This window comes from Rhodococcus opacus B4, assembly GCF_000010805.1.
In the GTDB taxonomy this organism is placed as follows: domain Bacteria; phylum Actinomycetota; class Actinomycetes; order Mycobacteriales; family Mycobacteriaceae; genus Rhodococcus_F; species Rhodococcus_F opacus_C.
The window spans coordinates 5,784,109-5,840,190 of the sequence record NC_012522.1 but is presented as its reverse complement, the minus strand read 5'-3'; the positions used below and the strand labels follow the sequence as shown (position 1 = coordinate 5,840,190).

The following is a 56,082-nucleotide window of genomic DNA, read 5'->3' as shown; positions in this document are numbered from 1 at the left end:
CATTTTCGACCAATTCAGCGGTGTGCGCCGCGTCGTCATCCTCCGCGAGGTAGGCAAGGGCCACGTCGGCGCCCTCTTTCGCGAACGCCACTGCCACCGCGCGGCCGATCCCCGAGTCTCCGCCCGTGATCAATGCCCGCTTGCCCTTCAGCAATTCGTTGCCCCGGTACGCGCTCATCTCGTCCCGCGGTTCTTCAGCCATGTCCGCGGTGCGCCCGGGGTAGTCGATGGTGTGTGGGGTGTGTTCGCTCATGCACCTCTCCGATCAGGTGAACAGTCGCGTGTCGAGTACCCGACCCGCGAGTGGGCAAATCGGTCCGCACCCTGGACGCGCAACTACGTTGCGCCACGTCCGCTGGCACACGTGGCCCAGTCAGGTCGCGCTGCTGCTCGCAGGCACCATCGGATCGGCGAATCCCTGGTCCGCCGGACCAACGGCCTGGATCGTACCGGGATGGCACCCGCCGTCTCCGCACGTCGAAACTTGCGCACGTGACCGACGGAGGTTGCGGAGCCGCGGACACCACTATCGGGAGTGACGTCCGCTGTAGGCGCACAGCATTCCCCATGCCGCGGCCACTCCGGCGACTTTGATCTTGGTCGCGCGATCGGGTAACGCAAACCCGAAGACCGCGGCGTCACCGAGGTCGGATAAAACCCGGACCCCGACAGCGCCGCGCAGAGCCGCTCCGCGAGGCGCCAGAGCGAGGAGGAGTCCACTCGCCGCATCCCGGACCCCCACCGCCCGGATGACCGTCGCGACCTCGGCTGGGACGCCGTCGTCGGCACGGGTGAGTTTGCAGGGCTTGGCAAGAAGTCGGGGCGAGATGATGATCGCGGTGCTGTAGGCGGCGGTCGAGACGCCCAATACCCGCGGAAGGGCGCGCGCGGCGGAAGTCGAAGGCATAGCGCCCGTGTACCCCGATCTCGTCGGCGGACACACCACATTCCGAAGACGAAAGTCACAAGACGAACGATTTGCCCCTCGAGCGCGTTTGCCCAGCACGCCGCCAGGGGACGCTTCGGGAAGGCCACCTGCATCTTCGGATAGACGAGGAACCGATCGATGAACGCATTCACCACCGGTCTCGCCGCCGGCGCCGCCGGCACCACCATGCTCAACACTGTCACCTACCTCGATATGGCAATCCGGGGCCGCCCCGCGAGCACCGTTCCGGACAAGACCGTCGAATCCGTCGCAACTGCCCTCGGCGTTGCGATTCCCGGGCGCGGCGACGCACTCGCGGCGCGCCGGTCCGCATTCGGGGCGCTCGGCGGGATCGCCGTCGGCACCGCGATCGGCGTCGCCGCCTCCCTCGTCCGCAGGGCCGGCGCGCACCTGACTCCAACCGCGGGGACGCTCGGTGTCGGTCTCGCCGCGATGGCGGTCACCGGCATTCCGATCACTGTGCGCGGCATCAGCGACCCGCGAGCGTGGACCACCCAGGACTGGATCGGCGATCTGGTGCCGCATCTGGTCTACGGCGCCACCGTCACCGCCGTCCTCCGGCAACGAGACGCGGCCGCGGAGCACCGCAGCACGCCGTCGGCGGAACGGTCCGGCACCGTTCGATCAGTCGTGATCGGTGTGGCGAGCGGGCTGCGAAGTTCCACCGGCATCGCGGCAGTACTGCTGTCCCGTACCCCGGCGACGGCACATCGGACCCGGCTGATCGGCGCGGTGGCGGCCGTCGGCGGCGAACTGGTCGCCGACAAGAACCCGAACGTCCCGTCACGGCTCTCCCCTCCCGCACTCGGCGGGCGCCTCGCCGCAGGCGGCGCGGGCGCCGCCGCGCTGGCCCGCCGCGATCGGACGGACACGGCGTCGGCTCTGATCGTCGGAGTCGTCGGTGCCCTCGCCGGCTCATACGGCGGCGCGTGGTGGCGGCAGTGGGCCGGCCGCCGGGTTCCGGACTGGCAGGCCGCGCTTGCCGAGGATGCGATCGCCCTCGCCATGTCGGCTGTCGCACTTCGCAGCCCAGCAGCACCCTAGGACCGCGATCCACCGGACGGGGCCGGCGCGTCTCTCGGTTGACTTTGCCCGTTCGTGGGCATTCGAACGGCATGGCTACCTATCGAGTGCTCGACCCCACCGGCACCGTCGTCGAGACCAAGGACATCGAGAGCGCGCAAGATGCACATGCGTGGTTCGTCGACGTCCGTGCCGACAACAGCGAACTGGGCTGGCGGATGGAAGTGCAGCACACCGACGGCTGGTCGTTCTTCGACGATACCGAGGGCGCCCGCTAACCCGCAGGTAGGCACGTGCGCACATCCCTGCCACGTGCTCTCGACGCCGGCTGCCGCGGTGTTCGTAACCATTGCCGAATCCGGAATCATCTCGGACCCGGAAGAATCGAGAAGAGGAACGGGCAGTCGCCTCAACCGACCAACGGGTGGTAACTGGCGAGGGCGAGGAGCGACCGCACATACCCCGCCTCCGCGACGGCCGTCACCTCGTCCACATAGGCCAGGACCGCCGGATCGGCGATCTCGACATCGATACCCATCTGCTCCGCCACCCAACGCCGGAGCGCACTGTGGGAGCTCATAGTCGATCACCACCCCTCCACAAGGGAGTACCCAAGCGCCCTGATCCCACCCACCTCACCCACCCGAAACGGTGCTGCGTTCGCACCGGTCTCCGCCGCGTCGGAGTCAAGTGCCCCGCGCCGGGCCCGTCGACGAAAAACTGTTAGCACTCTCATACCTAGAGTGCTAAATTCTCCGTAGTCGACGACACACAGCCGCGAGAACGCCTCGCACCGTATGCACACCCGCCGACCCGACACATGCCCAGAGGAGGAACATGACCACCGCCGCCCCCTGCGAACCACACGCCGACGGGTGTTCCTTCAGGCATCCACGTCGGCGCCACCGAGGCGGTTCACGGCTGCCTACCGTGTCGATCATGCTGGGGGCGTTGTCGGTCGCATCGTTCTGGGTGTCCGGGCTCGGCTTCGTCCTCGGCTTGTGCGCGGTCGTGTGCGGCGCCGTCGCCACCGCCCGGACCGCGGTCGCCGACGATGAGGCCGCCTCCCTGCGGGCGTTGCTGGGGATCGTCGCCGGAGTCGCCGGAATCATGGTCTCCGCGATCGCCCTCTTCCCCATACTCGAGTACTTGTGAACCGAGCACCCGCCCAGCCTCCGGGGAAGGACCGCCGCCGCCCGTGACCACCGTCCCCGAACCATGCCACGCCGCCGCGCCTACCCGATCCGATGCCTGCCACGACGACGGCCCGGACGACGAGGTGCTCCTCGAACGCCGGGAAGCGGGCATCGCCGTACCTGTCGGCCTGGCAGTGCTGAGCACCCTGGTGTGCGCCGCGGTCCTCGGCTCCTCGCCGCTTGCCCTGCTGATGCTCGTCGCGGTTGCCGGAGTCGCCGGCCTGACCGCCGCCGCCCTCTGAGGGGGACGGTTCGGGCACCGGATTCGCGGTGCGCGATCGGCACCCCGACAGAGAACACCCGCGCGCCCTACGACATGAATACCGTTTGGTTGGATCAACTCTCAGGAAACTCACAGCCACCATCGGTCCGCCGAGTGCGACGATGAAGCATGCGCCGCCACCGTTGGCCGGCCCTCGTGCCGCCCACCTCCGGAGGGATCGCCGTGCACGCGGCGAAGCAGATCGTGGCCGAGAAGGACCTCACACTCGAACTGTCCGCGGTGACCGCATTCCCCTCCGGCCTGCTACTGCAATTCACACTGCTGGTCACCGGAATCCGCGCCGACTTCGCCCGCCACGAAACCCGACCCCTGACCGACCCGAGCGACGCGTCGGCGCAGTGGTCCTACCTGGCCGTCCGGATCGTCGCCGACACCCTCGACGGCACCGCGGACCCGCACCACCCGATCCAAGACCTCACGGATTCGGAGCCCTACCGCACCACGCCGCAGTACTGGATCGACTCCTACCCGCGCACGGGAACCATGACCGTCACCACCAGCTGGACCCAGATCGGCCTGCACCCCGCCACGTTTCTCCTCACCCTCGGGCCCAGCCCCTTCCCCACCACCGCCGGAACCGACGCCCGCAGATGATCGGCACCGACGACCTGCACGGTGGCGACCGGCCGGTCCGAGAGGTGGACTGATCAACCGGCGACCTGCCTGGCGCCGGTGATCAGTCAACGTCCCTTTTCTATCGGTTGTGACCACCGAGCCAATCCAGCGCCGCCACCACCAATGCCTGGGTGCCGGTGTCGCACGTGGGTTGGATCACGGGCGCGAAGTTGGGGGCGTGCGGTGCCGGGATGTCTTGCGCGATGCGTCCGGCGTCAGCAGCTTTGCGGTATGTGTCCGGGTCGATGCAACCGATGCCCCAATATGTGTACGGAGTACCGAAGGCGTTGGGGATGTCGCTGAAGTCTTCGCTCGCGGGCACCGGATTGAGCGATTGCGCTCTGTCACCGAAGAAGCTGGTGAAGGCATCCGCCACCCGCGATGTGGTGGCCTCGTCATTGTCCGTGAGGGGGAACTGATCGAACAGGATGAACTCGGGGTCTCGCGGGCAGGCTGATGCGTGGCAATCTCATCCCGGATCGCCACTCTGGAGGAGCAGCTCGCCTACGATGGCCGTTTCACTGCTGCGGAATTGGCGGAACGGCTGAGCCGCCCGCCGTCGACAATTCGTCGCCAGCTCACCACCGTGCTGGCGTCACGACACCTGGCCATCCGCTGCGAAGTCGCGCAATTGCACACTCGGTGGCCGATCACAGTGACGTGGTGGTGCCGCCTTCCCGGTGTACAACTGCAGGAGACGATCGCGCAGTTACGCAATGACGGCAGCGTCCGGATGTGCATGTCGCTCACCGGTCCGTCGAACTTCGCGGTCCAGGCGTGGGTCAGCGACATGGCTGATCTGATGGCCACTCAGGCGCGACTGGAGCGGATACTCCATCCGGGCGAGATCGCCGACAGCTCGGTGACACTTCGCACCCGCAAGAGAAATGGATGGCTCCTGCATCCAGACGGCCGATCCCGTGGCGAGCACACCCGACTCACGTAGATACTCGGACCGCCGTCGCTGGTTGGAATCGTGCGGACGAGCTGGAAGCAGGACGTCGGCCGGCGATCGCGCGCTCGACTGTCAATCGACGCCCTGGGCCCGGCGGGGTAGCGGCACCGGCGCTCGTTCGGAGTCGTCGTGCACCGAGGCCTGGGTGGTGTTGTGCTCATGGATGAGCCGGAGTGCGCGGTCGCGGTCACGGCGGTCGAGTGCGTCGACGAGATCGACGTGGAGTTGCTGACGTTCGGCGATGTATTCCGACAAGGGCCGGTCACCGACGGGTTCCACCGAGACGGTGTGGGATTCGATCAGATCGAGCAGGCTCAGGTAGATCGATTTCAAGATGCTGTTGGGACTGACCCGCGCAATCGCGGCATGCAGGTCCCAGTTGGCACGCACGAATCCCGTCGAGTCCCCGGCGTCGGCAGCTTCTTGCATCACGGCGAGAGCCACCCTCATCCGGGCGATGTCCGCTGCCGAGCTGTGCTGGAGTGCGTCCTCGATGAGCAGCGGGTCCAGAGTGTCGCGGATGCGGACGGCGTCCGCGACATCACCTTCCGCGGCGTCGAGGGAGAGGATGGAGTTCCCGAGCCGGGCGATGGGGGTGGGTGAAGCGGCGAACAGTCCCCCACCCGGCCCCGAGCGGACGGTGATCACGCCGCGCGACTGCAGAATGCGCAGTGCTTCGTTGAAGGTGCCCTTCGCGACGCCACATTGTTCCTGAAGTTCTTTCTTGGTGCCGAGGCGAGCGCCGGGCGGCGCCTGCTCCGCGAGTTGGCCGATGGCCAGCGCGGCCTGCTCGGTGCGGCTCAGCGATGCGTCCATCATCATCCGCTGCGCGAGATCGGTCATCGTGTCCTCGTTCCGTCGTCCCCAGCTCCGAGTTGTCCCGTCACTCTCGCCACTGGAGCGGAGTAAGCAAATTTTACCCTATTGAGCATTCTCGATAGGTATTGATTCGGTCGGAATGCTTGACATGCGAGGCGAGTCACAGCATTCTGTGTCTATTGAACATGCTCAATAGGGCTGAATTGATGTACCTATTGCACTCGAACCCGAGGAAGAGCACCCAATATGCAGGACAACACCCACGACGTCGTGATCGTCGGCGCCGGACCCGTAGGTCTGGCGCTGGGACGAATGCTCGGTCTGCGCGGTCACGACGTCGCAATCCTCGAACGCTGGCCCGAACCGTACCCACTGCCCCGCGCGGTCCACTTCGACGACGAGATCGGCCGCGTCTTCCAGTCCATGAACCTGGCCGACGAGATCAGGGCGATCTCCGAGGCGGTTCCCGACTGCTACGAGTGGCGCAATGCCGCCGGGGAATCGCTGGTGAAGATCGACTGGTCCGGGACAGGCCCCAGCGGGTGGCCGACGGCCAGCTTCTTCTCCCAACCTCAGCTCGAGAAGGTCCTCGGCGCAGCGGTCGAGGAGATGCCGAACGTCACCCTGCTCCGCGGCGCCGAGGTCGTGGGTATCGACGAGCGCGCCGACGACGTCGAGGTGACCTTCACCAGCACCGTCGTCAAGCAGCGTCGGATGTCGGCCCGGTTCGTGATCGGCTGCGACGGTGCCAACAGCTTCGTCCGCCAGCGGATGGATGCCACCATGCACGATCAGGGCTTCTTCTTCGACTGGCTGATCGTCGACACCATTCCGCTCGACGACCGCGAGTGGGCGCCGCAGAACTGGCAACTGTGCGATCCGACCCGGCCGACCACCGTGGTGTCCGGTGGACCGGGACGCCGCCGCTGGGAATTCATGCGCCTTCCCGGTGAGACCCGGGATGAGCTGAATACTCCGGAGAAGGCGTGGGAACTGCTCGCCGCGTGGGATCGCACCCCGGAGAACAGCGAGCTCCAACGGCACGCCGTCTACACCTTCGCCGCACGCTGGGCGGACCGCTGGAACTCCGGCCGTCTCGCCATCGCCGGTGACGCCGCGCACCAGATGCCGCCCTTCGCCGGGCAGGGCATGTGCTCGGGCATCCGGGACGCGGCCAACCTGTCGTGGAAGCTCGATCGGATCCTGCGCGGAGAATCGGACCTCGCTCTGCTCGATTCCTACACCTCCGAGCGCAGTGAGCACCTGCAGCATGCGATCACGATGTCCGTCGAACTCGGGCGGGTCATCTGCGTGCTCGATGAGAAGGTGGCCGCCGAACGCGACACCCGCATGATCGCGGGCGGCGCCGACCCCGCGAAGGTTCTGCCCGTCACCGCCCTTCCCGTCCTCGGCGAGGGCGTCACCTCGCACGGCCGGCTGGGCGGAACCCTGGCACCGCAATTTCCGGTGCAGAGCGGCGACGACCGCACGGCTCTCTTCGACGAGGTCACCGGCTACGGCAGCGTCCTGCTGGTGCGCGGTGATGCACCGTCTGGGCAGCTGGAGCCCGCGCTGGGTCCGCTGCTTGCCAACACCGGTGTCCGGGTGCGGACCGTCGAGAGGGTCGGTGCACCGGACCTGCTCGACAGCTCCGGGCAGTGGGTGAACTGGTTTGACGCACATCGCATCCGCGCCGTACTCATCCGACCGGACCACTACGTCTTCGCCGCCGTCACCGACGCCGACACCGACACCACCGAACTGCCGGAACTGCTCACCGAATACCGCCACCGGCTCCGCGCCCTGACCCCCACCCCCGCCAATCTCCACACCGCAGCGACCACTGTCTAACCTCACTCCAGGAGAACTTGTTTCATGCGTATCGCCAATATCGACAACCGCGCCGCACTCGTCATCGGCGACGAGGGCGGCGAGCGGGGCATCGACCTCGCCCACGCCTCCCATGGCCGGTTCGGACCTGGCCCGCAGGCCGTCTACGAAGACTTCGGCGCCGTCACCGCCTGGGCCGCCGAACAGGACCTCTCGGCTCTGGCCGACGACAGCTTCGCGATCGAGCGCAGCCGACTCGGCGCGCCGTCACCGACTCCCCGGCAGGTATTCGCGGTCGGCCTGAACTACCACGCCCACGCCGCCGAATCCGGATTCGACTCCCCCACCCACCTGCCACCGGTATTCACCAAGTACGCCTCCAGCTTCTCCGGCCCCGACACCGACGTCGTGATTCCCGCCGGCGGCAACGTCGACTGGGAGATCGAACTCGTCGTCGTCATCGGCCGCGAAACCAGCAACATCGACGTCGCTGACGCCTGGTCGAATGTCGCCGGTCTCACGGTCGGCCAGGACATCTCCGAACGGATCACTCAGACCCGCGGTCCCGCACCACAGTTCGGACTCGGAAAGTCCTTCGCCGGGTTCTCCCCGCAGGGCCCCTGGCTGGTGACCCCGGACGAGTTCGCCGACCCGGACGACCTCGAACTCGGCTGCGCCATCGACGGTGAAGAAGTGCAGAAAGGCCGCACCCGGGACCTGATCTTCCCGGTCTCACAGCTGATCGCCACCCTCTCCCGCAATGTGACCCTCTACCCCGGGGACGTCATCTTCACCGGCACCCCCGCCGGCGTCGGCGTCGGCCGCGAACCGCAACGGTTCCTGCAGGTCGGCGAGAAGCTCGACAGCTGGATCGACGGCATCGGTCAGCTGCACCAGCGCTTCGTCGCCGACCCCGGCGCGAAATAAAGGACGCGATCATGGCACTGCACGGACTCGGCAAGGTCACCATCGGCGTTCCCAACGTCGCCGACACCATCGCCTATTACATCGATTTCGGACTCGAGCACCGCGGGAACGGGGTGTTCGCCACCCGCAACGGCGGCGAACAACTCGAGATCGTGCACGCCCCGACCCGTCGGCTGGTCGAATTGACCGTCGCCGCCGACGACGCCGACGACATCGCCGCGACCACCAGGCGGTTGCACGGACTCGGCTTGGCGCTCGACGAGGACGGCACGTCCGTCCGCACCGTCGAACCGATCACCGGCACGATCGTCAGGGTGGCGGTCCGGCCCCGCATCGTCATCGACCCTGCCGTCGCGGCCACCCCCTACAACGGTCCGGGCCGAATCGACCGCTGGGGACGGGCACCGTTCCTCACCCGCACCGATGCGGTGCGACCCCGCAAGCTCGGGCACGCGGTGATCGGGTCCACCGACCTCGAGACGACGATGAAGTTCTTCACCGACGGACTCGGCTTCAAGGTCAGCGACTACATGGGCGACAAGGCCGCATTCCTGCGCTGCTCCGTCGAGCACCACAACGTCCTCGTCATGGCCGCACCGGTGAACTTCATGCACCACACCAGCTGGCAGGTCGACGACATCGACGAGGTCGGCCGCGGCGCGCACGCCATGCTCGACGGCAACCCCGAACGACACATCTGGGGTCTCGGACGGCACTACGCCGGCGCAAATTTCTTCTGGTACCTCAAGGACCCGGCGGGGAACTTCTCCGAGTACTACTCCGACATGGACACCGTCCCCGAGGACGAACTCTGGTCACCGGAAGTGCTGCACGGACTGCAAGGCCTCTACGCCTGGGGGCCACCTCCGCCGCCGTCGTTCCTCGAACCCGACGACCTCGCCGCCCTGATGACCGGAGCACACTCCACCACGGGGTGAACTGGTTGGAATGTGCGTGCCATGCGCACCCAGCCCGACGAATACGGGTCCGTGCCGCGACCGGAGCGCCTCTTCACCCGCGGGCACGGGCCATGTGGGTGCGGCCCGGGGGGTCGGTGGTCGATCCCCGGGCCGCACCTACGGGGTGGAAAGACCGCCGTCGCTGCCGCCGTGACCCTGGAACTGGTCGCCTCGGGCACCACGTCACGCGAGTCGATCTATCAGAGGTCGACTCCGCCGAAGATGCTCTGGCGCATCGAGTCCGGGTTTTCCGAGTCTGCGGCGGCGAGTCGCATCGTCGCGGTCGACGGACTCGAGCGGATCGTCCGGCCGATGGCCGCCGCCGACAGCTACCGGAGGTCTGCGACGAACCTCTGGTGCAGCTCGCCGATTCCGCCGATCCAGCTGGTCAGCTGCTCACCCGGCTGCAGGAAGCGGGGCGGCTTCTGCCCCACGCCCACACCGGCGGGAGTGCCGGTGAAGATCACGTCTCCGGGGTAGAGGGTCACGGTCTCCGACAGGGCCGCGATCACCGACGGAACGGGGAAGATCAGATCGCTGGTGCGACTCTTCTGGACCTCCTCGCCGTCGATGGCGCAGCCCAACTCCAGGTCGTCGGGGTTTGCGAACTCGTCGGGGGTGACCAGCCACGGCCCCTGCGGCGAGAAACCGGCGAAGGATTTCCCGAGGCCGAACTGGGCTGCCGGTCCGCGTAGCTGCGAGATGCGTTCGGAGATGTCCTGTCCCACCGTCAGACCCGCCACGTGTGACCAGGCGTCGGCGACGGCGACGCGGCTCGTCTCGCGGCCGATGACGACGACCAACTCCACCTCCCAGTCGACATTGCCGGCGGCCGGGATGCTCACCTCGCTGTCGGGCCCGGAGAAACTGGAGACGTACTTCGTGAACACCGGTGGCAGCGCCGTGGGTGAGTCGAATCCGGACTCGGCCGCATGATCGTGGTAGTTCAGGCCGATCGCGAACACCTGCCGCGGAGCCGGGGACGGCGCCCCGAGCCTGCTCCGGTCGATCGCGACCCCGTCCCGGGCGAGACCGGACAGATCCTCGGCCGCCGCCCACGCGATGACCTCTTCCCATGCCGGGTAGACGTCGGCCAGTGCGGGACCGAATCGGCCCCGGGACGCGGTGGCCAGATCCACTGCCCGCTCGGCTCCCACCTCGCCGACCACCAGAGCGGCACGATCGTCGATGTTGGCTAACCGCATGAAAATCCTCAATTCGTCGTAATACTGTCCGCGGCGGGTGACAAAGCCTCGAACAGTGGGCTATAAAGTGTGACCCAGGTCATGGTCGACTCGAACCTATGCGGAGACGTATCCGTGGAGCTATCCGATACGCGCACCGGAACGTCCGGCGTGCGAAGTACGCCCATCGCGACAGTGGTCCCCGACTCGACCGTGCTCGTATCATGAGCCGAGAACACCAGAAGGCAAGGATCAACCATGGTCGAAGTGCCGGCGTCGGCTTTCACCGACGAGACCGCCCGGTCCCGTCGTGGGATTTTCTGCGCCACCGATGATTTCGACGTGTATCGGGCCAGCATCAACGATGCCTACTACCCGGCCCGGCTCGAGATCCTCGGCAGCGCACAGCACCTGTCGGATGCGCGGATGCTGGCGGTCCGCCTGACCCACATGACCGTGGGCGTCGTCCACTTCGGCGCCGATGTCCTCATCGACCCGGGCGATGTCTGTGGCTATCACATCGACCTTCCGCTGTCGGGATCCCTCGATACCAGCTGCGGCCCGCAGAGCGTGGTGGCGACCCCACAGCGGGCGGCGGTGTACACCCCGGGTGAGCACACGTTCCTCTCCAAATGGGCGGCCGACAACACGCAGGTCAGCATCAAGATCGATCGGGCCGCGCTCGAACAGGAACTCGGCCGGATCCTTGGCCGGCCGGTGAACAAGCGGGTGCGCTTCGACATCGGTTTCGACCTGACCACCCCGGCCGGCCGGCGGTGGGCGTCAACGCTGCAGATCCTCCTCGACACGATCGCCGACCCCGGTCCGATTCCGGATCCCGCCCTGATCGCGCAGGTCGGCCACCTCGAACGTGCCCTGATCAGCGGGTTGCTGGCCAATCAGGGACACTCGATGAGCGAAGCGATCCTCAGCAGCGGCGAGGACTCCGACAACCCGGCAGCGGTGCGCAAGGTCCTCGACCTGCTCCAGGCGGCACCGGGGGCCCAGCACACCGTCCCCGATCTCGCCGAGGCCGCCGGGATCGGCGTGCGACAACTGCAAAAACTGTTCCTCGACCGGTTCGAGATGAGCCCGTCGGAGTATGTGCGCAATATGCGGCTGGACGGGGTGCGGGCCGATCTGCTCGAGCGCGACCCCGACTGCACGGTGAGTGAGGTCGCGTTCCGGTGGGGTTTCAACCACCTCGGCCGGTTCGCGCAGTACTACGAGCAGAAGTTCGGCGAAACTCCCTCGCGGACACTCGGCAACCGCCAGAGCTGACGACGGCGTCGTCGCCCCTGTCAGCGACGCTCTCTGCGCCGGTTCGCCTACTGGACGACCGGTAACGCAAACCGGATATTCACACCCCTGCGCCGGCTCTAACGTGAATCTCAACCGGAAGTGAGCCAGGTAACAGGAAGCGACGAGGCAGCCTCAGGTCACCGATCAACCCGGAAGGGTGCCGGACCTGGGATGCACACGCGAACTCGTTGCCGGACAAGCTCACCCGTTCCACGAACGTAGTCAGCGGTGCTTTGCGCACCCCTCCACAGGAGAGTGAACCGTCATGTCGGCAACCCCGAAATTCGCGCACGTCGTCTTCCAGACCGCCCAGCCCACCGAGATGCGGGACTTCTACTGCGCGGTCCTCGACGGACACGTCGTCTACCAGGACAAGGCGTTGTGCTTCATCACCTTCGACGAGGAGCACCACCGCGTCGCCCTGCTGACCCCGCCGATGCCGCTCGAACGCAAGAGCCCGATCACCGCGGCCGCGCATCACGTCGCCTACACCTTCGACCACCTCGACGACCTCCTCGACCGCTACGAACTGCTCCGCGACAAAGGGGTTCTGCCCGCCGTCTCCATCGCACACGGGGTGACCACCTCGCTGTACTACCAGGACCCGGACGACAACTTCGTCGAAATGCAGATCGACAACTTCGCCGAACCCGAGCAGGCCACCGAGTACATGCACGGTCCCGAATACGCCGGCGACTCCGTCGGACCCGCGTTCGATCCCGAGGCCATGCTGGCTGCCCGCCGCAGCGGCGCCTCCGTCGACGAGCTCACCAACCGCGCCTGGGCGCTGAAGGCCGAACTGCCCGACCCGATGACCGTCCTCGTCGGCGCCCACTGACCTGACCCACCCACCCACGACCCGGGGAGGCCCATCATGACCACCACCTCCGACATCGCGCCCACCACCGAGTCCGGCATCGATCCGAAGCGTTTCCGGGATCTGATGGCCCGGGTCTGCGCACCGGTGACGATCGTGACCACCACCGACGGCGACGGCCCGCACGGGGCGACGGCGAGCTCGTTCGCGGCCCTGTCCCAGGATCCGCCGCTGATCACCGTGGCCTTCGACCGCCGGTCGGCACTGCTGGCCCGGATCGTGGCCGCGGGCCGGTTCGGGGTCAACCTGCTCCACCACGGGCAGGAGGACCTCGCGATGCGTTTCGCCAGCCGTGGAACCGGCGGCGAACGATTCGCCGGAACCCCGTGGCACGCGGACACCGGACTTCCCCGCCTCGACGACGCCGCCGGCTGGGTGACGTGTGAGCTGTACGACACCGTCGAGGGCGGTGACCATCTACTCCTGATCGGGCTGGTCACCAAGGCCTGCAACGTCGAACGGCCGCCACTGGTCTACGCCAATCGCACCTTCGGCACCCACTCCCGGTTCACCGAACGTCCCCGCCGCCCGATCATCGACCACATCACCGCCTGCACCTCGGACTGACGACCCCGCCAAGTCCGGTAAGGCCGCCCTCCCCATCCGAAGAACTTCGAAGGAATTCCCGATGACCACTGTCACCGACACCCCGCTCACCACCGTCCCCAGTGCCGACGAGATCGTCGGCCGAGTCCGCGATCTGCAGCCGATGCTGGCGAAGAACTCCGCGCAAGGAGAAGCGGACCGCCGCGTCGTCGAGGAGTCGATCACCGCCCTCACCGACGCCGGCGCCTTCAAGATCGCCCAGCCCCGCCGCTACGGCGGCTACGAAACCTCGATGCGCACCATGCTCGACGTGTCCGCCGCGGTCGGCGAGGCCGACGGCGGCACCGCCTGGGTCGTCACCCTCTGCAACGTCTGCGCCTGGCTGACCGGCCTGTTCCCCGAACAGGCACAGGACGACGTCTGGGCCGACACGCCGGATGCGAAGGTGTCCGGAGTGCTCTCGCCGACGTCGGAGGCAGTCAAGGTCGAGGGCGGCTTCAAGGTGACCGGCCGCTGGTACTACAACTCTGGCTCCTGGCACGCGAGCTGGGCGGTCCTGGGCATCCCGATCACCAACGCGGACGGCGAGGTGATCGACCAGGGACTGGCCCTGATCCCCCGCACGGACCTCGGTTTCGAGGAAACCTGGTTCGTCGCCGGCATGAAGTCCTCCGGGTCGAACTGCCTGATCGCCACCGACGTATTCGTCCCCGAGCACCGCATCATGCCCGTCCCCGCCGCGATCGGCGGCGACTACGCCACCGAGCACACCGACGAGATCCTCTACCGGTCGGCGTTCGTTCCGCTGCTCTCGCTCGTGCTTGCCGGCCCGCAGCTCGGCCTGGGACGCAAGGCCCTCGAACTGGTCACCGCCAAAGCGGACACGAAGGCCATTTCCTACACCTTCTACACCGCCCAGTCCGACTCGGTGGCGTTCCAGCTCCAGATCGCCGAGGCCGCGATGCTCATCGACACCGCCCACCTGCACGCCTACCGCGCCGCCGACGACATCGACGCCGCTGCGGCACGCGGCGTCTACCCCGACGTGATCGCCCGTTCCCGTGTCCGCGCCGACACGGGCTGGGTCCTCGACCACATCACCAAGGCCATCAACATCCTCGTCTCCGCACACGGCGCCGGCAGCTTCGGGGAAAACAATCCACTGCAACGCATCTGGCGTGACTCGAATGTCGCTGCACGTCATGCGGTGACCTTGCCGGCAGTCAACTACGAGGTGTACGGCAAGGCCCTCCTCGGCCGCGACGACCAGATCACGCCCCTCATCTGAACACCGACCCGGGGCGAGGCTGCGTACTCACCCAGCCTCGCCCGAACGGAGACGACCTCATGCGCACACTCAGCACCGTCGTACAGGGCCACCGCCTTGCGGCACACCTGCATCCCGCGACCCACCGGAACCCGCAGGCGCCCCTACTCGTTGCCCTGCACGGTGGCCTCTACACCGGGCGGTACTTCGACGTGCCGGGGTCGGCTGCCGGATCGTTCAGGGACATCGCCAACACCAACGGATTCGACCTGATCACCATCGACCGCCCCGGATACGGCGACAGCGACGTGCTCGACGAGGCAGAGAACACCTTCGCCCGGCAGGCCGAACTCCTCGACGGCGCCATCGGACACCTTCTCGCCTCCTACGAGGACGCTGCCGGTGTCGTGCTCGTGGGACACTCCATCGGCGGAATGATCGGCCTCGAGGTCGCCGCCTGCCACCCCGACTGGAACCTCCTCGGCATCTCCGCCACGGGGATGGGCGCCCGCATCCCCGACCAGGGCGCCGCCGAGGAACTCGGCACCCTACCGCTGCACGGGGTCGTGGACGTCCCGATCCCCGAGCGGGAAAAACTGTGGTACGGACCGGAGGGCAGCTACACCGCGGAGGCAGTCGAGGCAGCACGGCACTCCTACGCCCCGGCGCCCATGGTGGAACTGGCCGCCGCACCGAGGTGGGCGGCCACCCGGCTCACCGGCGTCGCCGCCGCAGTCGACGTCCCGGTGCACCATGCCCTCGCCGAATTCGACGCACTCTGGGATTCCTCCCCCGATTCCCGTGAACTCTTCCTGTCGAAGTTCTCCGACAATCCCCGGGTCGAATCCGAAATCGTTCCGGGTGTGGGGCATTGCCTCGACCACCACATCACCGGAGCTGTCCTGCATCTGCGACAGCTCGCCTTCGCCCTCGACTGTGCGTCGGTTTCGCGCCGCAACGTCCCTGCTCCTGCACGCTGACTCACCGAATCGAGAGATAAAGTCATGTCCGACAACACCACCCACCCCGACTGCCTGATGTGCACCCAGGAGGAGTCCGGTGCGGACGCAGCGGTCTTCCGTGACGACCTGTGGGCCGGGGAGATCGTATCCGGTATGGAAGTGCCCGGCTGGTTCGTGCTGCGAGCCCGCCGGCACGCCGAACGCATCACCGGTCTCGACGACGCCGAACTGGACACCCTCGGCCGCCGGGCCCGCGATCTGACCGCAGCGGTCACCGAAGTCACCGGTGCCCCCGCAACCTATTTGATGGTCTTCGGGGAGAACCACAAGCACTTCCACGCCCTCATCGCCGCCCGCGGGGACGACGTTCCCGCCGACCGCCGCAGCGGCAAGATCCTCCAGCTCGTCACCGAACGGGCCGATCCTGGTGCCGCCGCCGAGCTGCTTCCCGCCGTGCGGGAGGCATATGCCCGCCATGCATCGGAGAAAATGCGGCCGGAACAGCACTCGCACTTCCTCCGCAACAGACTGCCCGACGCTCCGTTCGGCGATCAGGTGTCGACCCGGTGACCGGACACCCGACCGAACTGGACGACACCGGCTACCGGACAGGGTTTCTCGAAGCCGAACGCGCCCGGCTCGTGGCGATGGCCGACGGTGACCTGAACACTCTGGATGCGCTGATCGCCGACAGCGCGCTCTACATTCACTCCTCGGGCGAGATCGACACCAAGCGCGAGTACCTGGCGAAGCTGGCCACCGGCCAATTCCGGTATGCGACGGTCACCGCGGACGATCCTCACGTGACCGCTCTGGAATCGGCCATCGCGCTCTCCTACATCATGCACGCGGACCTGATCTTCCCCACCGGGCCGCGTCGGATCCATGCCCGCGCCACCGCGATCTGGCGGAGATACGACGACGGCATCCGCCTCGAGCTGTTCCAGTCCACCCCGATGCCGGCCGAGCGCTGAGCGACGTGTCGCGCACCCCGGCGGGGTCATCGGCGGGATGCGCCCGGCTACTCGATCACCGAGAGTGCGATCGCCAGCAGCGCTCGCGCCGCGCCGCTGGTCTCCTCACCCCGGCTCAGCACCAGCAACTCCGCGACGACGCCCGATTCCGCCAGGGGACGAAACGCCAGACCCGGGATCGCAATGTTGGCGGTCTGTGCCGGAACCAGCGCCACACCGAGGCCGGCGGACGCCATCGCCAGCACGCTGAGGGTGCTCGGCAGGTGGCGGACGCGGTCGGGGGGATGCCCACCGAGTTGCTCCCGCAGGTCGCCGACCGTCGAATCATCCTCACCACCTGCGGAATACACCAGCAGCAGCTCCTCGCCGAGGTCCCGGATGGGCACAGTTCGCCGGTCGGCGAGCCGGTGCCGATCGGACATCGCCACCACCAGCGGCGAGGTCCCTATCCGATCGGCGCGCAGGTCCGGATGTGTCACCGCCCCGAATCCCGGGCTGTACCCGACGTCCAGTTCACCGGCCAGGATCGCCTCCCCCTGTGCTCGCGGCACCAGCTCCCGCACCTCGATCCTAGATTGCGGATACCGCTCGTGGAATATCTCCAGGTCTCGCCCGAGCTTGCCGATCAGTACCGCCACCCCCGCGAAACCGACACGCACGGAGCCGATCTCACCGCGCATGGAGCGCTGCGCCGTCGTCTTCGCCCACTCGGCCTGGGCCAGCGCGCGCCGGGCCTCGACCAGGAAGGCGGTACCGGCCTCGGTCAACTCGACGCGGCGACTGGTCCGCACGAACAACGGCCCACCCAGTTCCTTCTCGAGCGCCCGAACCTGCATGCTCAGCGTCGGCTGCACCACATGCAGCCGCTCGGCAGCGCGTCCGAAGTGCCGTTCCTCGGCGACCGCCACGAAGTACCGCAGGTGACGCAATTCCACCGCTCACCACCACTCATCATTCCAAATGATTGATCAGTCAGATCTTTCTCATTGTAATGATGACGGGTGGGGAGCACGCTGAAAGGGGGACCGCCGAAAGCCCGACCCCCTACGCCACGAAAGCGAAGAACGAATGGATTCCTACCTCGCCGACCGACGAGCGATCGACGACCTCATGACCGGCTGGATGCGGCGCGACCTCGCCCAGTGGGATTCGATGCGGGAGCTCTTCCACCCGGACGGAGTCATCGAAATCACCTGGTTCCGAGGACTCTTCACCGACTTCGTCGATGCCTCCGCTCGCATGGGTGCCTCCGACCTGAGAACCAAGCACGTGATCACCGCACCTGTCGTGACGTTCCGCGGTGACCGAGCGGTCGCCGAGACCAACGCGATCGTGGTCGCCGAGAACGGGAAGCTGGCATTGGGCTGCCAGAGCCACAACCGCTTCTACGACCGCATCGAAAAACGCGACGGCACCTGGAAGATCGTCGACCGGCGCAGCATCTACGACATGGGCTCGTTCACCTTCCCCCGCGGGATCGTCGACATCGACGCCGACACCGTCGAGTATCCGCCCGAGTACGCCGCCCTGGCCTACCTCCTCGACAAGAGCGGATTCCCCGTCACCGGCGTCTTCGCCACCAAGGGCAGCGACCTCGAAACCGACATCAAACAATCAGCACAGCTGTGGTTGGAGGGCAACCAGTGACCACCCGCATCTCCAATGTCCGTGTCTTCGACGGGGAACAGTTACTCCCCGACCGCAAGGACGTCACCTTCGACGCCACCGGGATCCTCGCCATCGTCCCTGCCGGCTCCACCACAGCCGGACGCGAGCCGACCACCGACATCGACGGTGCCGGCGCCACTCTGCTGCCCGGGCTGATCGACGCGCACATTCACCTCCACGGCCGTGACACGCTGCAGCAACTCGCGAACTTCGGCGTGACCACCGGCCTCGACATGGCCACCTGGCCGGGCGGGAAACTCGCCTCACTCCGCGACATCGCCGGACGCGAGGGGCTCACCGACCTCCGCAGCCCCGGCCTGCCCGCGATCGGCCCTGGCGGTATCCATGCCCACTTCGTTCCCGACGAGGGAGTGGTCACCAGCCCCGACCAGGCCGCGCGATTCGTCGACGCCCGCATCGCCGAGGGCGCCGACTACATCAAGATCGTGGCCGAGGCGCCCGGTGACGGCGGACCCGATCGGCCCACCCTGACCGCACTCGTGGACGCGGCGCACACACACGCGAAGAAAGTCATTGCCCACGCCGCCACACCCGGTGCGTTCGCGATGGCACTCGACGCCGGGGCCGACATTCTCACCCACATTCCGCTGGGTCCGCCCCTGGACGCCGACACCGTACAACGCATGGCCGACAGCAACGCGGTCGCCGTCCCCACCCTGGCCTTGATGGAAGGGATCGCCTCCGCACACGGGAACGCGCAGGCGTTCGCCGGATCGCTGCGCAGCGTGACCGCACAGCAGCAGGAAGGCGTCATTGTGCTGGCGGGCACGGACGCCAACGCCGAACCCGGAGCCCCCGCCCAAGTCCGACACGGGACGAGTCTGCACCACGAACTCGCACTGCTCGTCGATGCCGCCTTCACTCCGATCGAGGCGTTGCGCGCCGCGACAAGCCGCACCGCCGACGTGTTCGACCTACCCGACCGCGGCCGTATCCGTCCGGGCCTGCGCGCGGACCTGCTGCTCGTCGACGGCGATCCCACCGTCTCGGTGACCGCCACCCGCAACATCCGCGCCGTCTATATCGCCGGAGTACCCGTTCAGCGATCCGCCACCGAATAGGGAGCACCCATGAGGATCATCACCCTCGAAGAGCACTACCTCGACCCTGCGATCGCCGCCGCCAGCGCCCCCCTTGCCCGAGAGCTGAGCCCGGATTTCGCGGCCGCCTACGATCCCGCCAGCGGGCTCAGCTACACCCCCTCCGCGCAGGTCCTCCAGGATCTCGGCCAACGCCGGATCGCCGACATGGACACCCACGGCATCAGCATGCAGGTCCTGTCGTGCCTGACCACCCAGCAGGTCCCGGCAGACGTGGCACCGGATCTGGTCCGCGCCGCCAATGACACCGCCGCGGCCGCCGTCCGCGCGCACCCGGACCGCTTCGCAGCCTTCGCCGCCCTACCGACCACCGCCCCCGACGCGGCCGCCACCGAACTCGCCCGCTGCATCGACGACCTCGGATTCGTCGGCACCATGATCAACGGCCGCACCGACGGCGAATTCCTCGACGCACCCCGCTTCGACCCGATCCTGGCCACCGCCGCCGCCCGCAACGTGCCGATCTATCTACACCCGGCGGTGCCGCCGCGCGCAACCTCCGACTCCAACTACGCCGGCCTCGCGCCGCTGGTCACCGCACGCCTGCAGACCAGCGCCTGGGGCTGGCACCAGGAAACCGCCGTCCACTTTCTGCACCTGGTGCTTTCCGGAGTCCTCGACCGCTACCCGAACCTCCAATTCATCCTCGGGCACTGGGGCGAGATGATCCCCTTCTACCTCGACCGGCTCGACGAAGCCCTGCCTCAGGCTGTGACCAACCTCGACCGCACCATCTCCGACTACGTCCGCGAGAACGTCTACATCACCCCGTCCGGCATGTTCAACCAGGCGCAACTGCAATACTGCGTCGAAACCCTCGGCGTCGACCGCATCCTCTATTCCGTCGACTACCCCTTCATCGGCAACGACGGCGCCGTCTCCTTCCTCGACGAGGCGAACCTCCCCGACGAAGCGAAACACCAGATTGCCCACCAGAACACCGAAAAGCTCCTCGGCCTCTGAATCAGCCCCCGCGGGGTGACGCGGCATCGACCGAGAATGGCCCACTGATAAACGCAAGGGGTCGGGCATCTCGACTACCCGCCGTGAAACGACTAATTCGCTCAGTTCGTGGGTACTACTTCCGTACTTATCGAGATTTCAGGAAGTAGCCATGGCAGCCGAGAACCAGGGCGACCGAACCGACGTCGACAAGGCGCTGCTCGGGCACGCAACGTATCGCAGTCTCGGTGAGCAGCGGCTCTCACCGGCCGAGGAACGGTTCGAGAAGGGCCGTCGAACGATCGGTCTCTTCCTGGCGCCGCTGATCACGGTCGTATTCCTCGCCCTTCCCATCGAGATCCCGCCGCAACAGCAGACGTTGGCCGGCGTCTTGCTGGGCGTGATCGTGCTGTGGGTGACCGAGGCGGTGCCGATCCCGATCGGCGGGCTGCTCGGTGTGGCGGTCGTCGTGTTCCTGGGGGTGGCGCCTGCGGACGAAGTCCTTGCCGCGTTCGGGTCGTCGACGATCTTCACCTTCATCGGAGCATTCATCCTCGCGCAGGCGATGCTGAAGCATGGGGTGGCGCGGCGGTTCGCGTTTCGGATCCTGACCCTGCCGCGAGTCGGCCGGTCGACAACCGGAGTCATCCTCGCGTTCGGTGCGATCACGTGCGGGCTCTCGGCTTTCGTCTCGAACACCGCCACCGTGGCCATGCTTCTGCCCACCGCGCTGGGCATCCTCGGCGTCATCGCCAAGGTCATGCAACATCGCGGTGTCGTCGCACCGGACTTCGATCCGCTGCGGGTGCGCGTGGGGGCTGCGATCATGTTGATGCTCGCGTACGGGGCGAGCGTCGGCGGCTTGCTGACACCGGTCGGGAGCCCACCGAACCTCATCGGACGTGGGCTCATCGAGGAGGCCACCGGCGAGCGAATCAGTTTCGGGCAGTGGATGGTGATGGCCATCCCGATCTGCCTGCTGATGTTCATCGCGCTTGCGGTCGTCCTGCTGCGCCTCAACAAGCCGGAGATCCGCCGTATCGAAGGCGTCGCCGACTATCTGGAGCAGCAGCGCGCGGACATGGGTCCGCTCTCGCGTGCGGAGAAGAACACGCTCGTCGCGTTCGGTGTGACGGTGACGCTGTGGATCGTGCCTGGCGTCGTCGCGGTGATCGCGGGCAACGACTCCGAGATCTACACCACCGTCAGCGACCGGCTCGACGAGGGCATGGTCGCGGTGTTCGGGGCGGCGTTGCTGTACCTGCTGCCGACCGATTGGGAGAACCGTGAATTCACGCTGCGCTGGCGGGATGCAGCAGAGATCGACTGGGGCACGATCGTGCTGTTCGGCACCGGCATCATCTTCGGGTCCCTGCTGGCCGACAGCGGCCTCGCCGAGACGATCGGCACATCCGTCGCAGACACGCTGGGCCTGACGAGCGTCGTCGCCATCACCGTCTTCGCCGTGCTGCTCGCCATTGTCGTCTCGGAGACGACCAGCAACACGGCATCGGCGGCAGTCGTGGTGCCGATCGTGATCCCGGTGGCGGTGGCGGCCGGTGTCAACCCCTTCGTACCGGCGCTCGCGGCCACGTTCGCCGCATCGTTCGGCTTCATGCTTCCGGTCTCGACCCCACAGAACGCGGTGGTCTACGGCTCCGGCGCCGTCCCGATCACCACGATGATTCGCAGCGGTGTGGCCTTCGACATCGTCGGTGCGCTCCTGATCATCATCTTCCTGCCCGTGATGATCAGCGTCGTCGGCCTCGGCGCCGGGTGAACGGCACACGGCTCTTCCGGACACCGTGCTCGAATCGGCTGTCGCCGGACCACCTGTCCAAATTGGGCTAGCGCTCATGCCTCCGAAATGGACCATTGGTATCGATATCCGGCAGCCAGTGGAAGTGTCGGCTAGCGGACCGCTACCGTCCCTGACCAGGTGATGTGAATCACTTCCCCAAACTTTCGTGATCGGCGCAGCCCCGCCGACGCGGTGCAGGAGGCGAACGTGAAGATCAAGGATGCGGTACCCGGCACGGAGGCGCCGGCTCCGGCCCGACACGGGTCGCAACGAGCGAAGATCCTGTCGATGCCGTGGCCGTGGTACCTCGCGCTGGTCGCGGTCGGCCTGGCCGCCGTGTACACCGGCACCCTCCCGGAGAACATCTTCGGCGGTCTGGCCATCGCCATGATCATCGGCTGTGGCCTGTTCTGGATCGGCGACCGCACGCCGGCGCTGTCCGCGATCGGCGGTGGCCCCCTGTTGTGTGTGTTCGTGCCGGCGCTCGTCGTGTACTTCGGTCTGGTTCCGGACAGCTTCGCCGTGATCGTCAAGGACTGGTTCACCGGCTACGGGTTCGTCGAGATTCTGGTGGCCTCGATCATCGCGGGCAGCATCCTCGGCATGGACCGACGGTTCCTGATCAAGGCGGGCGGCCGATTCTGCCTGGTGATCGTGGTGGCATTCGCCGTCGTCGTCACCGTCATCGGGTCGCTCGCCGCGGTCACCGGTTTCGGATTCAAGACCGCGATCCTCGACGTCACGATCCCGATCATGGCCGGCGGCATCTCCGGTGGTGCGATCCCGTTGTCGCAGATGTACGCCGACACCATCGGCGGCGACGCCCAGCAGTACATGTCGGGCATCGTGCCGCCGATCATCTGCGCGAACCTGCTGTGCATCGTGCTCGCGTCGGTGTACGCCAACCTGACCCGCCGACGGACGAAACTGTTCGTCGGCTTCAACGGCCACGGCGAGATGCTGCGGATCAAGGCCACCCCCGAGCAGGTTGCCGCGGTGACCGACAAACGCCCGCTGACGATCAGCGGACTCGGCACCGGCCTGCTGATGACCGGCGCGATCTACCTCGTCGGCGCGATGCTGCAGGCCGCGGTTCCGCCGGTCCACCTCTACGCCTGGGTCATCCTGCTCACCGCGGCCATCAAGCTGTCGGGTGTGCTGCCGGCCGAGGTGGAGGAGTCGACCACCGAGTGGTACCAGTTCGTCGTCACACTGTGGGTTCCGGCGGCACTGGTCGGGATCGGAGTGTCCCTGATCGACATCAATCAGATCGCCGAACTCGCCTCCCGCCCCGCCTATCTCGCGTTCACGATCGCCACGGTGCTCGTCACCGCGCTGACCGCCGGATTCGTGGGCTGGCTGCTGAAGCTGTACTTCATGGAGTCGTCGATCACGGCCGGCCTGTGCATGACCGACCTCGGCGGGTCCGGCGACATCGCCACCCTCGGCACCACCCGGCGGATGCACCTGCTGCCGTTCGCGCAGATCACCTCCCGGCTCGGCGGTGGGTTGGTGCTGCTGTCGGCGTCGGGTTTCCTGGCCTACTTCTACGGCTGACCTGCCGCCGTTCCCGCGTTCGACACAAGAAGAAGGAATGTTCATGGGTAAGACACTGGCCGAAAAGGTGTGGGACGCACACGTGGTGCGCCGCGACGAGGGCGAGCCGGACCTGCTCTACATCGACATGCACCTGCTGCACGAGGTGAACACCCCGCAGGCGTTCGACGGGCTCCGGGCCAGCGGCCGCACGGTGCGCCGACCCGACCTGACGCTGGGCACCGAGGACCACAACACCCCCACCGTCGCAGTGGACAAGGAGATCGTCGATCCCGCGGCCCGCGAGCAGGTGTCGCTGATGCACAAGAACTGTGCGGAGTTCGGGATCGAGTTGTTCCGGCTCGGCGAGGAACATCAGGGCATCGTGCACGTCATCGGACCGGAACTGGGCCTGTCCCATCCGGGTTCGACGATCGTCTGCTGCGATTCGCACACCGCCACCCAGGGCGCCTTCGGATCGTTGGCGTTCGGGATCGGCACCAGCCAGGTCGAGCACGTCCTGGCCACCCAGACGCTGCCGATGGGGCGGCTGAAGAACATGGCCGTCACCGTGAACGGATCGCTGCCCGAGGGGGTGACGGCGAAGGACCTGATCCTGGCGATCATCGCGCGGGTCGGCACCGCCGGCGGACAGGGCCACATCATCGAATACCGCGGCCAGGCCATCGACGAGCTGTCGATGGAGGGCCGGATGACGGTGTGCAACATGTCCGTCGAGGCCGGGTCGCGGGCCGGGATGATCGCCCCGGACGAGAAGACCTTCGCATATCTGCGGGGCCGGCCCGCCGCCCCGGGTGCAGACCGGTGGGATGCCGAAGTAGCGTACTGGCGCACCCTGTTCACCGACGAGGACGCCGTCTTCGACAAGGAGGTCGTCATCGACGCCTCCACCCTCACCCCGTTCGTGTCCTGGGGCACCACCCCCGCGCAGAGCGCACCGCTGGGGGACCCGGTCCCCCATCCGGAGGCGTTCGCGGACCCGGTCGAGCGGGCCGCCGTGCAGCGAGCACAGGAGTACATGGACATCGTCCCCGGACGCCCGGTTCGCGGGCTGCCGGTCGACGTCGTGTTCATCGGCTCGTGCACGAACAGCCGCATCGAGGACCTGCGCGAGGTCGCGCGCGTCCTCGACGGCCGGAAGGTCGCGCCCGGGGTCGACCTGATGATCGTGCCCGGGTCGATGAAGGTGCGTCAGCAGGCGATCGACGAGGGCCTGAACGAGGTGTTCGAGGCCGCCGGGGCGGGACTGCGGTTCGCCGGCTGCTCGATGTGCGCGGCGTTGAACGAGGATCGGCTCACCCCCGGCCAGCGCGCCGCGTCGACGAACAACCGCAACTTCGAGGGCCGGCAGGGCAAGGGCTCGCGCACCCACATCGTCTCCCCCGCCGTCGCCGCGGCGACCGCCGTCGCCGGCCACCTCGCCGCACCCGCCGACCTGACCTGAGCCGTCACACTCTCCGAATCGAGACCCCATGGAACCGTTCACCGTGCACACCGGCGTCGCCGCCCCCTTGCGGCGCACCGACGTCGACACCGACCAGATCATCCCTGTCCGCTTCCTCACCCACAGTTCCCGGACCGGCTTCTCCGACAAGCTCTTCCACGACTGGCGCGAGGAGCCCGACTTCGTCCTCAACGATCCGGCCTACGCCGGATCGACCATCCTGGTCGCCGGCCGGGACTTCGGCACCGGGTCGTCGCGCGAGTACGCGGTATGGGCGTTGCAGAACTACGGATTCCGTGCCGTGATCGCGCCCCGCTTCGGGGACATCTTCCGCGGTAACGCCCTCACCAACGGTCTGCTCACGGTGACCTTGCCCAGCGACATCATCGAACAACTGTGGGCGCTGCTCGAATCCGATCCCGGACACGAGGTCACCGTCGACCTGGTCGCACGGCGGGTACGGGCCGGGGAGCTCACCGCCGCGTTCGAGCTCGACGACAACACCCGGTGGCGGCTACTCGATGGTCTCGACCACATCGACCTGACCCTCGCGCACACCGCCACGATCAGCGACTACGAACATCGGCGGCGTCCCGCACTGCCCTCCACCGCACTACTGACGGGCTGACCGCACAGATGGGCGGGCCGAGACCATCAGGGCGTCTCGGCCCGCTTCTTCTCCAGCAGCGGCACGATCCGCGGGGCGATGCGGCGACTGAGCACCAGTTCGGACTGGGTTCGCAACACCCCGTCGGTGGCGATCATCTCCTGCAACACCCGCTCGAAGTCCTCGTGATCCTTCGCCACCACCCGGCACAGCAGATCACCCTTCCCGGCAACGGAATTGACCTCGAGCACCTCGGGGATGTTGGCCAAGTGCGCACAGGTGGCATCCATCATCGCCTGCGCGATGTCCAGATGCACGAACGCCAGGATGGAATACCCGAGCGCGGTCGGCTGCATCTGCGGCCGGTAGCTGGTGATCACCCCGTCCCGGGCGAACTTGTCGAGCCTCGACTGCACGGTCCCCCGCGCCACGTTGAGGCGGCGGGCGTACTCCCGCACCCCGGCCTTGGGTTCCTCGACGATCAACTTCAACAGATCGAGGTCCAGCTTGTCCAGGTGGGTGGCCATCTGCATGGCCCCATTGTGCCGGACACACCGCCATCGACCTACCGAGTAGGACCGGTTGCCCAGAATTCCATACCGAATATCGACCACTAGCCCAATACGAGCCGAAGCCGAAAACCCATGTCTACCGAACGGAGAACACCATGCCCGTGTCCCCCTCCCCGGAATCGGCCAGCCGCGCCGCACTTTTGACGTCCCTGTCGCAGGTGGCCGACGTCTCCTGTGCGGTCGCCGACGCCCTCGACCAGTTGAATGTCGGGGCCGCGATCGGTGCCGGCGTCCTCGCACCGCTGCGCCGCGGGCAACGGATCTGTGGGCCCGCGGTGACGTTGCGGTACCGACGTCTGACCGGCGACGTCGTCGACAATCGGGCGGACGGGCTCGGTGCCCGACTCGGAGACCGAGACCTCTACAGCAGCGCCCGGCCCGGTGACGTCGCGGTGTTCGACTGCCCCACCCCGGCCGACACCGCGGTGGTCGGTGCGCTGTCCGCGCACTGGGCGCAGTTGGCCGGACTCGCCGGCTGTGTGGTCGGCGGCGCCGTCCGCGATTCGGTGTCCATCATCGACAGCGGCCTGCCGGTGTGGTCGATGGCCCGGACCCCGCACGCCGCCCGGTTCCGCTACGCCACCGAGTCGATCGGCGACCCGGTTCGCCTCGCCGGCCAGCTGGTCTTCCCGGGTGACATCGTCGTCGCCGACGACGACGGCGTCGCGATCATCCCGGCCGACCGGCTGTCCGAGGTGGTGAACATCTGCGTCGAAGCCGACCGGATCGAACACGAGCTGCTCGCACAGTTGCGGTCGAGTGACTCGATCGCCGACCTGCAGAGCACGCTTCGCCAGCGGCCGGTCACCGTGTTCGACCGCTGACAACCCGAGCACCGGGGCGTCAGCGGGCCCGGAATCCGCCGTCGGCGAGTGCTCTCCGGCGGCGATGTGATTCGCTGACGGCACGGCCGGTACTTCCCGCTGGTCGCACCCTTCACGGGATGGTGAGCGGCACAGCCAGGGGATCGGCCGGAGCCGGCGCGCTGCGGTGGGCCGCGACGAGGTCCCACGCGGTGTGCCGCGGCGCCGCGCCGTCCAGGATCCACTGCCCGAGCAGCAACGCCACCTTGGCCAGCATCTCGGTGCGCAACCGCTCGAACGAGTCCTCCGGGTCGGTGCCGACCTGACCGAGCAGTACCCACCAGGCCCAGGCGACTGCTCCGGCATTGGCGACGAAGTCCGGGACCACCGGAATGCCCCGGCCGGTGAGCACTGCCTCCGCCTGCGGGGTTGTCGCGGCATTCGCAGCTTCGATCACGACTTTCGCGGCGACGTGGTCGACGTTGTCCGTCGTGATCGCATAGGAGATCGCGGCCGGGACGAGGATGTCCGCCGCAGTGGCGATCACCGCCGCACTCGGCAACTGCTGAACATGCAGGGGCACGCGAGAGCGGTCGACCTCGCCGTAACTGTTGCGCAGGTCGAGCAGCGCAGGAATGTCCAGGCCGTCGGGGCAGTACAGCGTGCCCAGGGCGTCGGCGACAGCGACTACGCGCATACCGGCCTCGTGCAGATACCAGGCCGCGCCGCCTCCCATGGTGCCGATGCCCTGGATTGCCACCGTGGTGTCGGCCGGAGCCCATCCGCACGTGTTCACCGTGCCGATGCACGCCTGCGCGACTCCGTACCCGCCGATCACATCGCCGAGCAGAAATCCGCCGGGCACCGGAGCGTTCAACGCGGCCCGCACCCGGAGCAGAGTCCTCTGCGGATCTTCCGCACGGCTGATCGCCGCATGGTAGGACTGCTGAAGGCCGAGCCGCTCGAAGACGTCGTCGAGTAGATGCTGCGGCACCCCCAGATCTTCCGCGGTCACCCAGTGCGCGGCCAGCCACGGGCGCATCGCCTGACAGAACCGCTCCAGGACACCGACGGCGCGGGGGTCCTTCGGGTCGAAGTCGATGCCGCCCTTCGCCCCGCCGACAGGCAGGTCGAACGCCGCGGTCTTGGCCGCCATGCCGCTGGCCAGATCCTCCACCTCCGACATCGTGCAGCCTGCCCGCATCCGGGTGCCGCCGGTGGCCAGATCGGACACCAACGTGTGCACGACGAGGTAGCCAAGAGCTCCGGTGACCGGATCAGACCAGGTCACACGCAACAGGGGCTCGCCGCTGGGCACGGTCGCCGCATCGATCCGACGCTGCATCGCAGTGTTCTCGTCGTACTCGCGGTGCTCGGGGGTGCGGCCGAACCCGGATTCCGTCGTCATGGTCACCTCGAGTTACCCCAATCGTCCTCGGAAAGTCATCGTCGTTTCGACCGCTCGGCCGATGACGCCAGCGTGCGCGCGCTGGTGACCAGGCGTCCAGTTACGAATTTTGAAGGATTGCGTTCACGCTTTCTACACAGCGCACCGCGTGGTCCGGTTGGACGGTTCGGGTGGGATGCATAGGCTGGCGGCATGGAGCTGTCTCTGCGCCGGTTGCGGATGCTTCGGGAGTTACACCGCCGAGGCACCGTGACAGCCGCGGCGCTGGCCTTGCACTACACCACCTCCGCGGTGTCCCAACAGCTCACCCAGCTCGAACGCGATGTCGGCGCAAAGCTATTCGAGCGGCGCGGTCGGCGCGTACAGCTCACCGAGATCGGCCTGCTCCTCGCCGAGCATGCCGAGGACATCATGCGATCGGTGGACCGTGCGACGACCGCCCTCGAACAGACGCAGGACGGGGTCACCGCCCGATTGACCGTTGGCGTGTGGGCGTCCGTCGCGTCGAGCCTGCTGCCGAGTGCGCTGACGTTGCTGGCCGCCGAACATCCCGGCATCGAGGTGCGAACGAGGGAGCTCGCGCCGGAGGACACCGCGGTCGCGGTACTGGACGGCTCGCTGGACTTCTCGTTCGTGATCGACTATTCCGACTACCCGATGCAGTGGGACCCGGAGTTGACCCGAGTGGTGATCGCGGTGGAGCGACTGCACGCAGCGCTGCCTCCGGGAACGGTTTCCGCGAGAACCATGGCGCTGGCGGACCTCGCCGAGCATCCGTGGATCCTTGCGGGCCCCGGTTCGCATTTCGGCCGCGCGGTGCGGTTGGCCTGTCAGCGTTGCGGATTCGAACCCAGGATCAACCATGAGGTCGGCGAGCAGGCGACGGCACTCGCGATGGTGTCCGCGGGCCTGGGAGTCACCCTCGTCTCCGATCTCGGACTGACGCTGCGCCCACCCGGCATGGACGTCGTCGCGCTCACCGAACCGCTCATGCGGACGATCTCCATCGCCCATCGGGAGACGGCAGCGCACCGACAGCCGCTGCAACTGGTGATCGACGCCGTGCGCGCCGCGGCGGCGGCACAGGGGCTCGCCGCGCGGTCGCCGTACCCGTAGCCGGACTCAGCGGGGGCCCGAAGGCACAGGCACGCCCCACGCGCTCCCCTGCTCGCGATCGAGCACCGTGTCCGCCTTGTTCTTCAGCCCGAAGATGTAGACCAGCAGACTGATCCCGATCACGACCGTCACGTAGAAGATGAACCAGCCGACGTGACCGGCCGACTTGGACGCCTGGAACAGGACCGGCGCCGTGCCGCCGAAGACGGAGTTCGCGAGCGCATAGCCCAGTCCCACACCCAGGGCACGGATGTCGGCGGGGAACAGCTCGGCTTTCACGATCGCGTTGATCGAGGTGTACCCGGTGAGGATGATGTAACCGACCGCGACCAGCGCGAACGCCGCCAGCGACGAGGTCGTCTCCGGAAGGTAGGTGAGCAGCACATACGTGTAGAGCACGCCGCCCACCCCGAAGAAGATCAGCAGCGGCTTGCGTCCGACGCGGTCGCTGACGATCCCGCCGACCGGTTGCAGCAGCAACAGCAGAATCAGGCCCAGCAGGTTGATCCACGTCGCCGTCAGCGCCCGGTCTTCCCCGAACGTGGACTTCACGATCGCCGGCGCGTTGACGCTGTAGGTGTAGAACGCGACCGTGCCACCCGCCGTTATGAGAAACACCAGCAGCAGCGGACGCCAGTACGTGGTGAACAACGCCGTCAGGGAACCTGCCGTCCGGTCCTCACCCGCACGGATCGCCTCCAGATGCGACTCACTGAGCGACTCGTCCATCGAACGCCGAATCCACAGCACGACCAGAGCGGCGACGCCACCGATGAAGAAGCCGATCCGCCATCCCCAGTCATTCAACGTCTCGACATCGAGAACGCTGAGCGCAATCAGGAGCGTGAATTGCGCGAGCACGTGACCGCCCACGAGGGTCACGTACTGGAAGGACGACAGGAAGCCGCGCCGATTCGCGGTCGCCGCCTCGGACATGTACGTCGCCGACGTGCCGTACTCCCCGCCCGTGGCGAATCCCTGCACGAGCCGGGCGAGGACCAAGATCACCGCCGCCCAATACCCGAGAGTCTCGCGTGTCGGCATCACCGCCACCAGGAAGGAGCACGAAGACATGATGGTGATGCTGAGCATCAGGGCCGCCTTGCGGCCACGACGGTCGGCGAACCGGCCGAAGAACCAGGACCCCACCGGTCGCATGACGAAGGTGACCGCGAAGATCCCATAGATGTACAGCGTTGAGTTGGAGTCGTTCTCGTCGAAGAATTGCGCCTCGAAATACGTCGCGAAGACCGTGTATATGTACACGTCGTACCACTCGACGAGGTTTCCTGCCGAACCCTTCATCGTGTTGAGCACCGCCCGCCGGGTGCTCGTCGGAGCGCGGGTCGGACCGGACGGAGTCGCGTCATCGCTCATCCGTAGACGATAGCGGATCGACCGACCGTAACTGGGCGAGTCACTCGGAGGCGGAGCCCATTTGCTCCCCGGTTCCTACTGGGACTGGAGGATTCGGCGAGCCCGCTCGGCGACGGGCAGATCCACGAACTCGCCGTCCGGAAGCTGGACGGCCGCTCCGCCGGATTCCGCGAAGACGTGCACAACCCTTCGTGCCCAAGCGAGTTCGTCCTCGCTGGGGGTGAAGGCGGTGTGAATGACCGGCAGTTGGGAGGGGTGGATGGCGGATTTGCCGCCGAAGCCGAGAGAGCGGGCCTGGCCGGCTTGCCGGGCGAGTCCGTCGGTGTCCCGCAGGTGGGGGTGGACGCTGTCGATCGGTGGTGCGATTCCCGCGGCTCGGGACGCGATGACCAGGTGCGATCGCACATACTGCAGCGGGGCGTCCCCGTCGCCGATGCCGAGGTCTTTCCGGAGGTCGATGCCGCCGAGGGCGAGGTGCTCGACGCCGGGTTCCGAAGCGATGGCCAGGGCGTTGACCACCCCCTTCGCGGTTTCGATCGCGCAGATCAGTGGCGTTCCCGGTGCCCGTTCCCGCACCCACCGCACGTCGTCGACCGAGTCGACCTTCGGGACGCGGATGCCGTGGGCACGGCCGGCGACAGCGGCCAGATCCTCGGCGGCGGGCGCGGTGCCGACGGCGTTGATGCGCACCCAGGCGTGGTGGGTGATCAGAATGTCCGCAACGCGGGCGCGGGCGGTGTCCTTGCACTCGGGCGGGACCGCGTCCTCGAGGTCGAGGATCACCGCGTCCGCGCCGGCATCGAAGGCCTTGCCGAGGAGCGTGTCGTTGTGTCCGGGAACGAAGAGGTAGCTGCGGGCCATCAGATGACTCCCCTGCCCCGCAGAGCCTCGATGCTCGCGGTGCCCAATCCGAGTGTGTCGCGGTAGATTTGCGCGTTGTCCTGCCCGAGTCGTCGTCCCGGGAAGCGGATGGCCCCGGGGGTGCCGAGCATGCGCACCATGAGGTTCTGCATGGCGAGGGGCCCGAGGTCCTCGTCGTCGACGGTGGTGATCATGTCGCGGGCGAGGACGTGCGGGTCCTTCATCAGTTGCTCCACGTCGTAGATGGGTGCGAGGGCGGCGCCGACGCGCTCGAACTCGGTAGCGACCTCGTCGAACGGGCGGGCGGCGATCCATTTTCCGACCGCATCGTCGAGGAGGTCGCCGTTGCGGCTGCGTTCCCCGGCGGAGGAGAACCACGGCTGTTCGACGAGGTCGACTCGACCGACCAGGCGCATGACCCGTTCCGCGACGGAGGTGGCGCTGGCCGAGATCGCCACCCACCGGTCGTCCTTGGTGAGGTACGTGTTGCGGGGGGCGTTGTTGGGCGAGCGGTTGCCTTGGCGGCCGGCGATCACGCCGAGCTGGTCGAAGGCGGTGGGGCCCGGGCCGAGGATGCCGATCAGGGGTTCGAGCAGCGAGAGGTCGATGACCTGCCCTTGCCCGTCGCCTTCGGGGCCGTTGCGGTGCAGGAGTGCCGTGACCACGCCGAAGGCGCCGGTGATGCCGGCGACACCGTCGGCGAGACCGAACGGGGGCAGCGTCGGCGGGCCGTCCTCCTCACCTGTCTGGTGTGCGAATCCACTCATCGCCTCGGCGAGGGTGCCGAAGGCGCGGCGTTCGGCGTAGGGCCCTTCCTGCCCGAATCCGGTGACCCGCAACGTGATCAAGCCCGGGTTGAGGGCGGTGAGCCGGTCGGGTCCGAGTCCCCACTTCTCGAGCACTCCGGGCCGGAAGTTCTCCACGAGCACATCGACGTCGACGACCAGATCGCGCAGGATCTGCTGGCCCTCCGGGGTCCCGAGATCGAGGGTGATGCATTTCTTGTTACGCGAAATGACTTTCCACCAGAGTCCCTGGCCGTCCTTGTGTGCCCCATGGGATCGGGCGGGGTCACCCGTCGGGTGCTCGATCTTGATCACCTCGGCTCCGAAGTCGCCGAGCAGCATCGCGGCAATCGGTGCGGCGTACACGGTGCTGATGTCGAGAACTCGGATCCCCTGCAGCGGACCGCGGTTCGCCGATTCCGACGAACTCGGGGCCGGGGTGTCATCGTATGCGTTCACGCTCATGGCAGTTCCTCGGCATTGTCGAGAGGTGGTGGAGGCGGAAAGGTGGTGGAGGCGCCCCTCGTCGAAGTCGGGCGGAACCTTCCCGCGGGTGCGGACTCCAATCTGCCATCCGCATGAGTGAAGTACAATCGCAAGTATCTTGACTCCCTTTAATTTCTTCTAAAGGCAGGTGGCCCGACGTGCTCGACACGACGCGGATGTTCACGCTGTGCGAGGTCGCGAAGCACGGCTCCATCACCGCGGCTGCCGCGGCGCTCGGATACACCACTTCGGCGGTCTCACAGCAGATCGCCAAGCTCGAGAAGGAGGCCGGGCAACCGCTGCTGGAACGGCACGCCCGGGGCATCATGCTCACCGATGCCGGCCGCTCGGTCGTCAAACACACCGAACGGATCCTCGTCGAACTCGAGGCCGCGGACGCCGAACTCGCGGAGATCCGCGGACTGCGCGCGGGAATGCTGGCAATAGGCACGTTCCCCACGGCAGGATCCTCACTGCTGCCGTTGGTGGTCAAGGAATTCAAGACCCACCACCCCGGCATCGACCTGCGCGTCCTCAGTGGCCGATTCGCGCAGTTGGTCGAGTCGCTACGCCGCCGGGAGACGGAGCTGTCGCTGCTGTGGGACTACGAGTGGAACCGGATCGACGATCCGCTGTTGACGTGTCACCACCTGATGAACGATCCGACGCTGCTGCTGGTCTCGGAGAAACACCGCCTCGCAGACCGGGAGTCGATCCGGATCACCGAACTCCGCGACGAGTCGTGGGTGGTGCGCGCCGACGATCACCCGGTGGCGCATACCCTCGAACGGCTCTGTCAGCAAGGTGGATTCACGCCCCGGACAAGCTTCCTCGCCCACGACTACGGGGAGGTTCAGGCGATGGTGGGGGTCGAACTGGGGGTGGCCATCGCGCCGCGGCTGGCCGTCCTCAATCCCCGCCCCGACGTCCGGTCGATCCCGCTCGCGACCCGCTCTCCGCAGCGCCGCATCCTGATCGCGCACCTGACCGAACGCCGGCTGAGCCCGGCCGCCCAGGAGGCCATCACGCAGTGCATGGCGGCGGCGCGGCGCCTCGAGGAAGGTTTCGCCGACGCGTAGGCTCACGGCGACAGGGTGATCGTCGGCTACGACGGACAGATCGCAAAGGCGTCGGCGAGGCGTGCGATCTTCTCGGCCCTGCCGAGCCGTGGAAGGTCGCTGCCGTCCCGGATGACCCGCCCCCGGGCGTCGAAGTCGGCGAGAAATTCGCGCGCCCAGATGACGTCGGACGGTGCCGGGCTGATGGCCTCGTTGATCACGGGCAGCTGCCCGGTGTCCAGGCACAGTTTGCCGGTCAGACCGAGGGACACCGCGACCGCCGACTGCTCGCGCAGGACGGGGTGGCTGTTGCTGACGGTGGGGCCGTCGATCGGTCCCGGGAGATCCCCGACCCGGCTCGCAACGACCAGCCTCGATCGCGGATAGGCCATCGCGAGATCGTCCGCGCTGGTGCCGGTGTCACGGCGGTAGTCGCCGCTTCCGAAGGCGAGGCGGAAGGCGCCGCGAGCGCGGGCGATGGCGGGTGCTTCCTCGATGCCCACGGCCGATTCGACGAGGGCGAGGACCGGGATGGTGCCGCCCAGTCGATCGAAGGTGTCGACGACCTGGTCGGCCGCCTCGGTCTTGGCGAGCATCACCCCGGCCAGGCCGGGTAGTCCCGCGAGGCGGTCGACGTCGTCCGACCAGTAGGGGGTGGTGTGATCGTTGATCCGGACCCAGGACGAATGCTCCTCGAGCCACGTCGCGACGCTCTCGCGGGCGTGTGGTTTCCGTTTCGGGTCGACGGCGTCCTCGAGGTCGAGGACGATCTGGTCCGCGGGAGACCGGTGGGCCTGCTCGAAGGTGTCGACGCGGGTTCCGTTGACCAGGAGCCACGAGCGGGCGATCCCCGCGAGGTGCTGCGGCCGGGTCACCGTGCAGATCCCGCCATGGCGACGGCCGGGGCGGCGACGAACAATTCGGCGGCCGCGATGCGCCGTGCCGCGCGATGTAGTGAGACCGCCTCGATCGCCCCGTCGGGGGAGGTGGTGAGGTCGATGTCGAGGACGCCCGCGGCCGTGCCCAGTCTCAGCGATCCGGGCCACCGCACCCGGGCGTTGTCGGCCACCACTCCCCCTGCCACGGTGGCGGCAGCGGCGACGGCGACGGCCGATGTCAGGCCGATCGCTGGATGCGGGGCGAGCATGGAGACCATGCGGACCGAGACGTCGTAGTCGTCGCCGGCGATGTCGATGCCCGCGCTGGTGCGATAGTCCCGCGGTGGGCCGATCACACCGACCTTCGGAATGGCGTGCGAGATGGGGTCACCAAGCTTGCTCAGGCCCATCCGCAGCGACGATTCGCGTCGCAAACCCACCAGAACGGGGAGGTGGTCGGCGATCACCGAATTGTCCTCCTCCCCGCTCAAGCCCAGATCGGCGGCGTCGAACAACGCAGCCGGGGCTCCGGCGGACACCATCGTGCCCCGGTACCGGCAATCACCGAGCGTGATCGAATCGGACGGCGACCCGGTGGGCAGCAATGCGGAACCGGAGGCGAGGCCGGTGAAGGTCAGGGCGACCGGAACGCCGAGCGCACTGGTTCCCGGCACGGCGGCATTCCCCTCGGTCGGAATCACCCCACCCGGCGTCGCGATCTCGGCCGTGAGAATCGCGCCGGTGTTGGTGTTGCGCATCCGCACGATCGTCGTCGCGCTGTCGACCGCGACGAGCCCGGACTGCAGCGCGTACAACCCGATCCCGGTCGCGCAGTTTCCGCAGTTGCTGCCCCACTCGACCCGGCGGTCACCGATCGCCACCTGAGCGAAGAGGTACTCGACGTCGATGCCCGGCTCGGCGGATCGGCGCACGATCGCGGCCTTGGACGTCGTCGAGCTGCCGCCGCCCACACCGTCGAGCTGACGGGGATCACCCGACCCGAAGGCCGAGGTGAGAATGGCATCGAGCCCGCCCGCCTGCTCGACCAGCGGATCGACATCAACCGCGTTGAAGAGCCAGCACTTACTGGTGCCGCCTCGCATCCAGGTTCCACGGAGTGTGAACACCGCCCGGCCGCCTTTCATTCGTGACGAAGTCTGAGGCACCGCCGAAGGCTCTGATCAGGGTAAGGGAACGGAAATCTCCAGCGGTGACGCCGTCAAGCCTGCGCCAGACCAGGTTGGAGCACAATTTCGAAAGTGAGGACGACCCTTAACTCTGGCTTACATCAGGGCAGCGATCGCCGGTGCAGGATCAAGCACGGAGCCGCCGATGGCCGAGTCGAACCTCGGACGTCGTCGTTCACCGAGGTCGACAGCCCACAGCAGAAGTGTCGGTACGGCACTCGGCCGGGCGCGAACCCGCCGACCTGACTTAAGCAAAAATGAACCCCCGGATAGAAATGTGACATTGTTCTGAACATCTGCCGTCTCTAACGTGATGTAGGACATGATCGACGAGAGGATGTGACATGCAAACCACGAGCCCGCGACCCCGACGCGAAGACGTTCCCGCCGACCGGGACCGGGCCTGCGAGCTGTCCATCGGACTGGTCGATTCCACCGCGCCCGTTCTGACCCCACACCGTGACCCCGTCACAAGTCGGGAGACCCCGCGAACGCGCCCCACGGCACCGCCGTTCAGTGCCCTCGGACGCGCCGAGCCCTCCTGTGTTCACGCAACCGGAACAGCCGACGACCAGGCAGGCGACCCTGCCGGACAGCAAGCGAAAGAACGACCATGACCTCCATCGAAATACTCCCCCTGATCGCCCTGGTCGCGATGTTCGTGATCGCCACCATCGTCCCCATCAACATCGGCATCCTGGGCTTCATCGGAGCCTTCCTCGTCGGCGCCTTCGCCCTCGGTTACGACGACAAGGAAATCCTCGCCGCATTCCCGAGTTCGATCGTTCTCACGATCATCGGCGTCACCTACTTCTTCGGCATGGCCAAGAGGAACGGCACCATCGACCTCCTCGTCAACGCCTGCATCCGCGCAGTCGGCGGCCGGACGGCGATCGTGCCCTGGGTGTTCTTCTTCTCCGCATCCGTGCTGACGGCACTCGGCACCTTCAGCCCCGCAGCGGTCGCTCTGATCTCGCCCGCAGCGATGTCCTTCGCCGCGCGCACTCGGATGAGCCCGCTCGTAATGGGCATCATGACAATCAACGGCGCCCACGCCGGCGCGTTCTCGCCGATCTCGGTCTCCGGCGTCCTCGTCACCGACATCGTCAACTCAAGCGGTCTGACCATCGCACCCTGGACCCTGTTCCTCGCCAGCTACGGCATCAACCTCCTGCTGTCGGTACTGACCGTCGTCGGCTACTCGGTTCTCGCCCGAGTGCGCGACCTCGAATACACCGCCACCGGCACCAGCAACGAAACCGGCAGCGGCGCAGGTCGTCCCACCACCGATGGCGCACCGGGTTGGACGCCGACCACGAGCGGTCCAGGCTCGCCGGGTGGGACGCAGGTACTCACTCGTGAGCACACCTCGACCGGAATCGTGCCCGACGCACACCCCGTGACCCGGGTCCAGAAGCTCACCCTGTTCCTCATCGCGACCGTGCTCGTACTCGTACTGGTGCTGCATCTGCCGATCAGCTTCGTCGCCATCGCCGCCGGCGCGGTCCTCGCCTTCACCGACCTGTCGAAGCAGAACGAAGCCATCGCCGGCATCAGCTGGTCCACCGTCCTGCTCGTCGCCGGCATGGTCACCTACATCTCGATCATGGAGGAAATGGGCACCATCGACCACCTCGCCGAAATGGCCATCACCGTCGGCGCGCCGCTGCTGGTCGCATTCGTCCTGTGCTACGTCATCGGCGTCACGTCCGCATTCGCATCCTCGACCGCACTGCTCACCGCGATCATCCCGCTCGCCCTCCCTCTGCTGCAGACCGGCGCACTCCCTGTCGTCGGAGTCGTCGCAGCCCTGGCCATCTCGGCGACCGTCGTCGACGTGTCTCCATTCTCGACGAACGGCGCCCTCGTCCTCGCCAATGCCCAGAACATCGAACGCCCAGCGTTCTACCGCCAGCTTCTCCTCAACGCAGGCATCGTCGTCGCAGTCGCACCCGCACTGTGCTGGTTCATCCTGGTAGCCGCCCCTGCAATATTCTGAGCGCCAGAGACAACAGCCGCTGCCGCCACCTCACCCGAGGTGGCGGTAGCGTCCGTATCGCACCTCCACAAATTCCGACACACAGCAAGCAGATCAACGTCACATTGTGGAATAAGGATCCTCGGAACTCGTCGACACGCAGTCATGCGACTGCTTTGCGTACGCAACGAGATCGGCAAGCTGTCGTTCACGCAGACGATCCGGCGCCTCGTGAATGCTCCTCCGCGTCGCCCACAGAGTGGCGAGAAACGCAGGCTCTGCAGGAACCCCGGCTATTCTCCGTGCGTCATCACGCGCGACAAAGGAACCAGCGGCGGAGATTTGGGACGAGTCCAGGGTCTGCCGGCGGGTGCGGTCGGCTGGCGGCACGGAACCTGAAGTTGAAGTGGAACTTCAGGCCACGACGACGACAATCCCCAAAAGTAAGTCATGCCCAGCAAAAATAGCGATTTCCTGCCCGGCGTGGGGCGCGTACCCTACTATGTACGGCTTCTTGGCGCTTCCTAGCGCTTTTCGGCGCTACTTGTCGCCCGGTGCCACGCCGAACAAACCCGAAGATTGGAGCAGAGATGCGTATCTTGCGTGCGTTTGTAGGAGGGGTCGCAGGGGCGATCATTCTGGTTCTGGGACTATCTCTTCACGCACCCGTGCCGACGGCTCAGGCCGAGTGTTTGAGAATGCCGTACTTCACGCCGTTCGGATATGCCAACTTCGATTTTCCCCCGCGAATGGTCGCGGTGATGAACGACAACGAGATCGCGGTCGAAGGCATCACGCCGTTCGAGGCAAAGCCCGGGAAGACCGGTCTCTATCTGCCGATCGGCTCGCACACCAACTATATCGACGCATGCCAGGGCGTGTACTACCCCGGCGGGCCGAGGTTGATCGGCAAGACCGGGAATTCCGTTGTGGTCGAGAATATCTGGCTGCGGATGGACGGCGCCTACGGGGCTGTGACGATCAACGGAGTACCTCAGGGCGAAAGGATGGTCGCCACCTACAATGTGGGTGAGATGATGCCGACGCTCATGACGCCACACGGCGGCGGAATCGGCCCCACATATTGGCCGTTCCGCTTCACCCCCTACTTCGCGCAGGTCTTCAACGACACCGCCGGCGCCAACCTCGTCCAGCCCGGTGAGGTGTTCGCCAACCTGGACGCAGTCGGAAAGTTTGCGCCATGATCTGACACGAAATCAGACGAAGCCTCGGGCCGAGCTCGACTGCGATATCTCGCTAACTCTTAGTTCCTCTCGGCCACAACAGTTTACGAACGGAGATGATCGACAGGTCGGCGCCCTGCGGCGGACGATCGATCCGTGATCGTGAGCTAGCGACGGCGGGCGATGGCCCGCCAGACGGGCTTGGCGTTGAACGCCGCCTTCAACGCGCGATCCGCAATCGACCCGTCGGGCGGCAGCAGCTTGATCTGGCGAGCGAACTCCATTTGGTCATAGCGCACCATGTTGGTGACGACCTTTCCGTCCGCGATGACGAAGTGATCGAATCCCTCGAATTCGATTCGACGCCCGGCGGCGGCGATTCCGACAAAAGTGCCGACGTGCCGCCCGGTCAGGTGCCAGTGGACGAGGACGTCGTTGCCGGCCTCGGCGATCGAGACGGTCTCGAAGGCGAGATCGGCGACGGCGGCGAAGACCTGTTCGCTCCCGCGACCCGTCTCGGCCGGGAATACACAGGTTGACGCGAGGCACGCCTCGGGCCCCTGCGGAACGCAGAGTCTGACACGACAAGTGCCACGGCCGACCCCAGAGGCAAGGGCCGGTCGGTTCGATTGTCCTCCGCGCCGCCGGCGATGTCACCGATGATTCGCTTGCGGAAAGAAGCACTCCGCCCGACAGCGAATCGAACACTCCATTCGATCACGTCAAAGACGTTGCCTCTGAGGATTTTTCGATGTTTCTCGAAGCTGATGTCGCTTCCCATCCACCGATCAACCATTCCGCGGGTGGGAGTACGGCGTCCGGCCCATTCGATCGGACGCAAGTGCAATCGGCTGCAACTCTCGCGCAGTCGTGCCTGCGATGTTTGGCTCCCCTGTGAGGACGATCACATCGGAGAGGAGCTAGGGATGAGCATCGAGGGCAAAGTCGCATTGATCACCGGCGCAGGCCAGGGCATCGGACGCGCGATCGCGTTGCGGCTGGCGTCGGACGGCGCCGACATCTCGCTCGTCGACGTCAACGCCGACCGGATCGGCGCGGTGGCCGATGAGGTCCGGGCGGCGGGTTCGAAGGCGATCTCTTTGGTCGCCGACGTGACGGACCGCGATCAGGTCCGGTCCGCCGTCGACCGGACGGAGCACGAACTGGGCGGCTTCGACATCATCGTCAACAACGCGGGCATCGCCCAGGTCGACCCGATCGCCGAGGCGACACCGGAGGACGTGTCCCGGATCCTGGCCGTGAACGTCGAAGGCGTGCTGTGGGGAATCCAGGCCGGGGCGGCCAAGCTCCGGGCGCGGGGGCAGGGCGGGAAGATCATCAACGCGTCGTCGATCGCCGGCCACGAGGGATTCGCGATGCTCGGCGTGTACTCGGCAACCAAGTTCGCGGTCCGCGCGCTCACTCAGGCCGCGGCGAAGGAGTACGCATCCGACGGCATCACCGTCAACGCCTACTGCCCCGGTGTCGTCGGCACCGACATGTGGGTCACCATCGACGAGCGTTTCGCGGACCTCACCGGTGCACCGAAAGGTGCCACGTTCGAGAAGTTCGTCGGCGGCATCGCCCTCGGCCGGGCACAGACGCCCGAGGACGTCGCCGCGTACGTGTCGTATCTCGCCGGACCGGACTCCGACTACATGACCGGGCAGGCCGGACTGATCGACGGCGGCCTCGTGTACCGGTAGGCCGCGCCCAGCAGTGGTGGTTTCGGGGCCGCAACCGCGGGTAGACGAAGTGGTGACGCGTCAGTGAGTTCGGGATGAAAGGGGGCCAGCCATGGACGTCGCCGATCTCGTCGACCGCACCGCCCGGCTGCGGGCCGAACTACAGGCACTCGAACGCCGGATCAAGGAGTTGACCGACGCGTTCGACCTTCTCGACAGCACAGCCGACGGCGCTTCGAGGGAAGGGGTGATCGACAGTCTCAGCGACGCCCGGCTTGACCTGAGCACCGCGGACCGGCATCTCGAGACCGCGGTACGAAACGCCGAGAAGCTGTCGATGGCCTGAACCCCGGGCACCCCGCGAGGATCTGCTCGCGGGGTGCCCGGGGTCGGTGACGGTCGGCCGGCCCGGGGGCCGACCGACCACCGTGATCAGTCGAGGTCGAACCGGTCGAGGTTCATCACCTTGTCCCACGCGGACACGAAGTCCTGCACGAACTTCTGCTGCGCGTCGTCCGTGGCGTAGACCTCGGCGAGGGCCCGCAGCTGCGAGTTGGAACCGAACACCAGATCGACGGCGGTGGCGGTCCACTTGGCGTCGCCCGTGACCCGGTCGCTGCCCTCGTAGACGTTCTCTGCCGAGGCGGCCCCCTTCCACACCGTCCCCATGTCGAGGAGGTTGACGAAGAAGTCGTTGGTCAACGACTCGGGCCGGTCGGTGAAGACGCCGTGCCCCGTCTGCCCGAAGTTGGCGTTCAGCGCACGCAGACCGCCGATGAGGACCGTCATCTCCGGGGCGGTCAGGTTCAGCATGTAGGCCCGCTCGACCAGAAGTGCCTCGGCGGGCAACTTCTCGCCCGGCCGGAGGTAGTTGCGGAACCCGTCGGCCCTCGGTTCGAGCACGGCGAACGACTCGACGTCGGTCTGCTCCTGCGAGGCGTCGGTGCGCCCCGGGGTGAACGGAACCGTGATGTCGTGGCCGGCGTTCTTCGCCGCCTTCTCGACACCGGCGGCACCGGCCAGAACGATCAGATCCGCGAGCGAGACCTTCACACCGCCGGACTGCGACGAGTTGAAGTCCTGCTGGATCTGCTCGAGGGTCTGCAGAACCTTGGACAGCTCGGCCGGGCTGTTGATCTCCCAATCCTTCTGCGGCGCAAGCCGGATCCGCGCCCCGTTGGCGCCGCCCCGCATGTCGGTGCCGCGGAAGGTGGCGGCCGACGCCCAGGCGGTGGACACCAGCTGGGAGATGGACAGCCCCGAGTCGAGGATCTTGCCCTTCAGGGCGGCGATCTCGCTGTCACCGATCAACTGGTGATCGACGGCGGGCACCGGGTCCTGCCACAGCTGCGCCTCCGGGACCCACGGGCCCAGGTAGCGCGTGACGGGCCCCATGTCGCGGTGCAGCAGCTTGTACCACGCCTTGGCGAACTCCTCGGCGAACTCCTCCGGGTGGTCCAGCCAGCGCCGGGTGATCTTCTCGTACGCCGGGTCGATGCGCAGCGAGAGGTCCGTGGTCAGCATCGTGGGGGCGCGTCCCGCCGACGAATCGAAGGGGTCGGGGATCGTGCCCGCTCCCGCGCCGTCCTTGGCGGTCCACTGCCAGGCACCGGCGGGGCTCTTGGTCAGCTCCCACTCGTAGCCGTACAGGACCTCGAGGAAGCTGTTGTCCCACTTCGTCGGTGTCGGGGTCCACACGACCTCGAGACCGCTGGTGATCGCGTCCTTGCCGACGCCGGTGCCGTAGGCACTCTTCCAGCCCAGGCCCTGCTGCTCGATCGGGGCGGCTTCCGGTTCCGGACCGACCAGGTCGGCGTCGCCTGCGCCGTGGGTCTTGCCGAAGGTGTGGCCGCCGGCGATCAGCGCGGCGGTCTCGATGTCGTTCATCGCCATGCGCCCGAATGTCTCCCGGATGTCACGGGCGGCGGCGAGCGGATCCGGCTGGCCGTTGGGCCCCTCCGGGTTCACATAGATGAGACCCATCTGCACGGCGCCGAGCGGCCCCGAGAGATCACGATCACCGCTGTAGCGTTCATCGCCCAGCCAGGTGTCCTCGGGACCCCAGTAGATCTCCTCGGGCTCCCAGATGTCTTCGCGTCCGAATCCGAACCCGAAGGTCTTGAATCCCATCGACTCCAGGGCGCAGTTGCCGGCGAAGACGAGGAGGTCGGACCACGAGATCTGCTTGCCGTACTTCTGTTTCACCGGCCAGAGCAACCGGCGGGCCTTGTCGAGGCTCGCGTTGTCGGGCCAGCTGTTGAGGGGCGCGAAGCGCTGGGCGCCCTGACCGCCGCCGCCGCGGCCGTCGGCGATTCGGTAAGTGCCTGCCGCGTGCCAGCTCATCCGGATGAAGAGGCCGCCGTAGTGGCCGAAGTCGGCAGGCCACCAGTCCTGCGAATCCGTCATCAGGTCGATGACGTCCCGCTTGAGTGCCTCGACGTCGAGCTTCGCGAACTCCGCTGTGTAGTCGAAGTTCTCGCCCATCGGGTTGGACTTGGACGAATGGGCGTGCAGGACCGACAGCTCGGGCTGGTTCGGCCACCAGTCGCGGTTCGTCCTCGGGCGGTGCGCCGTCGGAGTGGGGGACGGGATTGCGGGGTTTTCACTTTCACTGGTGCTTCGAGTGTTTCCCTCGTGAGCGACCGGGCAGCTATCGGACACGACATTCCTTCCGGGAGAGACCAATGTGGGCTGTTGGTCATGGTTTGGATCGAGAAGCCTGTGTTGTCGAGCAGTCGGGGCACAGACCCCAGTAGATGACCTCGGCTTCCTCGACGAGGAAACCGTTGTCGTCGGACGCGGTCAGGCAGGGCGCCTCGCCGACGGCACAGTCGACGTCCGCGATGGCCCCACACGACCGGCAGATGACGTGGTGGTGATTGTCTCCGACCCGCGACTCGTAACGAGCCACCGAGCCGGCCGGCTGTATCCGGCGCACCAATCCCACTGCGGTCACTGCGTGCAGCACGTCGTACACCGCCTGCCGGGACACCCCGTCCAGAACCGTGCGCACCGCGCCGAAAATCGTTTCCGTATCGGCGTGCGGACGTGCGTGCACCGCCTCCAACACCGCGACCCGCGGGCGGGTCACGCGAAGCTCAGCCCCGCGCAGTAACGCTGCGTAATCCGGCATCGACGGCACCCTCACACTATGGCCTACTTTTCTGGACTCAGTAAAGAGTTTGCCGAAACAATTTGCAGTGACTTCTACTTACACACAATTGGTGGTCGGTCGCCGGAGGGCGCTCCGACCGCCCGTCACTACAGCTCGAAGCTGACCACGACCGACGGGACCGCTCCCCCGCGCGTCGACTGTCGCCGCGCACGACGCTTCGATACGCCGGGGCCACAACGTGACTGACAGTGCCGACCCCGTCAGTACCAGTACTTCCGCCCGCCCACCTTGCGGCCCAGCAGCCCGAGGAGCAGCAGGAGAAGGCCGACGGCACCGACTATGAGGCCGGCGATCCACAGTGACGAGATCTTGACGACCAGGCCGACGACAAGGAGGACCACACCGATTGCGATCATCGCCAATTCCTCTCTGAGAGTGTTCTCGGGCTTCTTGCGAATGCTAGGCACGGCCTCGATCCGGAGCGGTGTCGCCCGGGGAGACGATGCCGTGATCGAACGCGTAGACGATGGCGGCCGCGCGATCGCGGAGATCGAGTTTGAGGAAGATGTGCCCGACGTGACTCTTCACGGTCACACCCGAGATGCCCAGCTCGCGCCCGATCTCGCTGTTGCTGTGCCCCCGCCCGATGAGCGCGAGCACGTCGAGTTCCCGCGCGGTCAACTCGGTGAGGCGGTTGCGTTCCCCGTCCGTCGACGGCGCGACGGTGCGGTAGGTGGCGAGCACCCGTCCGGTCACGGCCGGGTCCAGGCAGGCGCCGCCCTCGGCGACGGTGCGTACGGCGCGGATCAAATCCTCGGCGGGCGAATCCTTGAGAATGAACCCGGCCGCACCGGCGCGCAGTGATCCGGAGAGCAGATCGTCGTCGTCGAACGTGGTGAGCACCAGCACCGGCGGCGGCGCGGCGACCGACCGGAGAGCGCGGGTCGCCTCGATCCCGTCGACCCTCTTCATCCGAAGATCCATGAGCACGACATCCGGAGTGTGCTCCGCGACCGCGTCCGGCACCTCCGAGCCGTCCGCGCATTCGCCGACGATCACGAAGCCGTCCTTGCGTCTCAGGATCCGGCGCAGCCCCGACCGCACCAGTTCCTGGTCGTCGACCAGCAACACCCTGATCTCCGCGCCCGTCACGACAGTCCCGGAATATGACGGAGGATCGCCGGCCGGCACGAGTCCCGGGGCAGTGGGACCGCGGCGTGCACGGACCAGCGCCCGCCGTCCAGGCCCGCGCGGAGCGTGCCACCGAGCAACGCGGCGCGCTCGCGCATGCCCCGCAGACCGGAACCGCGTGCGCCGTTCGGTGCCGACACCCGGCCCCGGATCGGGTTGTGGATCGCCAGGGTCGCGCGTTCCGACTCGATCGTGAGCCGCACGTCGGCCCCGGCACCGGGTGCATGTTTGGCGACGTTCGCCAGCGACTCCTGCGTGATGCGGTACAGGCCGAGACCGATCGTCCCGGTCACCGCGGACAGGTCTCCGCGCAGGTCGAAGTCAACCGGGAGACCCGCGCGGCGGAAGCCGTCGATCAGATCGGGAAGGTCGGCGACCCCGGGTTCGGGACGGGTACCCGCCGGGCCCGCGTCGAGCAATCCGACGGTGCGGCGGATGTCGGCCATCGCCTGCCGCCCGAGACGCTCGGCGTCGGAGAGCGCCTCCACGGCGTCGTCGACGTCGCGGTCCTGCTCGAGCGCGCGGCGGGCCGCGGTCAGATGCAGCAGTGTGATGCTCAGCGAGTGGGCGATGACGTCGTGCACCTCGCGGGCGATCCGCTGGCGCTCACGGGTGGCGGCCTGCTCCGCCTGGATCGCCTTCGACGCGCGCTCCTGATGCAGGAGACGCAACTGGGTGAGCATCAGATAGCCGAACGCCCACCCCAGGACGACTCCGGCGAGGGCGTAGGGCGCGCCGTCGAGTCGCCCCGTCACCGCGAATGCCGACAGGACCGCGATCGATCCGAACAGGGTGGCGAGGCCGACTCCCAGCGACGCCGTTGCCGCGACCTCGCCGGTGAGGATCACCAGGATGAGCGGGGCGAAATCGAACGCGGTGTCGGGTTGCTGCAGTAGCAACAGTGCGGCCGCCACGGTCACGACGACTGCCAGGAACGGTCGTGGCAGGACCACCCCCGATCTGATCATGTCTCCCGCAACGGGGGTCACCGCGGCGACCAGGCCGCACAGCAGCACCCACCCCGGCGGCACGAAGCCGTCGCGTTGCGCGACAGCGGCACCGGCGATGGCGACGACGGCGATGTGTGCGAACACCGGCACGGCGAGCGGGTAGTCGTATTCGCTCTCCGCCACGCGTCGACGAAAAAATGTCGTCACCTGCACACGACCAGCGTAGGCGAAGACCCACCCCGGCCGCGTCGTCTCCGGAGCGGAGACGACCTCCGCCCACGGTAGGAGACGAGAACGCGACCGTGGCACGGCGAAACGGCTTCCGCGGATCCGTAGCGTTGCCGTCATCAACCGAACAAGGAGGTGGCCGAGATGTCGTGGACCGATTTCCGTGCACGCCGGGCGGTGCTGGACGAGATACTGGCTCGGGCGGACGCCGACCCCGTGGCGGCGCTCCGCTTCGGCGAAGTTCCCGGTGCCCTCACGCTTTTCGGGTCGGCCGACAACATTCTGCTGGCCTTTCAGCACCGGTGGAGCAACCACCTCGCCGCCCGCCTCGATCAGGCCGTCGAGGACGGCACCCCCCTGAATGCGGCGTGGCGCGAGCTGGCCTGGGAGCAGCCGGCGCTGCGCGCCCTTCTCGATGCCGCTGCCGCCCGATCCCTGCCGTTGCGCGGCGCACAACGCGACGAGCAGCGGATGATCGAGGCCCACAGCACCGGCCGACTGTCGGGCTACCGGAGCGAGCCGCGACCGATCGGCGCGTGACGCCCTACGAGTGCGCGAACGCGGCCTCGAACGCGTCGAGCGCGACGTCCGGATCGTTCTTCGCCCAGCCTTCGAGACCGACCACGCCGGTGTAGCCGAGATCGTGGAGGGCTGCGGCGATTGCCGGATAGTGGATTTCGCCGGTTCCGGGTTCGCAGCGTCCGGGAACGTCGGCGACCTGGATCTCGCCGATGTAGGGCAAAGCTTTTCGGACGAGCTTGATGAGGTTTCCCTCACCGATCTGGGCGTGATACAGGTCGAGATTCATCCGCAGATGCGGGCTGTCGACCGCCCGGACGAGGGCGAGGGTGTCGGCCGCGGTCGCGAACGGGGTGCCGGGATGGTCGACGGCGAGGTTGAGGTTCTCGAGCGTGAACACCCGGCCCGCCTGTTCGCCGAGTTCGGCGACCTTCCGCAGGGTGTCGACGGCGGTGAGCCACATTGCGGGCGTAACCGTTTCGACGGGGCGAACGGGCAGTCCCCGGTTGTCGAGACCGGTTCCGTGCAGATTCAGTCTCGGGCAGTCGAGCCGTTTCGCGACGTCGAGGGATTGGCGTGCGGTGGTGAGCAGCGCCTCGATGCCATCGTGTTCGGTGAGGTCGCCCTGCAGATAGCCCGTCATCGAGGAGAATTCGGCGCCGCTCGCGGCGAGGGCGTCGACGTCCTTGGTGGACCAGTCCCAGATCTCGACCTGGAGTCCGCGTTCCGCGATGCGCTGGACGCGGTCCACGAACGGCAGATCGAGGTAGAGCATTTCGGCGCTGGCGGCGAGCGTGTACGTCATCGGGGTCACCGGTCCAGCTCGACGGCGGCGCCGGTCTCGACGCTGCGGATCGCGGCGAGTGCGATCGACAGTGCGGTGCGGGCATCCTCGCCCGTCACGACGGCCGGTGTGTTGGCGCGGATCGCGCCGACGAAGGCGGTCAGTTCGCCTACGTAGGCGGTGTGGAGGAGGTCGGTGTCGCGGCGCGCGGTGTCGGCGTGCTGCCCGTCGGGGCCGTAGTAGGTCATGTCCGTGCTGAGCCCGCTGCCCGCCGTGACCATGCCGCCGGAGCCGAACACCTCGCCGCGCACGTCGTATCCGTACAGCGCGCTGAAGCTGGCCTCCGCCGTGGCGATGGCGCCGTTGTCGAATTGCACGGTGACGACCGCGGTGTCGAGGTGGCCCGTGCTCTTGGCGTCCGGCCGGATCAGGGCGTCGGCGACGGCGTTCACCCGCACGGGTCGCGCACCCGGGTTGAGGAAGCAGAGGGTGTCGAAGTCGTGAATGAGCGTCTCCAGGAAGATGGTCCACTGCGGAACACGTGCCGGGTCGGCGGTGTACGGGCCGGGGTCGCGGGTCAGGGAACGCAGCAGTTGCGGGGTGCCGACCTTCTGCGCGTCGATCGCCGCGCGGGCGGCGGCGAACCCGGGAGCGAACCGGCGATTGAACCCGACCTGCAGGACGATGCCCGCGTCGGCGGCCGCCGCGATGGCGCGGTCGGCGTCTTCGAGGGTGACCGCCATCGGCTTCTCGACGAATACGTGCTTGCCCGCGGCCGCGGCCGCGACCACCAGGTCCGTGTGGCTCCGCGCGGGGGCGGTGATCAGCACCGCATCGACCTCGTCGCTGGTGAGGACGTCGTCTACGGCCGTGGTGGCGATCGGCGCCCCCAGTGCCGCGGCGAGACGCTGCGCGGACTCCCCGACCGGGTCGCTGACCGCGACGAGCGCTGCCCCCGGGACCAGGCGGGCCACGATCTCCGCGTGATTCGAGCCGATGCGTCCGGCGCCGATCGTCGCGATGCGGACCGGATCGGAAGCGGGCGTCGTCGAGCGGACGGGTGCGGCTTCGGTGAGTGACATGGATGCGCTCCAGTGCGGTGAGAGGTGGAGGTAGAGGCGAACTAGTACGTTCTAGTTCCAGACCGTAGAACTCGTGAGATCATTGGTCAAGAGCGGCTCCGAACGCGGGCCGGGAGACAGGAGTCGTGCGCGTGGCCGAACCGGTGGCGGGATCGACCGGTGGCGCCCGTCCGACGATGGGCGACGTCGCGCGAGCGGCAGGAGTCTCCACGGCCCTCGTCTCGATCGTGATGCGCGGGGTCCCCGGGGCCAGCGAGGCGACCCGTCGGCGCGTGCTCGACATCGCCGACGGGATGGGCTACGTGCCGGACCGTCGCGCACAGAAACTGCGCCAGGCCAGTTCCCGGCTCCTCGGCGTCGTGTTCGAACTGCAGCAACCGTTCCACGGCGACCTCGTCGAGCAGATCTACGCGGCGGCCACCCGCAGGGGTTACGACGTGATGCTCAGCGCGGTCGCCCCGAGTCGCGCGGAGCAGGTCGCCGTCCAGGCGCTGATGCGGGAACGCTGCGAGGCCGCGATCCTCCTCGGCTCCCGGTTCGACGCCGACGCACTCGGCGCGCTGGCCGACCGCGTGCCCGCACTCGTCGTGGCACGCGCCAGCGGACTGTCCGGGGTCGGCGCCGTGCGGGGAGACGACGTCGCCGGCATCACGCTGGCCGTCGACCACCTCACCGAACTCGGCCACCGGAACATCGCCCACATCGACGGCGCCGACGCTCCCGGCGGCGCCGACCGGCGGGCCGGCTTCCTGGCCGCGATGGACCGGCACGGACTGTCGGGCTCGGCCACGGTCGTGGCCGGTGGGCCGACGGAAACCGAAGGCGCACAGGGCATGCACGAGCTTCTCGAATTGCCCACCCCCCCGACCGCCGTCGTCGCGTTCAACGACCGGTGCGCCACCGGCGTACTCGATCTACTGGTCCGCCGCGGCCGGGACGTGCCCGCGGACATCTCCGTCGTCGGCTACGACGACTCCCGTCTGGCACGGATTCCGCACGTGCAGATGACGACGATCTCACAGGACGCCACGCACATGGCCGACGCCGCCGTAGACGCGGCACTGGCTCAGATAGCCGGGGGCGAAGCCGTCGACCTGGTGCTCGCGCCGCACCTCGTCCGGCGAGCGACCACCGGCCCTGTCGCACACCACGGCTAGGCCGACGACCAGACACCGAGTTCGTTGCCACTCGGATCGGTGAAGTGGAAGCGGCGCCCGCCGGGAAAGTCGTACGGGCCGTTGACGACGGTGCCGCCCGCCGCCCGCACCGCATCCACCGAAGCGTCGAGATCCACCGAGTACAGCAGCACCAGCGGTCCGCCTGCCGGCTTCCGTTCCGGCACCTGCAGGAGGCCGCCGACCTCCCCACCGTCCGCACCGACGATGCCTGCGTACTGCGGGCCGTAGGAGTTGAACTCCCAGCCGAATGCCGAGCGGTAGAACGCTTCCGCGTCCGCGAGGTCCGTGACCGACAACTCCACGTAGTTCAGTCGATGATGATCTGCGCCAGAAGGTGACATGCCGGAACTCTAGCCGGACTCGGCTCGTCGATCCCGAGTTCTCTCGGCGAGAAGCGTGTTCACGAAACCACGGGTGCTCGCCGTCTGGGGCCTTCCGGCGACCTGGACGAGCGAGATGGTGCGTTCGACCCTCGGTTGCAGGGGTATGTGGACGAGACCGGCGAACGAGATCATGGGGAGCACCAGCTCGGGAACCGCGGTGACGCCGAGCCCGGCGGCGGCCAATCCTGCGACCGCGCCGACGTTCTGCGCCTGCATGACGGGTCCGAGTTCGATGCGAGCGTCCTCGACGGCCCGGCGCACGGGCGCTGCGATACTGCTCTCGCGACCGAACGCGATGAACGGCTCCCCGGCGAGATCCGACCACTGCAGTACCGGCCGTTCGGCGAACGGATGCGTCGGCGCGACCGCGCAGTAGAAGGAGTCGCTCGTCAGGACCTCCTGGTGCAGGCCCGGCAGAACCCCCGACGTGGTGACCAGGGCGAGGTCGACCGTCCCCGAGTACACGGCGTCGAGAACCTCCTGACGCAGGCCGTCGCGGATCTGCAGGCGCACGTCGGGGTGCCGCTCCCGGAAGTTCACCACGTACGGCGGCAGGAACGTGGCCGCGAGCGAGGGCAGGCACGCCACCGTCACGATTCCGCGGTCGCCGGTGACGAATCGTTCGATCTGGGTGAGCCCGTCGTCGAAGTCGTGGAGCATCCGCCGGGCGTGCTCGATGATCTCGTGCCCGTGCGTGGTCAGCTCGACGCGGCGGGTGGTGCGTTCGAACAGCGTGACGTCGAGCCTGCGCTCGGCCTCGGCGACCGAGCGGCTCAGCGAGGACTGCGACACGTCGAGCGCGGAAGCTGCCGACGTGAAGCTCGCGTAGTCGGCGATCGCGACGATGCTCCTCAGGTGAGAGATCCCGAGATTGATGCTCATGCGCATCAGTATGGCCGGTATTCATGCGCGGGAGGCCGGGTCCGCCGCCTTCAGCTGCACCGTTTCATTCATGACTTGAACTCATGAATTGATCGCCTATTGATATTTGACGCGCAATTGTGAGCCGCGCGACACTGAGAATCCGTTTCGAAGGAGGTCACATGGTTGCCGCACTCGGGTTCGCCACGATCGCGTGTTTCCTGGCGCTGGCGTTCAGCCGCCGGGTCTCGGTGCTCGTCGCGCTGATCCTCGTTCCCATCGCATTCGCGATCGTGGGCGGATGGGCACCCGACCTCGGGGACATGGTGGGCGACGGTCTCCTGAAGGTCGCGCCCGTCGCCATCATGATCGCGTTCGCGGTCCTGTATTTCAGTCTGATGGTCGACGTGGGACTGTTCGATCCTGCGATCCGCCGGATCGTCCGGTGGGCAGGGGGAAATCCCACCAAGATCGCCGTCGGCACCGCGGTGCTGACCCTGCTCGTCGCGCTCGACGGCGACGGGACCTCGACCTTCCTCATCACCATCTCGGCGCTGTTGCCGATCTACCAGCGGCTCGGGATGCGCCCGGTCGTCCTGACCGGCATCGTCTGCCTGGCCGCCGGTCTGATGAACATGATCCCCTGGGGCGGCCCGACCGTCCGCGCCATGGCCGCGCTCGACCTGACCAGCGCCGACATCTTCACGCCGGTTCTGCCCGCGATGGGCGCCGGGGTGCTGTGGGTCCTGTTCGCCGCGTACATGATCGGCCGCACGGAACGGAAGCGGCTCGGCGTCACCGAACTCGTGTCTCCCGGCGAAGGCGGTCCCGGCACACCGCACGTCTCCGACCCGCCGGTACGCACCCGCCGCCACCGGGCGGTGATGGCGTTCAACACGGTGCTCACCCTCGTCCTGATCGTGATCCTGCTGTTCCAACTCGTGCCGCTGGAGGTGGCGTTCGCCATCGCATTCGCGCTCGCGCTCGCCGTCAATCGCCCGAAGTGGGCCGATCAGCAGGCCCTGTTCGCGAAGCACGGCGGCAACGTGACCATGGTGGTGGTGATGATCCTCGCGGCAGGTGTGCTCACGGGAATCCTCAACGGCACCGGGATGATCACCGCGATGGCGCAGACGTTCGTCTCCTGGGTTCCGCAGTCCGCCGGCTCCCTGATCCCCGTCATCACCGCGGTCACGTCGATGCCACTCAGCCTGGTCTTCACCCCGGACGCCTACTACTTCGGCGTCGTGCCGGTGCTGGCGGAGACCACCGCCTCGTTCGGTGGCGACCCCGCCGAGATCGGCCGCGCCGCCATCCTCGGCCAGATGACCACCGGATTCCCGCTCAGCCCGCTGACCGCCGCGACCTTCATCCTGATCGGCCTGAGCAAGGTCGACCTCGGCAAGCACCAGCGGTTCATCTTCGGCTGGGCCTTCGGAACTACGATCGTGATGACCGTCGTGGCCCTGTTCACCGGCGCCCTCTCGCTGTAAGCACCCACCATCCGCCGAACAAGCAAAGGACTCCCGACCCGTGACACCATCGAGCACCCGCGGCACCGCCGCGCGCAGCGTGCGACTCGGCGCAGGATCCGGGTTCTCCGGGGATCGCATCGACCCCGCCGAGAAACTCGCCCGCCGCGCCGCCCTCGACTACCTGGTCTTCGAATGCCTCGGCGAACGCACCGTCGCCGCCGGAAATTCACGCCGGCTGGAGAATCCGGACGAAGGGTACGACCCGCTCCTCGCCGCACGCATGCGCGCGGTGCTCCCGCACACCCTCGCGTCCGGGACCACGGTGATCACCAACGCCGGCGCCGCCAACCCTCTCGCCGCCGCGGACGTGGTCTCCGGCATCGCGTCCCGGTCCGCCGACCGCCCGGTGCGCATCGCCGCGGTCACGGGCGACGCGGTGCTCGAGCAGGTGCTGCGCCACGACCCCGTCGTGTGGGAAACCGGAAAACTCCTGTCGGAGCACGAAGACGTGCTCGTCTCCGCGAACGCGTACATCGGCGCGGAGGCCGTGCTCCCCGCACTCGAACTGGACGCCGACGTCGTCGTCACCGGCCGCCTGGCCGACCCGTCGCTGTACGTCGCCCCGCTCGCCCACCACTTCCGATGGGACCTGCACGATCACGAAACCATCGGCGCTGCAACCGCGGTCGGGCACCTGCTCGAATGCGCCGGGCAACTCACCGGCGGATACTACGCGGATCCCGTCACCAAACCGGTGAAGGGCATGGCCGATCTCGGGTTCCCGTTCGCCGACGTCCTCGCCGACGGGTCGGCGACGTTCGGCAAACTCGACGGATCGGGCGGCATCCTCACCGAACGAACCTGCACCGAGCAACTCCTGTACGAGGTGGGAGACCCCACCTCGTACCTGACACCGGACGTCACCGCGGACTTCGGCAACGTGTCGTTCGGCAGCGTCGGACCCGACCGCGTCACCATCACCGGTGCAACCGGTCGCCCCCGCCCACGGGAGCTGAAGGTGACGCTCGGCTTCCGTGGCGGCTGGCTCGGCGAGGGGCAGATCAGCTACGCGGGACCGCGCGCCTACCCCCGTGCCCGGCTCGCCGCCGACATCGTCACCGAACGACTCGTCGACGTGCACGGTTTTACCGAGGACGCCGTCTCCGTCGAATACATCGGCGCCGGTGCGGCTTTCCGCGGACTCGACACGAACGAAGATGCCCACGAGGTTCGGGTGCGAGTGACCGCCCGGGCACGAACCCGCGAGGAAGCCGACCTCGTCGGCTGGGAGGTGGAAAGCCTGTACACCAACGGACCGGCAGGCGGCGGTGGCGCCCGGCGCTCGTCGACCGAGGTGCTCGCGATCCGCTCGTGCACCCTCCCCCGCGAACTCGCACCCACCCGCGTGCATCTCACGGAGGTCTCGAAATGACAACACCCGCAACCGTTCAGCGCATCGACGCGCTCGCGGACGTCCGCGCCGGCGACAAGGGCGACACACTCATCGTCGCCGTGCTGGCCCGCGACCGCGCCGCCTACGGTCTGCTCGAGCGGAGACTGACCGAGGACGTCGTCGCCGCCCACTACGGTGAACTGATCACCGGACCGGCCCGGCGCACCTGCCAGCCCAAGCTGCTGGCGATGGTGTTCGAACTGCCCGGCGTCCTCGGCGGCGGCGTCACGGGTTCACCCGCACTCGACGGGCACGGCAAGACCCTGGGTTACCACCTGCTGAGCCTCGAAATCCGCGACGTCTAAGCGGAATTCGGATTTCGCGAGTCAGCCAAGGTGGCGGCGAGCGCGGGACGATCGAGCTTGCCGCGCGGCGTGCGGGGCAGGCTGTCGACCACGAGGACCTGAACCGGCATGCTCGGGCTGGGGAGGGTCGCGCGCAGGTGGCGCCAGATCTCGGCGGTGCTCGGGGCGTCGCCGTGCACGACGATCGCGGCGGCGGGCGCCTCCCCCATCCGCGCGTCGGGAACCCCGATGCACGCGGCCTCCGAGATCCCGGGGAGCGCGGTCAGCGCCGCTTCGACGGCCGCGGGTTCGACATTGAGTCCCGCCCGGATCACGGTGTCGCTGTCGCGGCCGAACAGCTGCAGGCTGCTGCCCACCACCCGGCCCCGGTCGCCCACCGTCATCCATCCGTCGTCGGGGCCGTTCACCACACCGTCCTCGGTGAGGTACCCGTCGAACAGCATGTCGCTGCGCACGTGCACCAGGCCCTCGCGGATCTCGGCCTCGACGCCGTCGAACAGTTCGCCCGCCGAATGCTCGTCGGCGGCGCCGAGACCCCGGTCGTAGGACACGAAACTCAGTTCGGACGCTCCGTAGAAGTGCACGAGCGACGCATTCGACAGGACCCCCTGCAACGCCTCACGCCCCGTGCGCGGCCACCGGGCCGCCGACGACAGCACCTCGCGGACGCTGTCGACGGGGCCGATCCCCGACCGCACGACGTCCCAGGCGATGGTGGGGACCAAATACAGGTGGGTGGCCGCGTCGCCCAGCGCCTGGGTGACCGGTCGCAGATCCACCGTCGCGCCCCGGCTGAGACCGTGGATCGCGCCGTACAGGAAGTGCGTGTGGTCGAGCACCCCGGGCACCGACACGCGGTCGCCGCGGCCGATGTCGAACGTGGTGTCGGAACGGTCGAGGGTCGTGGCCCACGATCGCTGGTTGCGCACGAACAGCTTGGGTTCACCGGTGGTGCCGGACGTGATGCCGACCAGCAGTTCGGCGCCGGGGTGTGCCCGGGCCGACGTGCCGTCGGATTCCAGGGAGGCGGCCGTCTCGACGGTCCCCTCGAATCCCAGTCTCCGCAGCCGTCGGGGCGGCGCGGCCACGACGGCACCGGGTTTCGCGAGTTCGAGCACCCGTGCCAGCTGCGCGGGCAGCAGGTGCCGGTGCAGGAGGACGACGCTGACGCCCGCGTGCATCGCCGCGGTCACGGCGACCAGCGACCCGACGTCCGACGTCGGCAGCACGGCGACCCGGTCCATGCCGTCGAGCCCGGCGGCGGTGCGGGCGACCCGCGACCAGAACCGGCCGTAGTCGACGGTCTCGCGGGCGGAGACGATCGCCGCCGCCTCCGGGTTCGCGGCGGCTTGCCGGGCGATGCGTTCGGCGG

Annotated in this window: 59 protein-coding genes and 1 pseudogene (2 of these 60 cut by a window edge); 35 read left to right on the top strand and 25 right to left on the bottom strand. The window is 67.5% G+C overall.

Annotation, left to right across the window (positions count from 1 at the left end):
• Both ROP_RS26610 and ROP_RS26605 read right to left on the bottom strand, forming a co-directional pair.
• Window positions 1–253 carry the beginning of an SDR family oxidoreductase gene (locus ROP_RS26610; RefSeq protein WP_015889110.1) on the bottom strand. 596 nt of this gene lie to the left of the window's left edge, so the window shows 253 of its 849 coding nt (coding positions 1–253); the start codon lies at window positions 251–253; the stop codon falls past the left edge of the window.
• 273 nt (window positions 254–526) lie between these two features.
• Complete coding sequence (locus ROP_RS26605) at window positions 527–907, bottom strand: hypothetical protein (protein WP_050785130.1); 381 nt, start codon at window positions 905–907, stop codon at window positions 527–529.
• A 159-nt stretch (window positions 908–1,066) separates the two neighbouring features.
• On the opposite strand from ROP_RS26605, the gene ROP_RS26600 reads away from it, so the two are divergent.
• Together ROP_RS26600 and ROP_RS26595 are read left to right on the top strand one after the other, a co-directional pair.
• Window positions 1,067–1,993 carry a membrane protein gene (locus ROP_RS26600; RefSeq protein ID WP_015889108.1) on the top strand — a complete coding sequence of 309 codons (927 nt, stop codon included), beginning with the start codon at window positions 1,067–1,069 and terminating at the stop codon, window positions 1,991–1,993.
• Window positions 1,994–2,064: 71 nt separating this feature from the next.
• Complete coding sequence (locus ROP_RS26595; protein WP_015889107.1) at window positions 2,065–2,250, top strand: hypothetical protein; 186 nt, start codon at window positions 2,065–2,067, stop codon at window positions 2,248–2,250.
• Window positions 2,251–2,381: 131 nt separating this feature from the next.
• Here the strand turns inward: ROP_RS26595 and ROP_RS43575 are convergent, their stop codons facing one another.
• A complete protein-coding gene (locus ROP_RS43575) occupies window positions 2,382–2,552 on the bottom strand; it encodes a hypothetical protein (RefSeq protein ID WP_167315967.1) in 171 nt (56 codons plus the stop codon).
• Between the two features lie 359 nt (window positions 2,553–2,911).
• On the opposite strand from ROP_RS43575, the gene ROP_RS26590 reads away from it, so the two are divergent.
• The 3 genes from ROP_RS26590 (at window position 2,912) to ROP_RS26580 (ending at window position 4,045) form a co-directional block, all read left to right on the top strand.
• Window positions 2,912–3,127, top strand: coding sequence for a hypothetical protein (locus ROP_RS26590; RefSeq protein WP_231868986.1), 216 nt, complete (start codon window positions 2,912–2,914; stop codon window positions 3,125–3,127).
• A 43-nt stretch (window positions 3,128–3,170) separates the two neighbouring features.
• Entirely contained in the window at window positions 3,171–3,410 is a 240-nt protein-coding gene (locus tag ROP_RS44325; protein WP_015889105.1) for a hypothetical protein, read from the top strand.
• Between the two features lie 149 nt (window positions 3,411–3,559).
• On the top strand, window positions 3,560–4,045 hold the full coding sequence (locus tag ROP_RS26580) for a hypothetical protein (RefSeq protein ID WP_015889104.1): 486 nt from the start codon (window positions 3,560–3,562) through the stop codon (window positions 4,043–4,045).
• Window positions 4,046–4,145: 100 nt separating this feature from the next.
• Here the strand turns inward: ROP_RS26580 and ROP_RS26575 are convergent.
• Window positions 4,146–4,535: pseudogene (locus ROP_RS26575) on the bottom strand (amidohydrolase); the annotation flags it as partial.
• On the opposite strand from ROP_RS26575, the gene ROP_RS26570 reads away from it, so the two are divergent.
• Window positions 4,527–5,012 carry an Lrp/AsnC family transcriptional regulator gene (locus ROP_RS26570; protein WP_015889102.1) on the top strand — a complete coding sequence of 162 codons (486 nt, stop codon included), beginning with the start codon at window positions 4,527–4,529 and terminating at the stop codon, window positions 5,010–5,012. The pseudogene ROP_RS26575 and the gene ROP_RS26570 overlap by 9 nt on opposite strands.
• Window positions 5,013–5,093: 81 nt before the next feature.
• On the opposite strand, the gene ROP_RS26565 is transcribed toward ROP_RS26570, so the two are convergent.
• Entirely contained in the window at window positions 5,094–5,864 is a 771-nt protein-coding gene (locus tag ROP_RS26565; protein ID WP_015889101.1) for a FadR/GntR family transcriptional regulator, read from the bottom strand.
• A 222-nt stretch (window positions 5,865–6,086) separates the two neighbouring features.
• Between ROP_RS26565 and ROP_RS26560 the strand changes: the two genes are divergently transcribed.
• Genes ROP_RS26560 through ROP_RS26550 form a run of 3 tightly spaced genes read left to right on the top strand, consistent with a single transcriptional unit; the run spans window position 6,087 to window position 9,535 of the window.
• A complete protein-coding gene (locus ROP_RS26560) occupies window positions 6,087–7,691 on the top strand; it encodes a bifunctional 3-(3-hydroxy-phenyl)propionate/3-hydroxycinnamic acid hydroxylase (RefSeq protein WP_015889100.1) in 1,605 nt (534 codons plus the stop codon).
• A gap of 24 nt (window positions 7,692–7,715) precedes the next feature.
• Window positions 7,716–8,597, top strand: coding sequence for a fumarylacetoacetate hydrolase family protein (locus ROP_RS26555; protein ID WP_015889099.1), 882 nt, complete (start codon window positions 7,716–7,718; stop codon window positions 8,595–8,597).
• 11 nt (window positions 8,598–8,608) lie between these two features.
• Window positions 8,609–9,535, top strand: coding sequence for a VOC family protein (locus ROP_RS26550; RefSeq protein ID WP_015889098.1), 927 nt, complete (start codon window positions 8,609–8,611; stop codon window positions 9,533–9,535).
• Between the two features lie 350 nt (window positions 9,536–9,885).
• On the opposite strand, the gene ROP_RS26545 is transcribed toward ROP_RS26550, so the two are convergent.
• Window positions 9,886–10,761, bottom strand: coding sequence for a fumarylacetoacetate hydrolase family protein (locus tag ROP_RS26545; protein ID WP_015889097.1), 876 nt, complete (start codon window positions 10,759–10,761; stop codon window positions 9,886–9,888).
• Between the two features lie 237 nt (window positions 10,762–10,998).
• Between ROP_RS26545 and ROP_RS26540 the strand changes: the two genes are divergently transcribed.
• From ROP_RS26540 to ROP_RS40560, 7 genes are all read left to right on the top strand, one after another.
• A complete protein-coding gene (locus ROP_RS26540; RefSeq protein WP_015889096.1) occupies window positions 10,999–12,021 on the top strand; it encodes an AraC family transcriptional regulator in 1,023 nt (340 codons plus the stop codon).
• A gap of 286 nt (window positions 12,022–12,307) precedes the next feature.
• On the top strand, window positions 12,308–12,880 hold the full coding sequence (locus ROP_RS26535) for a VOC family protein (RefSeq protein WP_015889095.1): 573 nt from the start codon (window positions 12,308–12,310) through the stop codon (window positions 12,878–12,880).
• Window positions 12,881–12,916: 36 nt separating this feature from the next.
• Window positions 12,917–13,486, top strand: coding sequence for a flavin reductase family protein (locus ROP_RS26530; RefSeq protein ID WP_015889094.1), 570 nt, complete (start codon window positions 12,917–12,919; stop codon window positions 13,484–13,486).
• A 61-nt stretch (window positions 13,487–13,547) separates the two neighbouring features.
• Window positions 13,548–14,753: an oxidoreductase gene (locus ROP_RS26525; RefSeq protein WP_015889093.1), complete on the top strand. Its 1,206-nt coding sequence runs from the start codon at window positions 13,548–13,550 to the stop codon at window positions 14,751–14,753.
• Window positions 14,754–14,812: 59 nt separating this feature from the next.
• Complete coding sequence (locus ROP_RS26520; RefSeq protein WP_015889092.1) at window positions 14,813–15,712, top strand: alpha/beta fold hydrolase; 900 nt, start codon at window positions 14,813–14,815, stop codon at window positions 15,710–15,712.
• 24 nt (window positions 15,713–15,736) lie between these two features.
• On the top strand, window positions 15,737–16,264 hold the full coding sequence (locus ROP_RS26515) for a hypothetical protein (protein ID WP_015889091.1): 528 nt from the start codon (window positions 15,737–15,739) through the stop codon (window positions 16,262–16,264).
• Entirely contained in the window at window positions 16,261–16,668 is a 408-nt protein-coding gene (locus ROP_RS40560; RefSeq protein WP_015889090.1) for a nuclear transport factor 2 family protein, read from the top strand. The genes ROP_RS26515 and ROP_RS40560 overlap by 4 nt, the downstream gene beginning before the upstream one ends.
• A gap of 47 nt (window positions 16,669–16,715) precedes the next feature.
• On the opposite strand, the gene ROP_RS26505 is transcribed toward ROP_RS40560, so the two are convergent.
• Window positions 16,716–17,603 carry a LysR substrate-binding domain-containing protein gene (locus ROP_RS26505; RefSeq protein WP_015889089.1) on the bottom strand — a complete coding sequence of 296 codons (888 nt, stop codon included), beginning with the start codon at window positions 17,601–17,603 and terminating at the stop codon, window positions 16,716–16,718.
• Window positions 17,604–17,736: 133 nt separating this feature from the next.
• On the opposite strand from ROP_RS26505, the gene ROP_RS26500 reads away from it, so the two are divergent.
• From ROP_RS26500 to leuD, 7 genes are all read left to right on the top strand, one after another.
• Window positions 17,737–18,315, top strand: a complete 579-nt coding sequence (locus ROP_RS26500) for a nuclear transport factor 2 family protein (RefSeq protein WP_015889088.1) — start codon at window positions 17,737–17,739, stop codon at window positions 18,313–18,315.
• Window positions 18,312–19,418 (top strand): amidohydrolase family protein, encoded by a 1,107-nt coding sequence (locus ROP_RS26495; RefSeq protein ID WP_015889087.1) that lies wholly within the window; start codon window positions 18,312–18,314, stop codon window positions 19,416–19,418. The genes ROP_RS26500 and ROP_RS26495 overlap by 4 nt, the downstream gene beginning before the upstream one ends.
• 9 nt (window positions 19,419–19,427) lie before the next feature.
• The gene (locus ROP_RS26490) at window positions 19,428–20,420 is read left to right on the top strand and encodes an amidohydrolase family protein (RefSeq protein WP_015889086.1); all 993 of its coding nucleotides are present in this window, start codon (window positions 19,428–19,430) and stop codon (window positions 20,418–20,420) included.
• Window positions 20,421–20,571: 151 nt separating this feature from the next.
• Window positions 20,572–22,179 carry an SLC13 family permease gene (locus ROP_RS26485; RefSeq protein WP_015889085.1) on the top strand — a complete coding sequence of 536 codons (1,608 nt, stop codon included), beginning with the start codon at window positions 20,572–20,574 and terminating at the stop codon, window positions 22,177–22,179.
• A 228-nt stretch (window positions 22,180–22,407) separates the two neighbouring features.
• On the top strand, window positions 22,408–23,757 hold the full coding sequence (locus tag ROP_RS26480; protein WP_015889084.1) for a 2-hydroxycarboxylate transporter family protein: 1,350 nt from the start codon (window positions 22,408–22,410) through the stop codon (window positions 23,755–23,757).
• A 43-nt stretch (window positions 23,758–23,800) separates the two neighbouring features.
• Complete coding sequence (leuC, locus tag ROP_RS26475; RefSeq protein WP_043826815.1) at window positions 23,801–25,201, top strand: 3-isopropylmalate dehydratase large subunit; 1,401 nt, start codon at window positions 23,801–23,803, stop codon at window positions 25,199–25,201.
• Window positions 25,202–25,229: 28 nt separating this feature from the next.
• Window positions 25,230–25,829 (top strand): 3-isopropylmalate dehydratase small subunit, encoded by a 600-nt coding sequence (gene leuD, locus ROP_RS26470; RefSeq protein WP_015889082.1) that lies wholly within the window; start codon window positions 25,230–25,232, stop codon window positions 25,827–25,829.
• A gap of 26 nt (window positions 25,830–25,855) precedes the next feature.
• Here the strand turns inward: leuD and ROP_RS26465 are convergent, their stop codons facing one another.
• Window positions 25,856–26,341, bottom strand: a complete 486-nt coding sequence (locus ROP_RS26465) for an Lrp/AsnC family transcriptional regulator (protein ID WP_015889081.1) — start codon at window positions 26,339–26,341, stop codon at window positions 25,856–25,858.
• A 134-nt stretch (window positions 26,342–26,475) separates the two neighbouring features.
• On the opposite strand from ROP_RS26465, the gene ROP_RS26460 reads away from it, so the two are divergent.
• Complete coding sequence (locus tag ROP_RS26460) at window positions 26,476–27,204, top strand: RraA family protein (RefSeq protein ID WP_015889080.1); 729 nt, start codon at window positions 26,476–26,478, stop codon at window positions 27,202–27,204.
• A gap of 112 nt (window positions 27,205–27,316) precedes the next feature.
• Here ROP_RS26460 and ROP_RS26455 read toward each other — a convergent pair whose 3' ends face one another.
• The gene (locus ROP_RS26455) at window positions 27,317–28,597 is read right to left on the bottom strand and encodes a Glu/Leu/Phe/Val dehydrogenase dimerization domain-containing protein (RefSeq protein ID WP_015889079.1); all 1,281 of its coding nucleotides are present in this window, start codon (window positions 28,595–28,597) and stop codon (window positions 27,317–27,319) included.
• Window positions 28,598–28,783: 186 nt separating this feature from the next.
• On the opposite strand from ROP_RS26455, the gene ROP_RS26450 reads away from it, so the two are divergent.
• On the top strand, window positions 28,784–29,707 hold the full coding sequence (locus ROP_RS26450; protein ID WP_015889078.1) for a LysR family transcriptional regulator: 924 nt from the start codon (window positions 28,784–28,786) through the stop codon (window positions 29,705–29,707).
• Window positions 29,708–29,713: 6 nt separating this feature from the next.
• Here the strand turns inward: ROP_RS26450 and ROP_RS26445 are convergent, their stop codons facing one another.
• The 3 genes from ROP_RS26445 to ROP_RS26435 all read right to left on the bottom strand — a co-directional run bounded on the left by ROP_RS26445 (window position 29,714) and on the right by ROP_RS26435 (window position 33,195).
• Window positions 29,714–31,084 carry an MFS transporter gene (locus ROP_RS26445; protein ID WP_015889077.1) on the bottom strand — a complete coding sequence of 457 codons (1,371 nt, stop codon included), beginning with the start codon at window positions 31,082–31,084 and terminating at the stop codon, window positions 29,714–29,716.
• A gap of 75 nt (window positions 31,085–31,159) precedes the next feature.
• Window positions 31,160–31,945, bottom strand: coding sequence for an HpcH/HpaI aldolase/citrate lyase family protein (locus tag ROP_RS26440; RefSeq protein ID WP_015889076.1), 786 nt, complete (start codon window positions 31,943–31,945; stop codon window positions 31,160–31,162).
• Complete coding sequence (locus ROP_RS26435; protein ID WP_015889075.1) at window positions 31,945–33,195, bottom strand: CaiB/BaiF CoA transferase family protein; 1,251 nt, start codon at window positions 33,193–33,195, stop codon at window positions 31,945–31,947. The genes ROP_RS26440 and ROP_RS26435 overlap by 1 nt, the downstream gene beginning before the upstream one ends.
• Window positions 33,196–33,374: 179 nt before the next feature.
• Here ROP_RS26435 and ROP_RS26430 point away from each other — a divergent pair, with 179 nt between their 5' ends.
• Window positions 33,375–34,295 (top strand): LysR family transcriptional regulator, encoded by a 921-nt coding sequence (locus ROP_RS26430; RefSeq protein ID WP_015889074.1) that lies wholly within the window; start codon window positions 33,375–33,377, stop codon window positions 34,293–34,295.
• 26 nt (window positions 34,296–34,321) lie between these two features.
• Here the strand turns inward: ROP_RS26430 and ROP_RS26425 are convergent, their stop codons facing one another.
• Window positions 34,322–35,149 carry an HpcH/HpaI aldolase/citrate lyase family protein gene (locus ROP_RS26425; RefSeq protein WP_015889073.1) on the bottom strand — a complete coding sequence of 276 codons (828 nt, stop codon included), beginning with the start codon at window positions 35,147–35,149 and terminating at the stop codon, window positions 34,322–34,324.
• Complete coding sequence (locus tag ROP_RS26420; protein WP_080512588.1) at window positions 35,146–36,255, bottom strand: PrpF domain-containing protein; 1,110 nt, start codon at window positions 36,253–36,255, stop codon at window positions 35,146–35,148. Before ROP_RS26420 ends, ROP_RS26425 begins: the two co-directional genes overlap by 4 nt.
• Window positions 36,256–36,952: 697 nt before the next feature.
• On the opposite strand from ROP_RS26420, the gene ROP_RS26415 reads away from it, so the two are divergent.
• Window positions 36,953–38,338 carry an SLC13 family permease gene (locus ROP_RS26415; protein ID WP_015889071.1) on the top strand — a complete coding sequence of 462 codons (1,386 nt, stop codon included), beginning with the start codon at window positions 36,953–36,955 and terminating at the stop codon, window positions 38,336–38,338.
• A 677-nt stretch (window positions 38,339–39,015) separates the two neighbouring features.
• Window positions 39,016–39,522 carry a hypothetical protein gene (locus tag ROP_RS26410; RefSeq protein WP_231868985.1) on the top strand — a complete coding sequence of 169 codons (507 nt, stop codon included), beginning with the start codon at window positions 39,016–39,018 and terminating at the stop codon, window positions 39,520–39,522.
• A gap of 146 nt (window positions 39,523–39,668) precedes the next feature.
• Here the strand turns inward: ROP_RS26410 and ROP_RS26405 are convergent, their stop codons facing one another.
• A complete protein-coding gene (locus tag ROP_RS26405) occupies window positions 39,669–39,953 on the bottom strand; it encodes an ester cyclase (protein WP_231869068.1) in 285 nt (94 codons plus the stop codon).
• Between the two features lie 474 nt (window positions 39,954–40,427).
• Here ROP_RS26405 and ROP_RS26400 point away from each other — a divergent pair, with 474 nt between their 5' ends.
• Together ROP_RS26400 and ROP_RS26395 are read left to right on the top strand one after the other, a co-directional pair.
• Window positions 40,428–41,207, top strand: coding sequence for an acetoin reductase (locus ROP_RS26400; protein ID WP_015889069.1), 780 nt, complete (start codon window positions 40,428–40,430; stop codon window positions 41,205–41,207).
• Between the two features lie 91 nt (window positions 41,208–41,298).
• Complete coding sequence (locus tag ROP_RS26395; protein ID WP_015889068.1) at window positions 41,299–41,532, top strand: hypothetical protein; 234 nt, start codon at window positions 41,299–41,301, stop codon at window positions 41,530–41,532.
• A gap of 86 nt (window positions 41,533–41,618) precedes the next feature.
• Here the strand turns inward: ROP_RS26395 and katG are convergent, their stop codons facing one another.
• From katG to ROP_RS26375, 5 genes are all read right to left on the bottom strand, one after another.
• A complete protein-coding gene (gene katG / locus ROP_RS26390) occupies window positions 41,619–43,847 on the bottom strand; it encodes a catalase/peroxidase HPI (RefSeq protein WP_015889067.1) in 2,229 nt (742 codons plus the stop codon).
• Window positions 43,848–43,884: 37 nt separating this feature from the next.
• Entirely contained in the window at window positions 43,885–44,328 is a 444-nt protein-coding gene (locus tag ROP_RS26385) for a Fur family transcriptional regulator (RefSeq protein WP_015889066.1), read from the bottom strand.
• Between the two features lie 233 nt (window positions 44,329–44,561).
• Entirely contained in the window at window positions 44,562–44,717 is a 156-nt protein-coding gene (locus ROP_RS43570) for a hypothetical protein (protein ID WP_167315965.1), read from the bottom strand.
• 43 nt (window positions 44,718–44,760) lie between these two features.
• Entirely contained in the window at window positions 44,761–45,432 is a 672-nt protein-coding gene (locus ROP_RS26380; protein ID WP_043826811.1) for a response regulator, read from the bottom strand.
• A gap of 17 nt (window positions 45,433–45,449) precedes the next feature.
• Window positions 45,450–46,790, bottom strand: coding sequence for a sensor histidine kinase (locus tag ROP_RS26375; protein ID WP_015889063.1), 1,341 nt, complete (start codon window positions 46,788–46,790; stop codon window positions 45,450–45,452).
• Between the two features lie 15 nt (window positions 46,791–46,805).
• On the opposite strand from ROP_RS26375, the gene ROP_RS26370 reads away from it, so the two are divergent.
• Window positions 46,806–47,210: a hypothetical protein gene (locus ROP_RS26370; RefSeq protein WP_015889062.1), complete on the top strand. Its 405-nt coding sequence runs from the start codon at window positions 46,806–46,808 to the stop codon at window positions 47,208–47,210.
• Window positions 47,211–47,214: 4 nt separating this feature from the next.
• Here ROP_RS26370 and ROP_RS26365 read toward each other — a convergent pair whose 3' ends face one another.
• Together ROP_RS26365 and ROP_RS26360 are read right to left on the bottom strand one after the other, a co-directional pair.
• Window positions 47,215–47,994: a TIM barrel protein gene (locus tag ROP_RS26365; RefSeq protein ID WP_043826810.1), complete on the bottom strand. Its 780-nt coding sequence runs from the start codon at window positions 47,992–47,994 to the stop codon at window positions 47,215–47,217.
• A gap of 5 nt (window positions 47,995–47,999) precedes the next feature.
• A complete protein-coding gene (locus tag ROP_RS26360) occupies window positions 48,000–49,055 on the bottom strand; it encodes a Gfo/Idh/MocA family oxidoreductase (RefSeq protein ID WP_015889060.1) in 1,056 nt (351 codons plus the stop codon).
• A gap of 131 nt (window positions 49,056–49,186) precedes the next feature.
• On the opposite strand from ROP_RS26360, the gene ROP_RS26355 reads away from it, so the two are divergent.
• Window positions 49,187–50,212: a LacI family DNA-binding transcriptional regulator gene (locus tag ROP_RS26355; protein ID WP_015889059.1), complete on the top strand. Its 1,026-nt coding sequence runs from the start codon at window positions 49,187–49,189 to the stop codon at window positions 50,210–50,212.
• Here the strand turns inward: ROP_RS26355 and ROP_RS26350 are convergent.
• Window positions 50,209–50,574 carry a VOC family protein gene (locus tag ROP_RS26350; protein ID WP_015889058.1) on the bottom strand — a complete coding sequence of 122 codons (366 nt, stop codon included), beginning with the start codon at window positions 50,572–50,574 and terminating at the stop codon, window positions 50,209–50,211. The genes ROP_RS26355 and ROP_RS26350 overlap by 4 nt on opposite strands.
• 9 nt (window positions 50,575–50,583) lie before the next feature.
• Window positions 50,584–51,504, bottom strand: a complete 921-nt coding sequence (locus tag ROP_RS26345) for a LysR family transcriptional regulator (RefSeq protein ID WP_050785129.1) — start codon at window positions 51,502–51,504, stop codon at window positions 50,584–50,586.
• A 155-nt stretch (window positions 51,505–51,659) separates the two neighbouring features.
• On the opposite strand from ROP_RS26345, the gene ROP_RS26340 reads away from it, so the two are divergent.
• From ROP_RS26340 to ROP_RS26330, 3 genes are read left to right on the top strand one after another with little or no spacing between them, the layout of a single operon-like run.
• Window positions 51,660–52,970 carry a CitMHS family transporter gene (locus ROP_RS26340; RefSeq protein ID WP_015889056.1) on the top strand — a complete coding sequence of 437 codons (1,311 nt, stop codon included), beginning with the start codon at window positions 51,660–51,662 and terminating at the stop codon, window positions 52,968–52,970.
• A 40-nt stretch (window positions 52,971–53,010) separates the two neighbouring features.
• Window positions 53,011–54,384 carry an acyclic terpene utilization AtuA family protein gene (locus ROP_RS26335; protein WP_015889055.1) on the top strand — a complete coding sequence of 458 codons (1,374 nt, stop codon included), beginning with the start codon at window positions 53,011–53,013 and terminating at the stop codon, window positions 54,382–54,384.
• Window positions 54,381–54,710 carry an AtuA-related protein gene (locus ROP_RS26330; RefSeq protein WP_015889054.1) on the top strand — a complete coding sequence of 110 codons (330 nt, stop codon included), beginning with the start codon at window positions 54,381–54,383 and terminating at the stop codon, window positions 54,708–54,710. Before ROP_RS26335 ends, ROP_RS26330 begins: the two co-directional genes overlap by 4 nt.
• Here ROP_RS26330 and ROP_RS26325 read toward each other — a convergent pair.
• Window positions 54,707–56,082, bottom strand: partial view of an AMP-binding protein gene (locus tag ROP_RS26325; RefSeq protein ID WP_015889053.1) — the 3' portion only. 13 nt of this gene lie beyond the right edge of the window; the window shows 1,376 of its 1,389 coding nt (coding positions 14–1,389); its start codon lies beyond the right edge, outside the window; it ends in the stop codon at window positions 54,707–54,709. The genes ROP_RS26330 and ROP_RS26325 overlap by 4 nt on opposite strands.

Coding starts and splice junctions, on each gene's coding strand:
- ROP_RS26420 (WP_080512588.1), bottom strand. CDS start 36,255: ATGCGAGGCGGCACCAGTAAGTGCTGGCTCTTCAACGCGGTTGATGTC.
- ROP_RS26460 (WP_015889080.1), top strand. CDS start 26,476: ATGCCCGTGTCCCCCTCCCCGGAATCGGCCAGCCGCGCCGCACTTTTG.
- ROP_RS26535 (WP_015889095.1), top strand. CDS start 12,308: ATGTCGGCAACCCCGAAATTCGCGCACGTCGTCTTCCAGACCGCCCAG.
- ROP_RS26375 (WP_015889063.1), bottom strand. CDS start 46,790: ATGACGGCAACGCTACGGATCCGCGGAAGCCGTTTCGCCGTGCCACGG.
- ROP_RS26330 (WP_015889054.1), top strand. CDS start 54,381: ATGACAACACCCGCAACCGTTCAGCGCATCGACGCGCTCGCGGACGTC.
- ROP_RS43575 (WP_167315967.1), bottom strand. CDS start 2,552: ATGAGCTCCCACAGTGCGCTCCGGCGTTGGGTGGCGGAGCAGATGGGT.
- ROP_RS26490 (WP_015889086.1), top strand. CDS start 19,428: ATGAGGATCATCACCCTCGAAGAGCACTACCTCGACCCTGCGATCGCC.
- ROP_RS26445 (WP_015889077.1), bottom strand. CDS start 31,084: ATGAGCGATGACGCGACTCCGTCCGGTCCGACCCGCGCTCCGACGAGC.
- leuC (WP_043826815.1), top strand. CDS start 23,801: ATGGGTAAGACACTGGCCGAAAAGGTGTGGGACGCACACGTGGTGCGC.
- ROP_RS26415 (WP_015889071.1), top strand. CDS start 36,953: ATGACCTCCATCGAAATACTCCCCCTGATCGCCCTGGTCGCGATGTTC.
- ROP_RS26520 (WP_015889092.1), top strand. CDS start 14,813: ATGCGCACACTCAGCACCGTCGTACAGGGCCACCGCCTTGCGGCACAC.
- ROP_RS26530 (WP_015889094.1), top strand. CDS start 12,917: ATGACCACCACCTCCGACATCGCGCCCACCACCGAGTCCGGCATCGAT.
- ROP_RS26345 (WP_050785129.1), bottom strand. CDS start 51,504: ATGCGCATGAGCATCAATCTCGGGATCTCTCACCTGAGGAGCATCGTC.
- ROP_RS26465 (WP_015889081.1), bottom strand. CDS start 26,341: ATGCAGATGGCCACCCACCTGGACAAGCTGGACCTCGATCTGTTGAAG.
- ROP_RS26600 (WP_015889108.1), top strand. CDS start 1,067: ATGAACGCATTCACCACCGGTCTCGCCGCCGGCGCCGCCGGCACCACC.
- ROP_RS26400 (WP_015889069.1), top strand. CDS start 40,428: ATGAGCATCGAGGGCAAAGTCGCATTGATCACCGGCGCAGGCCAGGGC.
- ROP_RS26590 (WP_231868986.1), top strand. CDS start 2,912: ATGCTGGGGGCGTTGTCGGTCGCATCGTTCTGGGTGTCCGGGCTCGGC.
- ROP_RS26550 (WP_015889098.1), top strand. CDS start 8,609: ATGGCACTGCACGGACTCGGCAAGGTCACCATCGGCGTTCCCAACGTC.
- ROP_RS26435 (WP_015889075.1), bottom strand. CDS start 33,195: ATGAGCGTGAACGCATACGATGACACCCCGGCCCCGAGTTCGTCGGAA.
- ROP_RS43570 (WP_167315965.1), bottom strand. CDS start 44,717: ATGATCGCAATCGGTGTGGTCCTCCTTGTCGTCGGCCTGGTCGTCAAG.
- ROP_RS26450 (WP_015889078.1), top strand. CDS start 28,784: ATGGAGCTGTCTCTGCGCCGGTTGCGGATGCTTCGGGAGTTACACCGC.
- ROP_RS26595 (WP_015889107.1), top strand. CDS start 2,065: ATGGCTACCTATCGAGTGCTCGACCCCACCGGCACCGTCGTCGAGACC.
- ROP_RS26540 (WP_015889096.1), top strand. CDS start 10,999: ATGGTCGAAGTGCCGGCGTCGGCTTTCACCGACGAGACCGCCCGGTCC.
- ROP_RS26545 (WP_015889097.1), bottom strand. CDS start 10,761: ATGCGGTTAGCCAACATCGACGATCGTGCCGCTCTGGTGGTCGGCGAG.
- ROP_RS26485 (WP_015889085.1), top strand. CDS start 20,572: ATGGCAGCCGAGAACCAGGGCGACCGAACCGACGTCGACAAGGCGCTG.
- ROP_RS26605 (WP_050785130.1), bottom strand. CDS start 907: ATGCCTTCGACTTCCGCCGCGCGCGCCCTTCCGCGGGTATTGGGCGTC.
- ROP_RS26555 (WP_015889099.1), top strand. CDS start 7,716: ATGCGTATCGCCAATATCGACAACCGCGCCGCACTCGTCATCGGCGAC.
- ROP_RS26395 (WP_015889068.1), top strand. CDS start 41,299: ATGGACGTCGCCGATCTCGTCGACCGCACCGCCCGGCTGCGGGCCGAA.
- ROP_RS26500 (WP_015889088.1), top strand. CDS start 17,737: ATGGATTCCTACCTCGCCGACCGACGAGCGATCGACGACCTCATGACC.
- ROP_RS26350 (WP_015889058.1), bottom strand. CDS start 50,574: ATGTCACCTTCTGGCGCAGATCATCATCGACTGAACTACGTGGAGTTG.
- ROP_RS26565 (WP_015889101.1), bottom strand. CDS start 5,864: ATGACCGATCTCGCGCAGCGGATGATGATGGACGCATCGCTGAGCCGC.
- ROP_RS26580 (WP_015889104.1), top strand. CDS start 3,560: ATGCGCCGCCACCGTTGGCCGGCCCTCGTGCCGCCCACCTCCGGAGGG.
- ROP_RS26365 (WP_043826810.1), bottom strand. CDS start 47,994: ATGACGTACACGCTCGCCGCCAGCGCCGAAATGCTCTACCTCGATCTG.
- ROP_RS26525 (WP_015889093.1), top strand. CDS start 13,548: ATGACCACTGTCACCGACACCCCGCTCACCACCGTCCCCAGTGCCGAC.
- ROP_RS26410 (WP_231868985.1), top strand. CDS start 39,016: ATGCCGTACTTCACGCCGTTCGGATATGCCAACTTCGATTTTCCCCCG.
- ROP_RS26560 (WP_015889100.1), top strand. CDS start 6,087: ATGCAGGACAACACCCACGACGTCGTGATCGTCGGCGCCGGACCCGTA.
- leuD (WP_015889082.1), top strand. CDS start 25,230: ATGGAACCGTTCACCGTGCACACCGGCGTCGCCGCCCCCTTGCGGCGC.
- ROP_RS26340 (WP_015889056.1), top strand. CDS start 51,660: ATGGTTGCCGCACTCGGGTTCGCCACGATCGCGTGTTTCCTGGCGCTG.
- ROP_RS26515 (WP_015889091.1), top strand. CDS start 15,737: ATGTCCGACAACACCACCCACCCCGACTGCCTGATGTGCACCCAGGAG.
- ROP_RS26360 (WP_015889060.1), bottom strand. CDS start 49,055: ATGTCACTCACCGAAGCCGCACCCGTCCGCTCGACGACGCCCGCTTCC.
- ROP_RS26440 (WP_015889076.1), bottom strand. CDS start 31,945: ATGGCCCGCAGCTACCTCTTCGTTCCCGGACACAACGACACGCTCCTC.